Raw genomic sequence first — 57,125 nt, forward strand, 5'->3', positions numbered from 1 at the left:
GCGTGGGCAGCCGATGTGAGAGCGACAGCCCGGGCGCCTCGACCGAAGCCTGGCCGGGCAACGGTCGTGAGTCAATGAAACAAGTAGCCGATGAGCGGACGTCAGGCCCCGGCTATCGTGCCCTTCGCGGCCAACTCCCCGATCGAAAGTGAGCTCAAGTGACGACCGACGACTTCCTCGGCTCTTTCTGCATACCCGTGCAGCACGGACTGCTGGTCCTTCGGGACATCAACTCGGCGGACACCCACGAAGGCTGGGACGGCGGCGCCGTACATGCTGTAGCTGACTCCCTCTACCTACGCGTGCAGCCCTCAGTCGACGGGCCGGTCACGGTGGAGGTGTTCGACTCCGACGAGCCAACGCATGAAGACGTCACTCTCTACGATGGCATCATCGCGTCCCAGCACGGCGAGTTCGTCCTGCACGACCCGAACAACTGGATCTCCATGCGCGTGATCACCGACGAGCCCGGGACCGCCAGGCTCCGGATAACCGGCGACCATGATCTGATGCCGTCCGTCGTCCGTATCCAGATCTGGTATTGAACTCGGCATGGCAGCTCGAACGCACTGATCTGCCGCGAGCCGCGCGTTACGCAGCGTGACTCGACGCCGGTCGGCCCCCGGTCGAAACTGCCGATGTGCGGACGGATTGGCGTCGTGCTGCGGCGGGGTTCGTTGGGCGATCAGCGAGTTGTTGGACTCTTCTTGGCCATGGCCGCGATGGATGCCGTCATGTCCCTGATAAAGGCATCTCTGGTCGGAGCAGCAACGCGGTCCAGAGAGAGATAGGGGTTGAGGTCCTCAAGTTCGACGAGGAGGAGTTCGCCGGTTCGTGTGCGGCACGCGTCGACGCGCTGAATACCGTGCCTGACGTCGTTCCAGTCGATGAACCGCTGCGCGAAAGCCAAATCGGCATCGGTCGGCTCGTAGGGCTCGAGCAGCCACCGTTGGTCGGCATGAGGCGCGTACAACGCGTACTCGAAGGTGTGGTCGACGAAGTAGAACGAGACCTCGTACGCGAAATCGACACGTGGCTGGACCAGCAGGTTGTCGTAGTTCAGGTCTGACAGTCGCTCGCGCTGAACGAACTGCAGACCAACGGAATCAGCGCCGAACTTCGGCTTGGCCACGTACTCGGCGGCCGGTGGCAGGCGTTCGATGTTCTGCAACCGGTCGACGGTGGGGATGACGGGGTAGCCGGCTGCGTACAGATCCAGCAGGTACTGCTTGCCGGCCATGTCGGCCTTGCCGGTCAGCTCGGTGAAGACTCGCACACCCGCCTGCCCTGCACGAGCGCGGAACTCGTCGTGATGATCCTGGTAGTACAGGACGGGGCCGCTGTTGCGAACCACGACCACATCAAAGGAGTCCATCAACTCAACTGCATCGGTCGGGTGGCACAGGGCGATGTCGAAGTGCTCCCGCAGTTGGGTAGCCAGAAAGATGTCCTCGTCGCAGTATCGGCGCCCGCGCGCCTCGTATGCCAGGTCGGTGACGTAAAGGACGCGGGTTCTCCGGGGCGGCACGGGGTTCTCCTGTTGGTCGGGCGCGGGTGCAGTCTCGCCGAATCCTGCGCGAAGGAGTCTAGGTGGCCCCTGCCGGTGCGATGGGACTCGACCTGCCGCACGCTCACCGCACTCATCCGCCAAGGATGCGCGCGGTGGCTCAGTGCAGCGGTCACGCGGAGCAGTCGGGTGCACTGAACGGTGTTGAACCGCATCCAACAGCGGTAAGGAGCCGTTGGATGACCAGGCATTGCATGTGGCTGCAGGTTGGCGAAGTGGTCACCGCGTCCGAAGTGCTCAAGGTGGCCTGACCGGGGGCAGCGCGCTGACTTGCGGTGATGTGGGCGAGCAGGCCGGCGTGACCTCCCAGAGAAGACCGAAGTGGTGTGCTGCTCCCCGCCTGGCTGGTGCCGGCTGTCGTGTTGAAGACCGCTGACGCCGGCCGACAGGGTTTCGCTGCATCGACGTATGGCGCTGGCGGCCACTCAGATCGAGCCACCGCGGTTTGGACCTGTGATGGACGGGGTGACGGTGGTTACCGTGTCGGCCTGGGTCTGGGTGGCCGATGGCGGGGTGGGTGTGCTGATCACCACGCGCAGGGCGCGTAGTCCTTCAGGAAGCAGCCGTACAGATCTTCGCCCTGTTCGCCGCGGACGATCGGGTCGTAAACCCGGGCCGCGCCGTCGACCAGGTCCAGCGGGGCGTGGAAGCCGGCGTCCGCGAGCCGCATCTTCGTCGGGTGGGGCCGTTCGTCGGTGATCCAGCCGGTGTCGACGCTGGTCATGAGGATGCCATCGGTAAGCATCTCCTGGGCGCTGGTGCGGGTCAGCATGTTCAGTGCGGCCTTGGCCATGTTGGTGTGTGGGTGCCCTGGCCCCTTGTAGCCGCGGGCGAACTGGCCTTCCATCGCCGACACGTTCACCACGTACTTGCGGCGGGCGGTCGCTGCGGCCATCGCCGGTCGCAGCCGGCTGACCAGCACGAACGGTGCGGTGACGTTGCACAGCTGCACTTCGAGCAGCTCGACCGGGTCGACCTCCTGCACCCGCTGCACCCAGCTGTTGACCGGGTCGAGGTCCGGCACCAGGCCGCCGGCGTCGATGGCGGTGGCTGCCGCGATCCGTTCCGGCGAGGCGGAGCCGCTGGTCAGGGCCAGCGCGGTGAGCGCGTGCGGGGAGATCGCAGCCGCCTGCGGCGAGGCGGTCAGGCTGCCCGCCGGGTCGCCCCGGCCGGCAGGTTTGGCGAACGTGATCATCTCCGGCAGCGGACCGTCCGGCAGGGCCGCGGCCTCTGCGGCGACGAGCTGCGCGTACGCCCCGGGTGTGCGGCGGACGGTCTGCGCCGCGTTGTTGATCAGGATGTCGAGTGGTCCCTGATCGCTGACCGAGTCAGCGAGGGCGATCACCTGGGCGGGGTCGCGTAGGTCGATCCCGACGATCCGCAGGCGGTGCAGCCAGTCTCCGCTGTCGGGCATCGCGGCGAATCGGCGGACCGCGTCGTGGGGAAACCGGGTGGTGATCGTGGTGTGCGCGCCGTCGCGCAGCAGCCGCAGCGCGATGTACATGCCGATCTTCGCCCGGCCGCCGGTGAGCAGCGCGCGCCGGCCGGTCAGGTCGGTGCGGGCGTTGCGGCGCTCCCGGTTGAGCGCGGCGCAGGGCGGGCAGAGCTGATGGTAGAAGGCGTCCACCTCGCGGTAGCGCTGTTTACAGACGTAGCAGCCGCGCGGATTGTGCAGGAAGCCGGCCGTGGCGCCCACGGTGGGGGAGGCGAGCGGGATGCCCTGGGTCTCGTCATCGATCCGGCCCGGGGCGCCGGTGGCGGTGGCCGCTGTCACCGCGCGGTCGGCCTCCGCGATGGCATCCCGCCGTTCCTCGCGTCGCCGCTGCTTGATCATCTTGTAGAGCTTCGCGGTGGCCCGTTGCACCCGCACCACGTCGGGGTGATCGGGAGGCAGGTCCTCCAACGCCTCAAAGACGCTGAGGCAGGTCTCCAGCCGAGTCGGGTCAATGCCGTATTGGCCGGTTTCGGTAATGCTGTCCGCCGTCATGCCGCCGCTGTCTCATCCCGTTCCCCGCGCCGGATCTACCCGGCCCGCCCCAAGTCCGACCCGAAACTGTACGCACCGCACGACCTCCGACGCATCCCGCGCCTGTCACCGTCGCCCGGCGGGCTGCGCCGCCCGCTCGTAGCCGATATGCGGGTTCACGGTTCGGCACCGGCGCGGCTTTCGGCCGAGCACAGGGAAGGTACCCGGGTGAGATCCTTGATGCTGTCTGGACTCTGGCAGGGTCCGTCAAATCGGACCGGCGTCGTTCGTGCCTGTGGGGCTTGCCGGTGGCGACGCCGGCTCGGGGGACGCGGAGCCGCTGGGCGCCGGGCTGCTCGGCCCCGGCGTGCCGTCCGGCGGGGTCGGACTAGGTGTGGACGGGACCGCGGTGGGGCTGCCGGACGGGCTGGGAGTGGCGGTGGTCGGCGGCAACGAGGGGGTGCCGGTCGATCCAGGCGTCGGATGCGCTGTCGGCTTCGTGGTGGGTGGCCTTGTGGCCGGGTTCGTGGCCGTCGGCTTCGGCACGCCGGCTGCCGAGGCCGAGGCCGAGGTCGCCGGGCCGGCGGTCGGCTGGCGCCGCGGCTCGGTCTGGGCCACCGGAACGGTAGGTGGGGCGACCTCGGCGGGAGACGGACCGGATACGACGTCCGCGCTTGGCGTCGTCGGGATATCCGGCGTAGGGGTGGCCGGTGCCGGCCGAAGGTCCGGCGTGCCGGCCGCCCGCACGGCGTCGCCGGAGTCAGCCTCGGCGTCTCCGATCAGCGCGAAGCCGAGACCCGCTCCGCCGACCAGCAGGGCGGCGAGCGCTCCGGTCGCGACGGGCAGCGCGGCCGAACGGGGTGGGCGGGGACGCCGGTGGGCGGGCAACGAACGCTCCTGACCTGCTGGACGGCTGAGCTGGCGCGACGACGCTGACCCTGCCGCCGGCTGTGCGCGACCGCCAAGGCCCGGACGGTAGAGGTGACCGGGATCACTGCCGATCAGGCATGCGGCGGCCGAAGCAGCCATCAGAACGGCATGTCGGACGAACGCGCCGATGCGGCGAAGATGAACGCCCTGTTGCCCGGCTCGCCGAACCGGAGGTGCTGACCGGCATGGAAAGCGCGGGGGGCTCGGCGGCGTGGACCTGTGCCACCGACCCGCCGGCCTGGCTGACCGATCTGGCTGGGACTGGCGCATCGCGCTGGACCCGCGGCACCGAGGTGCATGGTCATTGGAGACGGCCCCGCAGGTCGGCGATCCGATCCGCTGCGGCGATGAAGTTTGCGGGGTCGAGTTGGCCACTGCCGCGGGCGTTGATCAGGGCGGTGGTGGCAGCCTCGCCTTGGCTGACGTCTCGGGCGGAGCACAGGATGAGGTCCATGCCAGCGGTTGCGGCGGCGATCGCACGCTGGCCGGTGCCGCCGTAGCCGGCCAGCGCACCGGCTTCCAAGGCGTCGGTGATGGTCACCCCGGTGAACCCGATGCGGCCGCGTAGTTCCTGCCCGACGACGGTCGGGGACAGGCCGGCTGGACGGTTCGGGTCCAGCGCCGGGTAGGCGGCCCAGGACACCATGACCAGGTCGACGCCGGCGGCGACGGCGGCGGTGTAGGGCAGTTCGTCGGTGCCGCGCAGGCGGGCCAGCGATTCGTGCAGGGTGACGGGGCCGGTGTCGGTGTCCTGGGTCGTTGTCGCCCATCCCAGGCCAGGGAAGTGCTTGGCGGTGGCGGCCACGCCGGTGCGCTGCTGGGCGGTGATGAACGCCCGCCCCAGGGTCGCGACGGTGCCGGGGTCGCTGCTGTAGGAGCGCTGGTACTGGTCGATGAAGTTGTTCGGCGTGGCGTAGGCGTCCAGTACCGGGGCGAGGTTGACGTTCATGCCCACGGCGGCGAGGGTACGGCCGGCGGTGGTGCCCGCCGTGGTCGCCGCGGTCACCGGATCGTCCGACTGGCCTATCCGCTTCTCCGACAGCGCCGGAGCGCCGGGCAGCCGCCGGATCAGGCCGCCCTCCTGGTCGGTCATCATCAGCAGCGGCAGGTGGATCGGACTTTGTGCCTGCGCTCGTCGCAACTGGGCGATCACCGAGCTGATCTGGGCCGTGCTGGCGATGTTCTCCCCGAAGAAGATCACCCCGGCCGCCTCGCCGGCGCGGATGATCCTCAGCAGGCTCGCCGGCGGTGTCAACCCGGGATAGGAGTAGATGATCCGCTGCCCGGCCAGTTGCCGCCCGGTCAGGCCGGCTGATCTGGTCGGTGCCGGCGTGGACGGTACCGCCGCGGCTGGCGTGCCCGCGCTGGTCGCGGGCGGCGGCATGGTCGATGTGGACGAAGATGACACCGGCCCGCCACCTGACCCGCCGGACGAGGACCAGGCCGGGCGCGACTCATCAGAGCCGGAAGGCCGGAGCGCGGGGGCCTGCGGGGACTCGCAGGCGACCAGGGCAAGGCCGACCGTCACGGCCACCAGTGCGGTGCGAACCCACGCCGTCTGGTACATGACCACCTCCGCGTTGCCCGCACCAACCCGGTACGCCCGATGGAGATCCGCCGACGGCCGGTCGCCCGCGACCCGACTGCGGCGTTCTTCTCGCCCGCGCAGCCACGGCGAGGGACGTTGTACCCGTCCGGCGGTGATCACCAGCGGTGCATCTGCCCTGTGGGTGCGTCCCTGCGTCCCTGCGTCACCGGAACCCGTACGGGCGTCGCCTGACTCCTGTTCTTATAAGGAGCAGTATCCGCAAGACTCTCGCCGGCGACCAGTGCCGCCGGAAGTCCAGCTGACAATGGTCGGGTTTCCGTCCGACCCGCGAACGAGCTGGCGTGAGCGCTAGATCTCCAGCCGCAGTTTGGCCCATCGGTCGAGCCATCCCTTGATCTCCACGCGGCGCTGTACCTTCGCGCGGCCCGCCGCGTTGTTGAAGGCTGGAGAGGGGCGGACAACCATTGCCACAAGGTCAGCCAGCCCATGGCAGGACACCAGGCGAACAGAGTCACCCCGCAGAGTAACCGCGACGCACGTTGCCGTTTCGGGCCAGCGCGATATCGCGTCCAGGGCGGACGTGTAGGGCTCAACGCCATTGCGCAGATGCATCCGTGCTTGATTACGAATCTCCCACGGCACCCCAGGCAAGGTCACCATGGCTTGGGCTTCGGCGCGTGCGTCCTCGCGTGGGTCCAGCTTCTCCGGGTCGAAGTAGGCGACGTCCACGTCGCGCTCCGGCGATACCGGGAGGTTGCTGATCGCGTCCCAGACGCGGTTGCGTACGAAGCCGGCACCGATCCACCAGTCCGGTAATCCAAGGTCGGCCGCAGCCCGAAGGACTCTCATTGCTCCCGGGTCTGACTCGATTACGCCCACGACGTCCTGCGCGCCCATGACCACCCCAGGGACCCTAGACCAGCGGACGGACGCACCACTTGCGAGGCGGGGGCTGAGGGCAGAGCGAAGTCTGTCACCGACGTGCTTCGGCGCGATCACCACCGCCGGTCTCGCGGATTTGGCGGGCGTGTGGGCTCAAGCCGCACCTGGTCGATAGTTGGAAGCTGTCCCTCTGTGTCAGCCTTAGGGAAGGCAGGTTGACCTGCTGAAACGTTGACCCGTGAGGGCGAGCAAGGAGCACCACCCCGTGACATCGCATCAACCGGTACCCGATCCTGAGGTGCCGGCCAAGCCCCGGACCAGGACGTACACCGCCGCCTACAAGGCGCGGATCCTGGCCGAGTACGAGACCCTGGACAAGGCTGGCAAGGGCGCGTTGCTGCGCCGCGAGGGCCTGTACACGTCGTTGATCGCGGCGTGGAAGCACCAGCGCGACGCGGGCGCGCATGAGGCTCTGGCCAAGCCCGCGGGTCGGCCGAAGACCGACCCTGCCGTGCGGGAGGCCGCTCGGCTGCGCGCCGAGAACGAGCGGCTGCGGGCCGAGCTGGACAAGGCCCGCAAGGTGATCGAGGTCCAGGGAAAACTCTCCGCGCTGCTGGGTCAGCTCGCCACCGACAGCGCGACAGAGCAGGGCGAGACGAGATGATCGACGCCGCCGTCGAGGCGGCGATCGCCGAGTTGACGCCGCTGGTCGGGGTCCGTGCGGCGTGCCGGGCCACCGGCCGGCCGCAGGCCAACCACTACCGCCGCCACCGTCAAAGCCCGCTACCGCCACGCCCGCCACGCCAGCCGAGGCCCCAGCCCCGCGCGTTGACCGCCCTCGAGCGTGACAGTGTCCGGGCGCTGCTCAACAGCCCCGACTTCGTCGACATGGCCCCGGCCGCCGTCTACCACACCCTGCTCGACGAGGGCGTATACGTCGCGTCGGTGTCGAGCATGTACCGGATCCTGCGCGAACACGGCGAAGTCCGGGAACGCCGCCGCCAAGCCGTGCACCCGCCGAAGATCAAACCCGAACTGATCGCAGACGCACCCAACCGCGTGTGGTCGTGGGACATCACCAAACTCCGCGGCCCGGCCAAGCGGGTCTTCTACCACCTCTACGCGGTCATCGACATCTACAGCCGCTACACCGTCGCCTGGCTGATCGCCGAACGTGAGGACGCCGCCCTGGCCGAACGGCTCCTCGCCGACGCGATCACCAAGCAGCGAATCAGCCGCCAGCAGTTGACCATCCACGCCGACCGCGGCACCTCCATGGCGTCCAAGACCGTCGCGCAGATGATGGCCGACCTCGGCGTCACCAAATCCCACTCCCGGCCCCGGTGCAGCAACGACAACCCGTTCTCCGAGGCCCAGTTCAAGACGCTGAAATACCGGCCGGACTTCCCCGACCGCTTCGGCAGCCTCCAGGACGCCCGAGCCCACTGCCGAGCCTTCTTCACCTGGTACAACACGATCCACCGGCACTCCGGCATCGGCTGGCACACCCCGCACGACGTCCACCACGGCCACGCCCAGCGGGTCCGCGACGTCCGCGCCGAGGTCCTGACCGCCGCCTACACCCGCAACCCCGAACGGTTCGTACGCGGCGCCCCGCAACCACCCGCCCTACCCGAAGCCGCCTGGATCAACAAGCCACAGGAGAACACGACTCACTCAACGAATCCCTGAACCAACCGCCCCGAACTGGTTGACATCTTCCGTGTCGACCGACCCGCTGTTCGTGGACAAGGTCCGCGACGTCGTCGGGTTGTACCTGGACCCGCCCGAGGCCGCCATGGTCCTCGCCGTGGACGAGAAGTCGCAGATGCAGGCCCTCGATCGGACCGCGCCGATGATGCCGGGCGTGCCCGGCCGGGTGACCCGTGACTACGTCCGCCACGGGACCACCAGCCTGTTCGCCGCGCTGGACGTGGCCACCGGCAAGGTCATCGGCCAGACCCAGCGCAAACACCGCCACCAGGAGTTCCTGCGCTTCCTGTGCACCATCGACCGGGCAACCCCGCCCGAGTTGGAGCTGCATCTGGTGCTGGACAACTACGCCACCCACAAGACGCCCGCCATCCAGCAGTGGCTGCTCAAGCACCCCCGGTTCCACCTGCACTTCACCCCGACCTACTCGTCGTGGCTCAACCTGGTCGAACGCTGGCTCGCCGAACTGACCAACCGCAAACTCCGTCGGTCGGCCTACCGCCCCCAAGCCCTTCGTCTGGACCAAGACGGCTGACGACATCCTCGAAACGATCGCCGCATACTGTCAACGAATTAACGACTCAGGACACTATGCACGACCCAATATATCCCAGTACATTCTGCCGTCCCGGCCCCACAGCGCGAGGTTGCCGTCAGACTGCAGCTCGAGCCGGTCGATGGGCTTGGACCACGTATTGCTGCTCCAGAGGGGCCGCCCGCCTTGGGCGTAGACCACGAAATTGCCGTCCCCCTGGACAACCGCGTAGGCATTCCAATTGCCCCACGTGTTGGGGGTGTTCCAGAGCGGAAAGCCGTCCTGGTAGAGGACAAGGTTGCCGTCCCCCTGCATCACCAGCTCGTAGTTACCCTCGTCGGATCGAATGTACTGGCCAGTGGTGAGCATATGATTCACGGGGACCACGTCGGTGCCGGGCCGAGGCGGAGTGATGAGGGTGTGGAGCAGCTTGTTCGGTGAGCCGTTGTTGATGCCGCTGAGCCGTCCCGTCGTCGCATTAATTACAGTTAGTTCTATGTCAACGTATCCGGGGAACATCGTCGGGTTGGACCCCAGCAGGAGCGCGGCGGCGCCGGCCACGTGCGGCGCGGCCATCGAGGTGCCGTCGATGGTGTTCGACGCGGTATCGCCGCTGTTCCAGGCGGAGGTGATGCTCTGGCCCGGAGCGAAGACGTCCACGCAACGTCCGTAGTTGGAGAAAGAGGCTCGCGTGTCGGTGCTCGTGGTCGCGCCCACGGTGATCGCCTGGGACATCCGGGCTGGCGAGTAGTTGCAGGCGTCGGCGTTGTCGTTGCCGGCGGCGACCACGTATGTCACCCCAGCGTTGATGGAATTGAGCACGGCGGCGTCCAGGGCGGAGTCGGCGCCGCCGCCGAGGCTCATGTTCGCCACCGCGGGCGAGATCTTGTTGGCGGTGACCCAGTTGACCCCGGCGATGACGCCCGCCGTCGTCCCCCTGCCGGCGCAGTCGAGCACCTTGACCGCGTGCAGCCGTACCCCCTTGGCCACACCGTAGGTGGCACCGCCGATCGTGCCGGCGACGTGCGTGCCGTGGCCGTTGCAGTCGGCGTTGTTGCTGTCTACCGAGTTGAAGTTCCAGGTGGCCCGGCCACCGAAGTCGACGTGGCTGGTCCGGATGCCGGTGTCGATCACGTACACGTGCACGTTGCTGGCGGCGTTCTGGTAGGTGTAGCTGTTGTCGAGCGGACGGTTGCGCTGATCGATGCGGTCCAGACCCCAGGACGGTGGGTTCGGCTGGGTCCCGGTGATGGAGATCTGCTGGTTCTGGGACACGTAGTCGACCGCGGGGTCAGCCGCCAGTCGGGCCGCCTGGGTCTTGCTCATGGTGGCCGCGAAGCCGCGCAGCGCGGAGTCGTACCGATAGGTGATTCGCGCGCTGTGTTTCGCGGCCAGGCGGCGCGTCAGCTTGTCGGTCGCTCCGGGCTTCGCCACTGCGGCATCACGGTAGACAACGATGTAGCTATCGGTAATGGCGCCCGGGCTGCCGGCGTTTCGGACGACGCCCTCGGCTGCGGCGGGCAGGGCGCCGAGGGCGGCTACCGCCAAGGATGCGACTGCGGTCACCGAGAGGCCGCGGAGCAGCCGGGTGACGAACGCGCGAGTCTCTGTCACTGAGGGGACCTTCCCTAACGGGGTGGATGGGTGATATGGCCGTACGGATGAGGACCCACATCGCGGTGAAAGACCATCGGCTGGGCACTCATCAACTCAAGGATATCGATATGTCCTCGTCTTTGGAAGGTCAATGGGTGAACGATCGCACCGGGTCCTAAAGGCGCAGGTCGAATCACTGCGAAAACTACTCCCACTTCTCCAAGGCGAAGCTGGGGATGCGCTTATGATCGAATACTTTCGCAAATAGAACGCTACCCGTAGGATGTCGGGGCCGCCCCGGCCTGACGACTGCTGCCTGCGGACGCGGCGAAAACCCCAGAACTTCCGCGTTCCTTAGCTAGTAGTGCTTTGTTAGGTTGTTCCGGTGTGTCGCTTGTAGGGCGGTTTTGGCTGCCGGGCATGGATGAGGGAGGGCTCGCCCGAGTGCGGGTACGGCTGGAGGAGTTCGCGGCTGGAGTGTTCGCGGGGTTGCCGCGGTCGGATCAGCGTGCGACCGGGCTTCGGTATCTGCGTGGGCTGATGCTGGACGGCCGGCGTAAGTCGATGCAGCCGATGGCGCAGCGGCTAGGCGTGGATCAGCAGCAGTTGCAGCAGTTCCTGACCTCGTCCACCTGAGACGAGGCCGGTGTGCGGCGGCGGCTGGCGGTAGCCGCCGTTGAAGTGGTGGGCCCGCAGGTGTGGGTGGTCGACGACACCGGGTTCCCCAAGGACGGTCGGGCACCGGCGTGCGTCGCCCGGCAGTACTCCGGCACCCTCGGTAAGGTCGCCAACTGCCAGATCGCCGTCACGGTTCACGCCGCGACCGACACGGCCTCGGCGGTGCTGGACTGGCGGCTGTTCGTGCCTGAGTCCTGGGACGAGACCTGCGTCCCGGGCGCCGACGGGAAGATCGCCAATCCGCACGCCCGTAGGCTGCGCCGCGAGCCGGTCACCCTCGACCAGGCCGGGGCGAGGAAGCCACACGCACGCAGACAGGTGCCGCGCGCTGAACGGATCGACCAGATCCGCCGGCGACGGGCGGCATCGAGGCCGCCCGAGGATCAGCGGTACCGGCCGAAGTGGATGATGGTCCTGGAGATGCTTGACGAGCTGGCCGCCTGAGGGCTGCGTCCGCCGCTGCTGACCGCCGACGCCGGCTACGGGCAGGTCGCGGAGTTCCGCCAGGGCCTGACCGAACGCGGCATCCCCTACATCGTGTCGACCACCTCGTCCACCACCGCCCAACCCGGCGACGCCCAACCGGTCGAGCCCCCTTACGCCGGCGTCGGCAAGCACCCCACCCCGAAATACCCGCAACCCGCCCGCAGCCTCAAGCACATCGCTCTGGCCCAGGGCCCGCACGTGACACGACGGGTGTGCTGCCGCGACCGGCTCCCCACCGCCGATCGTGCCCCCGGCCAGCCCACCCGGGAACTAGCCGGGCACTTCCTCGCCCTCCGGGTCCGGCCCGCAGGCCGCGCCATCCAACGCGGACCAGACTGTGGTGACGACGGGGTCCTCCCCGAATGCTGGCTGATCGTGCAATGGCCACCCGGCCAGGACGAACCCACCGACTACTGGCTGTCCGACCTACCCGCCGACACACCACTTGCCGAACTGGTCCGCCTGGCCAAGAGCCGCTGGCGCATCGAGCACGACTACCGCGAACTCAAGACCGCCCACGGACTCGACCACTTCGAAGGCCGCTCATGGATCGGCTGGAACCGCCACGTCACGCTCACCGCAGCCGCCCAACTGTTCCTCACCCAGTTACGGCTCCCAGACCCAAAAGCAACAGGGCAGACCTGAGCCCCTACGCCGTCCTCCGCGAACTGCAATACCAACTCGCGACCAGGCTCGGATTCTGCCCTCTCTGCCGCCAACTGGTACCAACTTAACAAAGCACTACTAACGGAGCGACCGGAAACCGGCACGAAGCTCCTCGGAGAGGAGGTGCGGTTGTTCCCAGGCCGCGAAGTGCCCGCCCCGGTCGAGCCGGTTGTAATGGATGAGATTGGGGTACGCCCGCTCCGCCCAGCTCCGCGGCGCCTGATAGAGCTCGTCCGGGAAGACGCTCACGGCGGTCGGCACGGAGACGCCCTTCGCGGACAAGAACGACAGCTTGTTCTCCGCGTAGAGACGAGCCGAAGAAACCCCCGTGTTCGTCAGCCAGTAGAGCGTGATGTTGTCGAGGATGTCGTCTCGCGTGAGGCCGCCGGGCTGGCCAGCGAAGGCCCGGCAGATCAGCTCCAGGCTGGCTGCGTCATGGTCCAGCATGAAGCTCGCCAGAGCGATGGGAGAGTCGACCAGTCCAGTCAACGTCTCGGGGCGAGTCCCCATCATGAGGGCATACGCTCCATGCTTCCAGAAGAAGTCGAGCTGCCCGCAGGCGCGCTTCTCCTCGTCGGAGAGGTTGGAGGGCAGCTTGATGAGCGCCTTGTTGATCCCGGTGATGTCGGACTGGATCAGTGCATCGATGTCGGGGGGAACCGTGCCAGGCATGTTGGTGTGAATGCCGAGCAGTTCCGGGGGCGCCTGCAGACCGATGAGGTCGGTGATGAGCGCGCCCCAGTCGCCGCCTTGGGCGACGAATCGGGTGTAGCCGAGGCGCTTCATCAGGTCGATCCAGGCGCGTGCGATGTGCTCCGGGCCCCAGCCTGGCGTGGTCGGCTTGCCGGAGAATCCGTAGCCCGGCAGGGACGGGATCACCAGATGGAAGGCATCCGACGCGCTCGCGCCGTGTGCCGTGGGATCGGTGAGCGGGCCGATGATCTTCAGCTGTTCGATGATCGAGCCGGGCCAGCCGTGTGTGACGATGAGCGGCAGGGCGTCTTCGTGTTTCGATCGGACGTGGATGAAGTGGATGTCGAGCCCGTCGATCTCGGTGATGAAGTTCGGTAGCGCATTCAGCGTCGCCTCGACCTTGCGCCAGTCGTACTCCTTCTCCCAATAGCGCGCGAGCGCCTGGCTTGTTTCGAGCGGTACGCCCTGCGACTGATCATCGACGGTCTGCCTCTCGGGCCAGCGTGTGGCCCTGATGCGCGTGCGCAGCGCCTCGAGTTCCGCCTCGGGGACCTCGATCGTGAACGGCCGGACACCTGCGATGCCTACCCGCTCTTTGGTCTTGACAGCCACACGGCCCTCCGTCCCTCGCCGAGGGCATCCGAATACCACCTGGATCGACGTCTACACCTGGCTGTCGCATGGGTTCGGCGAGCCGAGCCGAGACCTGTGCGGCTGCGATCCTCTAATCCGGGCGCGAGCGTGGTGGCGGGCTTCCAGCTACCAGACCGACCCGCCGCCTCACCTTCGGTTGTCGCCCGGCGGTATGGGGGCCTCGGGGAGTTCCCCGGTGAGGAACTGCGCCGTGCCTCGCCCGAAGGACCAGTCCGCGCCGGTGTTCTCGACGATGGTGACGATGATGTCCTCCCCGCTGAGGCCCAACCGCGAATGCAGGCGCTGCGCGATCAGCTCGTACAGGCGCCGCTTGGCCGACTCGGGGCGGGTCTTGCTGATGACGCGGATGAAGGTCAGGTCGCGGCTTCTGGTGAGCCCGAGGCCGGTGTCCAGTGCCCGCAGCTCGAACGGCTCGTGCTGGGTGAGCACCTGGTAACGATCGGTGTCAGGAACCTCGAACGCGTCCACGACCGCTTCGTGGATGCCGTCGAGCAGCGAGGTCAGATAGGTCTCGTCGTGCCCACGGACGACGTCGATCACGATGAGCGGCATGGTTCAGGCCTCCTCGGCGAGTCGGCGGATCACGTCGGCGGCCGGCCCGGTGGGCGCGTTGCGGTACCCGGTTCCAGCCCACAGGTGCAGCCGGTCGGCGTCGCCGGCCTTGCCGGCGGCTTGCCGCAGGGCCCGGGTGAGGTGGTGGACGGCCGGGTACGCAACCGGCGCGGCCTGCTGATGCCGGTCGATGAATCCGTTGCGCAGCGCGTGGGCGGGGCGGCCGGTGAAGGCGCGGGTGATGACGGTCTCACCGAACGCGGGATCGGCCAGCGCTGCCTTGTGTGTGGGCGAGGTCCCGGCCTCGTCGGTACGCAGCAGCAGCGTCCCGACCGCGACGGCCTGCGCATCCGCGTCCAGCAGGCGGCGCACCGCTTCGGGCCCGTCGACGCCGCCGGCGGCGATTACCGGCAGGTCCACCGCCGCCCGCACCCGCCGGACCAGCTCGGCCGTCTTGATGGGCTCGGGCGTGCGGGTCGGGGCGAACGTGGCGCTGTGCCCCCCGGCGTCCGGGCCTTGCACGAACAACCCGTCGACCCCGCAGTTCCGGGCGGCAACGGCCTCTTCAGGAGTGGTGACGGTTGCCAACACCCGGGAACCAGCCCGCCGCAGTGCCGCGATGGCAGTGGGATCGGGCAGCCCGAAGGTCAGCGACACCACCGGGACCGGGTCAGCGATCAGCAGCTCAACCTTTTCTGCCCACCGGTCGTCGTCAGCCACGGGAACCGCGTCAAGCTGCAGCCCGTAAGCGTCTGCCTCGGAACGTAGCTCGGCAGCGTAGACACTGAACGCGGTCTCGTCCGGCTGGTCCTGAGCGGGCACGAACAGGTTCACCCCGAACGGGACGCCGAGGGCGCGAACCTGGCCGATCTCCGCAGCGAGGGCGTCGGGGGTCTTGTACCCGCCGGCGAGGAACGGGAAGCCGCCCACGGAGGCGACGGCCGCCGCCAGAGCGATGGTTGTGGGGCCGCCGGCCATCGGGGCTGCGACGATCGGCAGCGGGGAATCCAGCAGCGTGTCGGATGCCATGTTCCTTCTAACGATCGGAAGCGGCGCTGGCCAACGGCGCAATCGCCACCGTCGGGCGCGCGTGAGGGAATCGGATGCGCAGCATGAGGGCGGTGAGCGCGGCGAGCGCGACGACCCCGGCCGCAACGAACAGGGCGCCATGGAACCCGCCGGACAGCAGCGGCGCGACCGCTACCGGCCCCGCGGCCTGCCCGACCGCGTACACGGCCGACAGGATGGCTACCGCCGCGGGAATTTGGAGGTGGTTGCCCGCGTCCAGTGCGATCGCGGTCACTCCCATGAACGTACCGCCGAACAGGACGGCTGCGACCACAGCGTCGACCACCCCGACGGCAAGGCCGGCCAGCACGATTCCTGTCGCCTGCAATCCCAACGCCGTCGCCAGAAGCGTCGGGTGGCCGAGCCGGGAGGTCAGCCACGCCCACAGCACGCAGGAGGGGATTGCCGCCAGGCCAACCACGATCCAGGTCGCCTTGCCCAGCTCGCCGGGAACCGAGGCCGCGACCGTGGCGACCAGGAACGTTCCGGCGATGATGTAGCCGACACCTTCCAGGAAGTACGCCACCACCAGTGGCACGAACCAGCGGTGCGGCCGGCTGATCGGTTCGCGTACCACCGTCTCGGCCTCGCTGGCCGGGTCTGTGCCGGCCAGCCGCCAGCCCGAAGCGCCCAGCAGTGCGGCCAGGCCGGCAGCCGCCCACCATGCCGTGTGCCAGTCACCGACCAGGTCCACCAGCAGCACCACCGCCCCGGAGGCCGCGATGCCCGCGCCGACCCCGCCGTAGGCCCAGCCGACCAGGTGCCGCGAGCCGGTCGGGACGGTGATCAGCACTGCGCTGGCGGCGGCGACGAACATGATCGCGCTGCCCGCCCCGGCGATCCCGCGCAGCACGATCCACGCCTTTGGCGCAGCCACCAGGGGCATCGCCGCCAGCGACAGCACGACCGCGACCGCGCTGACTCGCACGGCGAACGCGGTGCGAGCCAGGCGGGGCGCGATCATCGCCGCGAGCGCCCCCGCCAGATAGCCGACGTGGTTGCCGGTGGCCAACGTCGCCCCCAACTGTGCGCTGACGCCAGCCTGGGACTGCATTAACGGGAGGATCGGGGTGAACACGAATCGGCCGACTCCGACCGCGGCTGCGAGCGTCGCTCCTGCGCGCAACGCGACCCGCCATCCCGTCGTCGTACCAGTCACCGTCACAGCGGCACGCCCTCCGCAATCCCACCGGCACCGCCCGGAGCGCCGCGTCATTCCCGCTCGACGTTACGCACGCGCACGGCCGAAGAAAATTGCCGCTCACGCTCGATCTATGCTTGGCAGTTATGGATGTGGAGTTGCGACACCTGCGCGCGTTCTGTGCCGTGGCCGAGAACCGTTCCTTCACGACGGCCAGCAAGCAGCTGCTCATCACCCAGCCCGCCCTATCCCGCACCATCCAGCAACTCGAAGCCGCCCTCGGCGTCCGCCTGCTGGAACGCACCTCCCGCATGGTCCAGGTCACCGATGCCGGACGCGGCTTCCTCATCCGCATCCAGGCGATCTTGCGCGATCTCGACCTCGCCACCGCGGAACTCCGGGGCGAACGCGACCTGCGCATCGGGTTCTCCTGGGCGCTGCCCGACCCCTGGGCTACCGAGACCGTTGCCACTTTCGAGGCGACCACCGGCGCCGCCGCGCACCTGCTGCGCCGTGACGACATCGACGCTGCCCTCGCCCGCGGTGAGATCGACGTCGCCCTCATCCGCCACGAACCCGCCAGCGCCGACGCGACGACCGTGACGCTGTTCGAAGAACCCCGCATCGCCGCCGTCAGCAGCCGCTCACCCCTCGCCGAACGCGACCAGATCGGGTGGAACGAACTCGGCACCCACCCCGTCATCCTCAACACCGTCACCGGCAGCACCCGCACCGAACTCTGGCGCCCCGAGGACCGGCCCAAGCAGGTCATCGAGTGCGGCAACTACGACGAGTGGATCACCCTCATCGCCGCAGGCCGCGGCGTCGGCGCAACCCCCTTGTCCGCCACCAGCACACACGCCCACACCGGCGTCGTCTTCGTTCCCCTCACCGGAGCGCCAGCGGCGCCCATGCACATCGCGTGGATGCCGCGGAAGGTCGGTCCCCTCGTACGATGCTTCATCGAAATCGCGGCGTCATCGGCCTGGCCGACCACCGCGCGCCAATGATCGACCCATCCCGGCCGGGATCCAACGCCGATAGCGGGTTCCCCAGCGAGCCCCAATGAGCGCGGAGCAACTCGGCGACATGGTTCAGGCCCCCAGCCGGATCTCCCGCCCCAGCCAGCGCTCCCGCAGCCAACGGTCGTGGCTGGCCAGCACGATCGCGCCGGGGCCGGTGCCCAGCGCCGCCTCCAGCTCATCGCACAGACGCGGCGACAGGTGGTTGGTGGGCTCGTCGAGCAGCAGCAACTGCGGCGGCCGCGCCACCAGAAGCGCCAGCGCGAGCCGCCGGCGCTGCCCGACCGAGAGCCAGCCGACCGGCTTGTCCAGGTCCGCCTCGTGCATCAGCCCCAGCGAGCCCAGCGGCACCGCCTCTGCCCGCTCGGCACCTAGCGCCAGCTCGTAGGTGTCGCGGACGGACCGGTCCGGCCGGTCGAACACGGTGTGCTGGGTGAGCAGTCCCACGGTCAGTCCGCGCCGCCGCCGCACCTCGCCCTCGGGTACGAGCCGCCCGGCGAGCACGGCCAGCAAGGTCGACTTCCCAACCCCGTTCCCGCCGGTGACCAGCAGACGGTCGGTCGCCGACACCTGCGCCCTCACCGGTGCGAGCCGGCCCGGCACCCGTACGTCATCCAGTGACACCAGCGGACCGTCGCCCTGCGCCGCCGGTGCGGAGAGCGCCATGCTCTCGAACCGTAGCGGCCTCGGCGGCTCGCCGACCTGGGAGCGCTCCAGCTCCTCCAGACGGCGAGTGGCGTTGCGCACCCGCCGGGAGATCTGGCTCTGCACCCGGCCGGCGCGGTGGCCGTAGCCCATCTTCTCGTTGTCGCGCCGCTCCCGGTCCGGTGCCACGCGGTGCGCGGTCACCCCGGCGGAGACCCGCAGCGCCGCCAGTTCCTCCTGCTCCTCGGCCCAGCGTCGCTCCCAGCGGTCCCGCTCGGCACGTTTCTCGGCGAGGTAGGCGCGGTAGTTGCCGCCGTAGCGGACCGGACCGTCCATCGCGGGGTCGAGGTCGATCAGGTCCGTGCACACGGCGTCCAGAAAGGCCCGGTCGTGGCTGGCCACCACGACGACCCCGGGCAGGGCAGCCACCTGCCCCTCGACGAACGCGGCGGCACCGTCGTCGAGATGGTTGGTCGGTTCGTCCAGCAGCAACGCGGAGGGCCGCCGGACCAGCAGCGCGGCCAGCGTGAGCCGGCCGCGCTGACCGCCGGACAGCGACCCGAGCGTCCGGTCGTGTCCGAAGGCGCCGAGACCGAGGCCGTCGAGCACCAGCGCGGCACGCCGGTCGGCGTCCCAGGCATCCCGTTCCTGGGCCAGTTCGAGCCGGACACCGTACGCGTCGAGCAGGCCCGCGTACTCGGGCACGTCCTGCGCGGTCCACGCGAGCTGCTCGGTGAGCCGTTCCAGCTCAGCGAGGTCCTCCCTGGCCTCGCGCAGGGCGTCGTCGAGTACGTCGGCGATCGACGCGTCCGGGTCGTACGGCAACTCCTGCTGAAGAAAACCCAGGTCGGGCGGGCGCGTGACGCTACCGGCATCCGGCTTGTCCATCCCGGCCAGCAGGCGCAGCAGGGTCGACTTGCCGACGCCGTTCTCCCCGATCAGCCCGATACGGCGCCCGGGCGAGGCGGTCAGGGAGACACCATCGAGCACCCGTCGGCCGCCGAGGGTGTGAACGAGGTCGTGGGCGAGCAGAGCGGGCTGAGGCATAAGGTCCGTCCAACGCGATCGGTGCTCGGCCCGCCGGGCGACACGCCTCGGACACGGGCCAGGTCGACACGCCGGCGACTCACACCTCAGGGGCCCCCGTCTGCTTCAGCTCGCCGTCGGCCAGCCGCAGCCACCGGTCCACGCCGATATCGCGCAGGAACCGCTCGTCGTGGCTGACCACCACGAAAGCCCCCTGGTAGGAATTCAGGGCGCTCTCCAACTGACCCGCGCTGACCAGGTCGAGGTTGTTCGTCGGCTCGTCCAGCAGCAGCAGGTGCGGAGCTGGTTCCGCGCACAGCACACAGGCCAGGGTGGCGCGCAGCCGCTCACCTCCGGAGAGCACCCCGACGGGCAGACGGGCGCGCGGCCCCCGGAACAGGAAGCGGGCGAGCAGGTTCATCCGCTCCGCCTCCGGCCGCTCCGGGGCGTAGTCGGCGAAATTCTCGGCGACCGTACGGTCCAGGTCCAGCAGGTCGAGGCGCTGCGAAAGATAGGCGAAGCGACCATCGGCCCGCTTGATCTCGCCGCTCTGCGGGGTCAGATCGCCGCTGAGCAGACGCAGCAGCGTGCTCTTGCCGGCACCGTTGGGACCGGTCAACGCGATCCGCTCCGGACCCCGGACGGTCAGATCGACGCCCGCGCCGGCGAACACGTCCTTGTCGCCGAGGCGGACGCGCAGCCGCTCGCCGAGGAACAGGGTGCGCCCCGCGGGCACATTGGTGTCCGGCAGATCCAGCGTGATGCGCTGATCCTCGCGCAGCGCACGCCCGGCCTCGTCCAGCCTGGCCTTCGCCTCGCTGACCCGGCTGGCGTGCATCTGGCCCACCCGGCCCGCGGACTCCTGCGCGCCGCGCTTCATGTTGCCGGCGAAGATGCGGGCCAGACCGGCGTTCTTCAGGTTGCGGGCGGCGTTGCTCTGCCGGCGCTCGGAGCGCTCGCGGGCCTGCTGCATCTCCCGCTTCTCCCGCTTCAGCTCCTGCTCGGCGTTGCGGACGTTCCTCTCGGCGACTTCCTGCTCGGCCTGCACGGCCTCCTCGTACTCGGTGAAGTTGCCGCCGTAGAAGCGCAGTTCGCCAGCGTCGAGTTCGGCGATGCGTTCCATGCGGTCGAGCAGGGCACGGTCGTGGCTGACCAGGAGCAGGCAGCCGGTGAAGTCCTCCAGCGCGTCGTAGAGCTTGTGCCGGGCGTCAAGGTCGAGGTTGTTGGTCGGCTCGTCGAGCAGCAGCACGTCGGGCCGCTTCAGCAACTGGGCGGCGAGACCGAGGGAGATGACCTGGCCGCCGCTGAGGGTGCTCAGGGTGCGCTCCAGGGTGAGGTCGGCCAGACCGAGGCGGTCGAGCTGCGCGCGGGTGCGTTCCTCGATGTCCCAGTCGTCGCCAATGGTGGTGAAGTGCTTCTCGTCGACGTCTCCGGACTCCACGGCGTCGATGGCCTGGATGATCGCGGCGACGCCCAGCACCTCGGCGACTGTGAGGTCCCCGGCCAGCGGGAGATCCTGGGGTAGGTAGCCAAGGGTGCCGGGCACGGAGACCGACCCGCTGCCGGGCCGGAGTTCACCGGCGATGAGCTTGAGTAGCGTGCTCTTGCCGGTGCCGTTGGGCGCGACGAGGCCGGTGCGGCCGGAGCCGATGGTGAAGGACAAATCCTGGAAGACGGGGGTGCCGTCGGGCCAGGTGAAGGACAGGTTCGAGCAGACGACGCAGACGTCGGACATGGAGGTCACCTCGTGAGGAGGGGGCAGGAAAGACACTTCTGCCCCGGGTAGCAGACAAGGAGAAAGAGGGGACGACAGCTAGGCCACGCCGGCGCTCTTCCACGCACCGGCCCCGTGGCCTGTCAGGTCCGGGTATCACCCGGAGATGTCGTCGTCCACCACCATGTCTGGGCTCCTCAACACACGATCAACGCCTTACCAGTCTAACAGCAGGGGGAGGTCGGACCAGAGACCGGGCCGAGCACGTTTACGTCTGGGTCGATTTGGTACTCGCAGCTTGACTGCCCCTGGTCTGGGCGGCGCGCACAGACAACGTGCGGATATCCGACGTCGCCAGCGGCCAGCATGGGCAGAAAAGAACACCCCACCCAGTAGGGGAGGAAGCTACATGAACGGCCGACCGAACATTGTCCTCGTCCACGGCGCGTGGGCCGACGGCTCCTGTTGGAGCGGCGTTATCGAGCGCCTGCAGGCCGCCGGCTACCAGGTGACGGCTCCGCAGTTTCCCCTGACCTCGACGGCTGACGACGTCGCCCGACTACGCCAGGTCCTGGCCTTGCAGGACGGCCCGACAATTGTGGCCGGACACTCCTACGGCGGTCAGATCATGACCGCCCTCGGCACCGACGCGCCGAACGCGGTCGGGCTGGTGTACATCGCGGCCTTCGGGCTCGACCAAGGGGAATCGCTCGGCGCTCTGCTGTCGCAGGGCCCCACACCGCCGGCGCTGGAGCACTTGTTCACCGACAAGCAGGGCTTCATGTGGCAGCCGCAGGACCAGTTCGTCCAGCACTTCGCGGCCGACGTCGACCCGGTCCAGGCCAAGGTGTTGCACGCCGTGCAGCAGCCGACCGCCAGCTCCACGTTCTCCGAAGCGATGGGCATGCCGGCCTGGAAATCGCTACCGTCCTGGTACCTGGTCGCCTCGCAGGACCAGGCGATCCCGCCGGACGCGCAGCGCATGTTCGCCAGCCGCATGGGCGCGACCACCACCGAGGTCCCCGCCAGCCACCTCGCGATGGTTTCTCACCCCGACGAAGCGGCGCAGCTCATCAAGACGGCAGCCGAAGCCCGGACCCCGATGCCGGCAGGCCGAGCAGGCAGATGACAAGAGGCACAAGCAGCGCTGAAGCCCGCTGTTGGTCGCACAGGGTCGCAGCGCGGCGCCCAGGGCTGCAGGACCCGGGGTGCAGGTCGACTCGTCCGTCACTCACCAGGTCAGCGCCCTAACACGTGGCGGTGGGCCCCCTGAGATGTGGACACCCCGAGATTGGACGTTGATCCACAGAAAGGGTGTCCACATTGGGGCGGCTCGAATTGGACGAAAGAGTTTTCGCCCCGGGGCTGAGCCTTCCCGAGGCTCCCGAATGTCGGCAACAACGGACCGTACGGTGCGACAGGATCACCGTCACTGAGGGCTTGCTCCGGTCGGAGAAGGGGGCGAGGGCGTGGGAAATGAGCACAGACGAAGCGAGCGTGTGCTGCCGTCTGCATCGCCCCGACCGGCAGCGCTGGCTCAGTTCATCGCCGGTCCCGGGCGCGTGGACGCGGTCCGAGACGCCCTTCTGCAACTCGCGCAAGCGACCCGGGAGGAACCTGGCAACCTCAGTTACGACCTGCATCAGCTCAAGAACAACCCGGCCGCGTTCTACGTCCTCGGCAACTGGGCAGACGAGCAGGCGCTGGACGCGCATCTGGCGAGCGCACACGTGCAACAGTGCCTCGCGGAGACCATCGCGGGCGAGATCGTCGCCCCATACGCGCAGTGGCGCGCACGGCTACTGTCGGAACCCGACGCCCGGTCCGACCGACCACGGCCGGTCGGGAACTCGCCGGCTCAGGTGACCCTCCTACCGTTCTTCACGATCAAGGCTGGCGAGGAGGCGGCAGTCGGCAACTGTCACCTGGAGATGGTCGCGATCACCCGCGCCGAGCCCGGGTGCCTAGGCTACGACCTCTACCAGTCCGTCGAGGACCCGTCGGTCATGTTCCTCTACGAGAACTGGACTGACCAGGCGGCCCTCGACAAACACATGCACACCTCCAACTTCTACCGTGTCGTGCGGGGCGAGATCGACAAACGCCTCGCCGTCCCGTGGACCGCGCACCTGATGACGATGATCAGCGAGCCTCACCGCGAGCGGATCACGGCCTGACCGGTTCTGCCCGGCCGCCGCGCGGCCGGACCGCCTGCGGCGCCGGACGGTCCGCTACCCACTCGTCTTTTGACGGGTGACGGATGTGGTGCGAGGCGGGCCCTGCATCAGGGCCAGAGGTTCCAGCCGCAGGTGTGGACGGCAGCGGCGTGACGGCGGACGGCGCGGTTCGCCGACGAGACGAGAGAGAGAGATGAAAAGGGCGTGAGGTTGACATCCTCCCGGCCCTGAAGGGGCCGGGATTCTCACGGTCGCCCGTGGGGTTTCCTGTTTCATCGCCGACTGCCCGTCCGGGAGGACTTCTTCCCTTGAGGTCTTACACCGGCTCCGCAGGCGTTTTACCTCTCCGCCAGCCCGGCGGCGAGGATGTTCCTGGCAGCGTTGATGTCCCGGTCGTGTTCGGTTGCGCAGCCGGGGCAGGTCCAGGTGCGGTCGTTGAGGGCGAGGGTGGTGTTGACCTGTCCGCATGTCGAGCAGGTCTTGGACGACGGGTACCACCGGTCGACGGGGATCACCTCACGCCCGTACCAGATGGCCTTGTATTCCAGCATGCTGCGGAACTGACCCCAGCTCGCGTCGGAGATGACGCGGGCCAGGCGCCGGTTGCGCAGCATGTTACGCACGCTGAGGTCTTCGATCACGACCGTTTGGGTCTCGCGGACGAGTCGGGTGGTCAGCTTGTGCAGGTGGTCCCGCCGCCGGTCGGCGATCCGGGCATGAATCCGGGCCACCCTGAGCCGGGCCTTCGCCCGGTTCGCGGAGTCCTTCTGTTTGCGGGCCAGGTTCCGCTGGGCTTTGGCCAGCTTGCGCCGGTCGGCCTGTCCGAAACGCGGGTTGGCCACCTTCCCTTCCTCATCGCTCAGTCCGGGGATCGGGTGGGACAGGGTGAGCAGGCTGGTGATGCCCGCATCCACCCCGACCGCCGGCGTGACCGCCGGCAGCGGCCTCACGGTCGGGTCCTCGACCAGGATGGACACGAACCAGCGGCCGGCGGCGTCCCGGGACACCGTGACCGTGGACGGCTCGGCGCCTTCTGGCAGGGGCCGGGACCATACGATGTTCAGCGGGGTGTTCATCTTGGCCAGGGTGAGTTGGCCGTCACGCCAGCGGAACGCCGAGCGCGTGTATTCGGCCGACGCCCGCGACTTGCGCTTGGACTTGAACCTCGGATACCGGGACCGCTTGTCCCAGAACGCCACGAACCCGGCCTGCAAGTGCCGCAGCGTCTGCTGCAACGGCACCGACGACACCTCGTTCAGAAACGCCAACTCATCGGTGCGTTTCCACTCGGTCAGCCACCCGGAGGACTGCACGTACGTGGTGCGCTGGCGGTTCACCGTCCACGCCCGGGTACGGGCTTCCAGCGCAAGGTTGTACACCTTCCGCACACACCCGAAGGTGCGGCCCAGCAGCTCAGCTTGTTCAGGCGACGGGTAAAAGCGGTACTTGTACGCCCGCTTCACCACCTCACCCACGCCCCACATTCTAACAATCGTCCACGTAAGACATACCTTGAGGGGAGGCGGCGGCGTTTCCTCCCGGCGGTAAGCGGCCGGGTTTCCACGCCGCAATTCTGATGAGAGCTGTCGTCTATCGCGACGTGCGCAGCGTTGATGTGTGCGATGTTCCCGAGCCGACCGTGCGGGAGGACACCGACGCGGTCGTGCGGGTCACCTCCACGGCCCTGTGCGGCACCGATCTGCACATGTACGACGGGCGAACGGGCGCGCAGCCCGGCCTTGTCCTCGGTCACGAGCCGTTGGGTGTGGTCGAGCGGGTGGGGTCTGCGGTGCAGACGATCCGCCCTGGCACCCGGGTGGTGGTTCCCACCCACCTGTTCTGCGGCGTCTGCGCCATGTGCGCCCGCGGCCTGTCCGCCCTGTGCCTGCGAGCACGGACCGAAGGGCCGGGCGCCGCGTACGGCTACGCGGGCATGGGCCTCTACCCGGGTGCGCAGGCCGAACTGCTGCGCGTGCCGTGGGCCGACGCGAACTGCCTGCCCGTGCCGGGAGAGCCGGGCGACGCGTACGAGGACGACTTCGTGTTGCTTGCCGACGCGTTTGTCACCGGCTGGCACGCGGCCGTGGCCCTCGCCGACGTCCGTGCCGGGGACACCGTCGCCGTGTTCGGCGCCGGCGCGATCGGATTGCTCGCCGCGTACTCCGCCAACCTGCTCGGCGCCCGCGCCGTTTACTGCGTCGACCACGTCGACGCCCGGCTGGACAAGGCCGGAGAACTGGGGGCGGTGCCCGTCGACTTCCGCCGGGGAGATCCGGTCGAGCAGATACGCGAGGACCGGGCTCGCCACGGCCTGCCACTGGGCGAGGAGAAACTGCTGGGTGTGGACAAGATCGTCGACGCGGTCGGCTTCCAGGCCCACAACCGCGCCCACCCCGACCGCGAGCGCGCCGACCAGGTGCTCGCCGACGCCGCCCGCCTGGTCAACCCGGGCGGCGCGATCGCCGTCGCCGGCGTCTACCCGGAGAAGGACCTCACACCCCAGGCGGGCGGCACCACCGATGGACATCTCAACGCCCCGTGGGGCACGTTCTTCGCCAGGGGTGTCGCGGTGCGGTTCGGGCGTACCCATGACCGCCGCTACACCCGGCTGCTGCGCGACATGGTGACCTCCGGCCGGGCCCGACCCGGCACGATCATCACCGACCACGGCAGCCTGGACGACGCCCCCAACTTTTATCGAGGGTTCGACCAACGGCAGGAGCTGATCAAGGTAGTTCTGCACCCCTGACGGGCGGGTCCGATGGTTCTCCGACGTCACCGTTCCGAGCGGCTTTCATCTAGAACGCCTGTCCCGGCGCGGCGGCCGTGGTTGATTCGGTGCCGTGCCTGAACCCCCAGGTGCGGCCGACCCGCACCGCGACGATCCACCGTCGACCGCAGCCGAACGGTCGGTGGCCAGGGCGGTCGCGGTCGCGTTGGGCCCATGCCGGCTGGGGTACGTCCACCGGATGACCGGGCTGCCCGCCCCGGAGACCGGCGACGCGGTGGTGGCTCTCACCGCCCGTGGCGTGCTCACCGACGACGGGGCAGGGCTGACCGTCGAGGCGGCGTTACGCGACCGCCTGCTAGGCGCGCTGCCCCGATCCCTCCTCGGCGACCTGCACCTGCGCGCCGCGCGGCTGCTCGCCGACAGCGACCCGTCCCGCGCCGCCGAGCACCTGCTGTCGGCCGTGCGGGCGACCGGTGAAGCCGACCCCGAACTCGTCGACCAGCTCGCCACCGCCGCCCCGGTCGACCCGTCGACCGGGGCGGACCTGTTGCTCGCCGCACTGACCCGGGCCGACGCACTGACCCGGGTCGACGCCCGGACCCGGGCCAGGTGGCTGCTCGCGGCGTCTGACCAGCTCGTCCTCGCCGGACGATCCGCCGAGGCGCTCGACCTGCTCTCCGCCGAACTCGCCGCCGACCGCGCCGGCGGCACGGAACGGGCCCTGCTGCTCGGCCGGCTCGGGGCCGGACACGCGGCGCACCGCCCCTCCGTCGCCCTCGACCAGCTCCGCCGGGCCCGCAGCGGGCACCCGGTGGCGGCGGAACACCGCGGCTGGTTGCTCGCCACCGAGGCGTCGATCGCCTGCCGGGTCGGCCATCCGGACGCCGACGCTCTGCTCCGCGAGGCGGGCCGGGCACAGGCCGCCTGTCCGTCGCCTCCGGCGGGCGTACGGCTCGTCCTCGCCCGAGCCGCCCGAGCGGTCTGCCTCGGTGCCGTCCACACCGCCCGGGACCTCCTCGCCACCGTCGATCCGAGCCGGCTGGCGGTACGCGGGGAAGCCGCGGCGGTACGCACCGAGCGGATCACCGTCCAGCTCGCGCTCGGCGCGTACGAGGATGCGGCGACCGCGCTGGACGCGGCGTTCGACGACCTCCCCGCGGCGGCCCAGCCGACCCTGGCGGCGCTGTCCTGCCTACGGTTACTCGGCGTCGGGGAACTCCTAGAGGCCGACGCGCAGGCCCGGCTCACGCTGGACCGAACGGCCGGCCCGCTCACCGACGAAGCACGGGCCACGCTGCTCGCGGTCCGCGCCGAGGTCGCATACCGCTTCGGCCGCCCGGAGGCCGCCCGGACGCTGATCGACGGTGCGCACCCTGACCGGCCCTGGCCCGACAACGTGCCGTACGCGCCGCTGCGCTGCGCGGCCGCCGCCGACCCCGATCCGCTGCGTCACCCCGCGCTGATCCGCTCCGCCGCCGAAGACCTGGCCCGGTCGGTCCGGCCGGTGCTGCTGGCCGCCCAGCACGGTCCCCGTCTGGTCCGGGCCCTGCTGCTGCTCGGCGACCTTCGGCGGGCGCGGGCTGCCGTCAGCCGTCTCACGCAGGTGGCCGATCGGACCCCGGTGCCGCTCTGGCGCGGGCTTGCCGGTCACGCGGACGCCCTGGTCCGCCGCGACCCCGAGGCGCTGCGGGCTGCGGTGCGGGCGTTACGTACCACCGGCGCCCGGCCCGCGCTGGCGGACGCCCTCCTTGACCTCGCCTGCTCGCCCCGGGTCCGGCTGGCGGAGGCCCGCGCCGTTGGCCAGGAGGCGGCGGCGCTGTATGGCCGCACGGGGGCGGTGGGTGACCAGGCGCGCGCCGAGCGGTGGCTGCTCCGGCTCGAGCGGACCCGCCGCCGCCCCGCCCCCGGTCCTGCGGGGCACGGCCTGGCCGCGCTGACCGCCCGGGAGGCTGGGATCGCCGAACTGCTAGCGGCCGGGGCCACCAAGCAGCAGGTGGCCGGCCGGTTGTATCTGTCGTTCCACACCGTCGACACCCACCTGCGCGCAATCTACGCCAAGCTTGGCATCCGCAGCCGGCTGCAACTGGCCCGGCTGTGGGACGGCCGGGAGCGGCCCGCCGCGGGGGCGGACCGGGTCCCGGCCGTCCCGGCGCGGCTCAGCGGACCACCGGACGCTTCTCCTTCGGCAGCGCCTCGATCATCCCGCGGGGCAGGTTGATGGTGTCCGAGATGACCTCGGCGGGCGTGTTCGCCATCCACTGAGCGAGGGAGATGTCCTCGAAACGGGGGTTGCGGAACATCTCCAGGAAAATCAGTGGCTCGTCGCCGAGGTTCTCGATGTAGTGACCGTAAGCGAACGGCACATACCCCACGTCGCCGGCCCGGAAGTCGAACGTTCGAGCCACCCCCGAACTGGCGAACACGCCCATCCGACCGTGCCCGGAGATCCAGTACTGCCACTCGTCGTCCGTGGGGTGCCAGTGCAGCTCGCGGAGGCCACCCGGATCGATCTCCACGAGGGCCGCAGAGATGGTCGACGCCGCGAAGTTGGTGGTGTCCGCGACCCGGACAGAGCCGCCGGGAAAACGGTGTGGTGCCTGGGCGTGCAGCCGGTGCTTGAAGGTGCGCGGCACGTCGCCGGCCGGGCTCACCACCCGGTCCTCGGTCAGCGGTGGGGGCACCTCGCCCTGGAAGATGTACTTCTCCCGCTCCGGCAGGGCGTCCAACTGGTCGACCGACCAGCCGAAGTTCTTGGCCACCACGCTCTTCGGCACGTGTGCGAAGAAGTCGCTCATCAGGAAGGTGTCGTTTTCCGAGAACATCCCGTCGTCGAAGACCAGGAGGAACTCCACCCCGTTGGCGAGGGCCTGGATGTGGTGCGGCACCCCTTTCGGGAAGAACCACAGGTCACCCTGCTGGATATCCTCCAGGAAGTTGCGGCCCTCGTGGTCGACCGCGCCGACCCGGCAGCTGCCGTTGATCACGTACCCCCACTCGGCCTGCTTGTGCCAGTGCAGCTCCCGGTACGCCCCGGGTTCGAGCGCCATGTCGACGCCGGCCATCTCGGTGGCGATCGGCAGCTCCCGCTGGGTGACCTCGCGGGTCCAGCCGCCCCGCTCAATGCGGGTGTGCGCGTTGGAGAATGAGAAGCGAAGGTTCGGTACGGTGCCGTGGTCGGTTGGCGGCGGGACGAGCAGCTCGGGGTTCTGCCGGTCGAGCATCATATTGCGCGGGCCTTTGTCCGGTCCGCCGCCATCCCCGCGTACCGGCTGCGGTGCGGTGTCCTGTGCCATGGTGGTCAACTCCTTCGATCGGTTGATTCGTGCGGGACGTGTCGGGGCGCCGGCAGCCAGAGCAGGGCACGGGCGGCAAGCGGGTTCCGGGTGGTCATCGATCCTCCGGGCAGTGGTCAGGTGCAGTGGTCAGATGAGGAGCAGCAGCGGGAGCGCGCAGCCGACGGCGGCCACCGCGGCCCCGGCGGTGGCGGCCACGCGGGTGGTCAGCGGGGCGTTGACCAGCGACCCCATGAGGGCCCGGTCGCGGCAGAACCAGACGAGAAGGAAGAGCGCGACCGGTACGCCGAGGGAGAGCACCACCTGGCTGGCGATCAGCAGTCCGGTCAGCGGCGCCCCGAGCAGCAGGGCCAACATGGCGGGCGTGATGGTGACCAGGCGGCGCACCCGTACCGGGATGCGGCGGGCCAGGAAGCCGTCCATCACCACGTCACCGGCAAGGGTGCCGACCCCGCTGGACGAGAGACCCGAGGCGAGCAGGGCGATGCTGAACAGCAGTGCGGCAGCCCCTCCCACCCGGGTCAGCAGCTCGCTGTGGGCGGCGACGATGTCACCGGTCCAGACGCCGCCGCTCGTCTCGCCCAGGCCGACGCCGAGGGCGATCATCGAGACGTTCACGACGGTGGCCAGCCCGAGCGCTGCGCCGCAGTCGATTCGTAGGGCGCGCCGGATGAGGGCCGGCGAGCGCCGCGCCTCCTCGGTGGGTCGGCCGCCGGTACGGACGATCGCGGAGTGCAGGTAGACGGCGTGCGGCATCACCGTCGCGCCGACGATGCCCATCGCCAGCACCACCGACTCCGTACCGTCCAGGCGGGGGGTCAGGCCGTGCAGCGCGGCGGTGGCCGACTGATGACCCACCGCGTACAGGTTGTACAGGAAGCCGGCACCAACCGTCAGTAGCGCCGCGGCGCTGACCAGCTCCAGGCGGCGGGTACGGCCACGCCGCCGCAGCTCCAGCATCAGCAGGGAGAGGACGCCGGTCACCACCGCCGCGAGGCCGACCGGCATGCCGAACAGCAGCCGCATGCCGATGGCCGCCCCGACGAACTCGGCCACGTCGGTGGCGAGGACGACCACCTCGGCCTGCACCCACAGGGCCTGGCTCGCCCAGCGCGGGAACCGTTCCCGGCTGAGCTGCGGCAGGCTCTTTCCGGTCGCCGCGCCGAGCTTGGCCGCCTGAAACTGCACCAGCACCGCCACCAGGCTCGCTGCCACCACCACCCAGACCAGCAGGTACCCGGAGGTGGCCCCGGCGGTCAGGTTCGTCGCCACGTTGCCCGGGTCGATGTAGGCGATGGCGGCGACGAAGCCCGGCCCGAGCAGGGGCGCAACCCGGGGCCGGGCGGCGACTGCACCCCGTGTGATCGGCCGCTGCGTCTGGATCGTGGTCATGCCGCTGATCGTCCGGCGGGACCGGCCAGCCGCACATCACGCGATCGCGGGGTCCCTTTCGCCACCATCCCTGCCCGATCGGGGCGGCACCGGCGGGCGGGGACGGGTTTGTGTTCCTGCCCGTGGTCTGGGTCGCCGTGACGCTCGGCGGCGGCTGGCTCCTGGCCGACCTGGCCGTCGACCGGGCCGGCCTAAAGGCCTACGGACGGCCTGCGGCAATCGCCCCGAGCTCGCCAGCTCAAGCCGGCCGGCATGGGGCACCGTTGCCTTGACGAATCGGCAGACGCAGTGGGCCGTACCGGGAGCGCCGTTCAGATCGCTTGGGCGAGTTCGGTGGCCGTACTGGTCGATGGCCCGGTGCGCATACCTCCGGACCCCATTGACCTTCATGTAAGTCTCGTCCACATGCCCGTTGACCACCGTGGCCGCCTACTGCGCCAGCGCCGACCCCAGCACCGTCGCTGCCAGCAGCCACTGCCCACGCCCGCCGGACAGGGGGACACCGCCCGTGTCGACTGCCTCCGGGCCGGGCCACACGTCGTCTACTGCACTCGCAGCAGCAGCTTGCCTAGGTACGGAGCCTGCAGGCGGCGATGTGCCTCGGCCTCCGCGTCAGGGGAAACGCCTCGTAGGCGTGGACCTCGAACGAGCCGGCCTCGATCAGTTCGTTGAGCCGTTGGAGCCGGTCAGCTCCCGTGGTCCCGTCGCAGGCGTGCACGTCACGCCGGGCGGCGCGGTCGGCTCTGGCAGGACCCCGTGGGATAGGCGAGCCTCAGGCCCGGACGCAGGGTCTCGATCAGGCGCTCCAGCGTGTGCCCGCCGGCGGCAATCAGGCCGTCAACGCCAGGAAAAGGCCGGAGGGGCGGCCCGGCCGACGGTTGCGGCGCGGGCGAGTCCCCAGAACTGCCGCAGGTGGGCGCGGACCGGCTCGGTTTCCAACCCCAGCACCTTGTAGCTCAGGCCCGCGTCGTTCGGGAGCCGATTGAGGCCTGCGACCAGCGGAAGGTCGTCGTCCCAGGTGGGGCGTAGCTGTTCGGCGACCCGACGGGCCCGTTCGGGCGACGTCAACAGAAGGACGTTGCCGAAGACGTGGAAGTCGTCGAGCACGCCGCGCCGATCGACGTCGAACCGCGCCGGCTCGATGACGTACTTCTCGACGAACAGGTCGGGCCCGCCCGGCCGGGCGGCCCGCACGACGGAGGAGTAGAGGTCGTACTCGAAAATCTCCCCGTTCCGGTGATGCTTCCTGCCGGGCTGCAGGATCTCCGCGTACAGGACGGTTGCGGATTCCGGCAGTGTGATGCGGGTGTCGGTGACGAATCGGCTGTGCCGGTAGGGGATGGCCGGCTCGGGGAGGTATTCCAGGTAGGCGTCCTCGGCAAGGGTGATCTGCTGAAGCTGGGTGGCGTAGTTCGCGTCCATCTCCTGGATCTTGTTGGCCGCCTGCGTGGTGAGGTGGACCTGGGCGCTTTCGCCGAGCGACACGTCGAGTCGGTACCGGTCGCCCTGGAGCATCCCACCCGAGGTGGAGATGATGAACACGCAGGCCATCCCGGGCATCGCCGGGTCCCAGTGGAGTGCCCGCTGAGCCAGGAGCGGCGCCTGCCGGAACAACTCGGTCAGCAGTGTACGGTCGCCGCGCTGTTCGAATGCGAGCCGCAGAAGTCCGACCTTTCCCGGTGCGGCGCTGGGTAGTTGGGCCGGCTCGTCGCGGTACGGCGCCAGCTCCGGCGCGTCGTCCAGTGAAATCATGCGGGCACCGGGGCATCCGGCTGTGGGCTGGCGGGCGGCTGGTCGAGGTCGGCCGGCTGGGGCAGGTCGAAGAGCGCGTGGTATCGGATGAGCGAGATCAGTTCGTCGATCCCGACCCCGGTCTTGCAGTTGGTGAAGACGAACGGTTTCCCGCCGCGCATCGTCGTCGCGTCCGCTGCCATGACGTCCAGGTCGGCCTCGACGTGTGGGGCGAGATCGGTCTTGTTGATCACCAGTACGTCGGACTGGGAGATGCCGGGACCGTTCTTGCGGGGAATCTTGTCCCCGGCGGCCACGTCGATCACGTACACGAAGTAGTCGACCAGCGCGGGGCTGAAGGTGAGGGTGAGATTGTCCCCACCGCTCTCGATAAGCACCAGGTCGCTGTCGGGGAAGCGGGCCTCCATGTCCTCCACGGCGGCGAGGTTCATGCTCGGGTCCTCCCGGACTGCGGTGTGCGGGCAGGCGCCGGTCTCCACGCCGACGATCCGCTCCGCCACCAGCACTCCGGTCAGCGCCCGCCGCACGTGCTGGGCGTCCTCGGTGGTGACCACGTCGTTGGTGACCACGAGTACCCGTAACCCGCTCGCCACCAGCTTGGGAACGATCGCCTCGATGATCGCCGTCTTGCCGCTGCCGACCGGGCCCCCGACACCGATACGACTGACTGTCTTCATAACCACTCCCGAAGCGGTGCCGTCAATTCATGAACATCCGGACGTGCGCGTGTAGGTGGGCCGCCGCGAGAACATCGATGACCGGCCCGAAGGCGGTCATGTCGTCGAGGCTCGAGTTCCGTGCCCGCTGGTACTCCTCGGCGGCGGTTGCGTTGACCGCGTACAGGATGGTCTGGGTGTCGAGGTGATCGACCCGCATCAACCGCAGGGCGGCGCTGAGCACCATCGTCGCGACGCCGTACTGATGGACGGCGAAAGCGTCCTCCTCGGCGAGCCGGAGGTGGGCGAAGAGCGCGCCGAGCGCGACCGGATAGGTGACCGGGACCCGGTCCTGGTCGGCGTCGAGGGATCGCTTGTCGAGTATCGAGTCCCCGACTATGCGCGCCGCTGCCTCGGCCAGCTTGCGTCCCATCCGTACGGTCATTGTCCGGCTCTCCTCGGAGAGCTTGCGCAGGTGGACGGCCTCGTCGGCCCGGCGGACCAGGTCCAGGTCGCCCGCGGTGGCGCCCCGGTGCGCGTGCAGCAGCGCCACGCCGTCGCCGGTGGCCGCCAGGTGGGTCACGGTGCGGACGTAGGCCGCCAGATCGGCCCGGTCGCGGACCACGCCCCTCTGCACCGCCATTTCCAGCCCGCCGGAGAAGGCGAACGCACCCACCGGGAACATCGAGTCGCCGAACTGCAGGATCCTCAGGGTCGCCGGGATCGCCGATGTGGTCGGCGCCATCAGTCGACGGGTTCGGGTAGGTGCGAGTGTGGCGTCGAGTCGGCGCCGCCGAACAGCCGGCGGGCCTCGTGCGGTGCGAGGTACGCGATGACCTCGGTGCCGGGCAGGAAACTGTGGGAGATCCCGGCCAGATCATGGGTCTTCATCACTGAGTCCATCACCTTACGGTCGACGGTGAGCGGGACGTACATTCGGGTTCCCTTCACCACCGCCGGCCAGTGCTGGTTGCCGATGGCGTGCCCGAGTTCGACGGCCGAGCGTAGGCCCACGTCCGAGGGTTCCTTCGCCAGCCGGCCCAGGTCGACGACCATCACCTCACCGAGCTGGATACGTGCCACGATCGCGGACGACGCGGACTCGTCCCAGTGCAGGACGTCACCGTCGCGCAGCCGGTTACCTCGGCCGAGGGACAGGGCCAGCTCGACGCCGTCGGTGGTGCGCTTGCGTAGCCGGTTCTTCTGCGCCTCCCATTGATCGAGCATCAACTGGTCCACCCGTGCCGCGCGCAGGCGGGTCTGCCAGTCGGGCTCGTCGGTGTTGCCCAGTACCGATTCGACAAGCATGTCGGGGTCCTTCGCTGATCGGGTTGGCCGGGTGCGCGGAGTCGGCGCGACCTAGCTGAAGAAGTAGAGCTGGGTGAGGGGGAGGTTCCGGGCTGGTGGCACGGTGGCGTGGACGCCGTCGACCTTCACGGCGAAGGTCTCGGGGTCCACGTCGATCCGCGGTAGGACGTCGTTGCGTACCATGTGCCGTTTGGTCAGGCTTCGGGTGCCGCACACCGGAAGGACCTGCCGTCGCAGGCCGAGCTTCTCGCCGACCCCCGCCTCGTAGCCGGCCTGCGACATGAAGGTGACGCAGTTCTCGCTCAGGGCCGTGCCGCTCGCGCCGAACATCGGCCGGTACAGGATCGGTTGCGGGGTTGGCACCGAGCCGTTCGGATCTCCCATGATCGACCACAGGATCATGCCATTCTTGATGACCATCTTGGGCTTCGCGCCAAAGAACGCCGGCTCCCACAGCACCAGATCTGCGATCTTGCCGGGCTCGACCGATCCGAGTACGTGGGCGATGCCCTGGGTGATCGCGGGATTGATGGTTATCTTCGCAACGTATCGCAGTACGCGGAAGTTGTCGTTGTCCGGCGCGTCCTCCGGCAGCCTGCCCCGGGCCGCCTTCATGGCGTGGGCCAGTTGGATGGTTCGCAGCCAGCTCTCGCCGATCCGGCCCATCGCCTGCGAATCGCTGGCCATCATCGAAATGATGCCCAGGTCGTGCAGCACGTCCTCGGCGGCGATTGTCTCCGCGCGGACCCGGCTCTCCACGAACGCCACGTCCAAGGGGGCGTTCGGGTTGAGGTTGTGGGTGATCATGATCATGTCGAAGAGTTCGGCCTGGCTGTTGATGCCGTACGGGTTGGTGGGCGTGGTGGAGCTCGGCAGGCAGTTGATCTCGCCGGCCACCTTGATGATGTCCGGTGCGTGGCCGCCACCGGAGCCCTCGGTGTGGTACGTGTGGATGGTCCGGCCCTCGAAGGCGGCGATGCTGTCCTCCACGTAGCCGCTTTCATTGAGCGTGTCGGTGTGGATGGCCACCTGGATGTCGAACCGGTCCGCCGCGGTCAGCACCGACCGGATCGCTTGCGGCGTCGCGCCGCAGTCCTCGTGGAGCTTGAAGCCGGCAGCCCCGGCGAGCGCCTGTTCCTCCAGCGGCCCCAGACCTGAGCTGTTTCCCCGGGCGATCAGCCCGACGTTGATCGGGATGCCCTCGAAGGCGCGCATCATCGCGTGCAGGTTCCATGGTCCCGGCGTGCTGTTCACGGCGGTGGAGGCCTCGCTCGGGCCGGTGCCGCCGGCCCAGATGGTGGTGATGCCGTTGCTCAGCGCGGCGTATGCCTGTTGCGGTGCGACCAGGTGTACGTGCGTGTCGATGCCGCCGGCGGTCAGGATCAGGTGCTCCCCGGAGATGGCGTCAGTGGCCGGACCGGTGACCAGTTCCGGGGTGACCCCGGCCATGACATCTGGGTTGCCGGCCTTGCCGATGCCGGCGATCCGTCCGTTCTTGATGCCCACGTCCGCCTTCACCACGCCCAGCAGCGGGTCGAGGACGGTCACGTTGGTGATGACCAGGTCCACGACACCGTTGGCACTGGTCAGTTCGCCGTTCGAGCCCATACCGTCTCGCATGGTCTTGCCGCCGCCGAACACGGCCTCGTCGCCGAGGGTACGCAGGTCCCGTTCGATTTCGATGTAGAGTGCCGTGTTGCCCAGCCGGATCTTGTCACCGGTGGTCGGGCCGTACAGTCCGGCGTACTCCTGCCGGGATATCTGACTCATCGCGTTGGTCTCGGCGTCGACCCACCGTCTGGCCCTGGCTGCTTCTCCCCACCGTCCTGGGTGGTGAACTTGAAGCCGCGGCTCAGGGCCCGCCGGATCGCCTCCGGGTGGTCTGGCTGATAACCCGGGACCGGGCCGACGCCGGTCCAACCGTTCACGAGACCGTTGAACCCGTACACCCGCTGCCGACCCGCGTATGGCACGAGCTGGATGGTCTTCCGGTCGCCCGGCTCGAACCGGATCGCCGTACCGGCGGGGATGTCAAGCCGCCAACCGAAGGTCGCCGCCCGGTCGAACTGAAGGTTCCGGTTCGTCTCGAAGAAATGGAAATGCGAGCCGACCTGGATCGGCCGGTCGCCGGTGTTGCGGACCTCGATTCGCATGGTGGGTCGGCCCGCATTCAGTTCCAGTGGCTCTTCAGAGAGGACGTAACCGCCAATGGGCCACATGTGTTTCATGGCGGGTCCGGGGTGCCGCATGGAGCGTGTCACCGTCTTCCTCACATTCCTCTTGGCCCGGGCCCGCCTACTGGATGGGCGCGTGCACGGTGACCAGGCGGCTGCCGTCGGTGAACACCGCCTCGACCTGGACCATCGGCACCAGGTCGACCACCCCTTCCATGACGTCGTTCCTGGTGAGCACCTGACTCGCGTCGTGCATCACCTCCTCGACGGTCTTTCCCGCGCGAGCCCCTTCCAGCGCAGCCGCCGCGACCATCGCCACTGCCTCCGGATGATTGAGCTTGATCCCTCTGTCCTTGCGGGCGGCGGCAATCTGAGCCATGGAGAGGATGATCAGCTTCTCCAGCTCCCTCGGCGTAAGGTGCATCAACCCATCCTCTGGCGGTCCTATGGCGCTACGAAGCCACCATAAGCCCCCAGGAGAGCCCGTTCCCGATGAATAGAACAAATCCGGCAATTCGGCGCAGGTCCGGTTACCAGCTCGCGGGTGACGGGTGTCAGATGCCCGCCAAGCCCTGCGGGCTGTTGTACGGGATCGACACGCTGGCGATCTCGTCGAGCGAACCGTCCGCCTGGACGGCGTAGCCCACCAGCTTCGACGCGTTTCCGTAGATCTGGTAGAGGTAAGCGCCGTCGGGGCTCAACCAGTTGTCGCTCGGGCCGCTGCTGACGGTGCCGTTGAGCGCCCGGAAGGCACCGTCCCCCGGAACCCTGGGGCACGCGGGGTCCTGTGCCACCGCGATCGTCGTACCGTCGAGGCGGAAGCTGCTGACGCTGCTGTAGCCGAAGGGTGTCGCGAAGACCCATCGGTCGTCCGGCGAGACCGATAGCCAGCAGAGTTCGGAAGGCAGGCCCTTGCTGGTATCGATCTGTGTGAGCGGGCCGATGCTGACCCGGCCGTCCGCGTCGATGGTGCCCATGGCGATCCCGTCGCCGACCGCGTATCCGACGACGAAGGTGTCCGGGCGGTTGTGCAGGAAGGCGATGTAGAAGGGGGAGCCGCCGTGCGCGTCGTGGAACGAGGGAACGCCGAGCGTGCCATCCGGGCCGATGGGATAGACGACGAGGCCGTCCGGATCTGGCTCGTTCGAGGCGATCGACTTGGGATTGCCGTCCGCTCCCCGAACCCAGAGAATCGGCGAGCCGTCCGGATTCGCGGTGGGCGGCTGGTCGAACGTGGTGCCGATGAAAAGGAACCGCTCATCCGGCGAAACCGTGACCATGGTCGCCACCCGGTCCGGCTTGTCATGGGTGTTCGCCGAGTACCGCTCCGGGCGCACCGTCAGCTTTCCCGCTCCGTCGACAGACATCAGCCGGATGTGATCGGGACCGAACGAGTGCAGCACATAGAGGGTGTTGCTCGAAGGGGCATAAGCCAGCGATTTGGCGGTGCCGCTCCGGCCGCTCACGGCGTTGCCGGTCGGTTTGCAGTCCAGCAGACTGAGCGCGCCGTCCGCGCCCACGCTGAAGCTGGAGACGGAGTTGTCGCCGCCGTTGGTGGTGAACAGAAACCGTCGATCCGGCGTGAGGGTGATGCTGCCGGCCCCCTCAAACGCGTTTGGCGCGCTGTCCTGTCGGCTGATGGGCTTGAAGGTCCCGGAGCCAGGCCCGCCCGTAGGTTCGCGTTCTACCTCGACGATCGTGCCGTCCGCAGAGCGACGGAAGTGGATGATGGCATTGCGGGTCTCATTGGTCTGCATGTAGAGGTGCCCGCCATCCTGCATGGCCGGCACTGCGGCGTCCTGTCCAGCCCGGAGCTTCTCCGTCATCTTCCGTACCATCATCCACCCCGCATCCTGCCCGTTGACAAGCTGGTTCTCGCCGAGGTTCCAGTCGGACGTCCGGAATCGCCACGGGGCTCCGCACAAGACGTGGGCGAAGCGAACAGAGGGCCACTTTGCTCGTGTCGGTTCCGGTCCTGTGGGCGCCTCTCCATCCCCGGAAACGGGGAGCCGATCTAGGCCGAGGCTACCGCGTAGCCCACCTTGCTGAGGGTCGTACCCATAATTCTCGGTCGAAGACGATCTTCGGTCGTCGCGGCGGGTGCACCTGGCGGCCCGCCGTCCCAGAGCTGATGAGCGGTAGGTCCATCGGTTCGGTCGGATGACGGAATCGACGACCATCGCCCAGTCAGGTGATCGCCGCCGCACTCCACCGCCGTCCACCGATCTTGTGGCAGCGTCAGCCGGGAGGAGGACGTTGCGGATGTGGCTACTCCGGCGCTTGCCCGCCTAGCCCTGCACGTCGACCTCATTGTTCACCGGCATGCCCATCTCGGGAGGCCCCGGCTAGGTCTCGCAGAGGCCGAGCCCTGCGAAGGAGTCACCGTGTCCAACCACTTCAGCGCCGATAATCTCAAGTTTCCCGGCGACGACCGTCGCCTCGACCTTACGGACTTGTACGTCTTCACCTCCCCTGAGGACCCCAGCAAGACGACGCTGATCATCGACTCGAATCCGACCAGTGCGCCGCCTCCGATACCGGCCCCCACCACCGGCCCGGAGTTCTATCCCGGCGCGGTCTATCGGGTCAACATCGACACTGATGGCGATGCGCAGGCCGACGTCGCGTTTACGTTCGTCTTCTCGGAGTACGAGAACGGCAGCCAGACCGGGACCGCCTGGTACGCCACCGGCCCCGACGCTCGCCAGCCCGAGCCGGCCGGTCTGGTGCTCGCCGAGTCCATTCCGGTCAGCTTCGACGGCACGGCCCAGCCGGTCATGGTCGCCGAGCCAGGGCAGATCCGGCTGTTCGTCGGGCTGCGCAGCGACCCGTTCTTCGCCGATGTCGAGGGTGCCCTGCACGGAATGAAGTGGACCGGGCACGACGACTTCGCCGGCAACAACGTCGACTGCATCGCGCTGGAGGTGCCCACCGACCTGCTCGGCCCCGGTCCGGTGATCGGAGTGTGGGCCTCGATCAGCCGGCGCAGCGACGGCGCGCTGGAGCAGATGGACCGCGGTGGGAACCCGACCATCAACCCGTTCATCAACCCCGACGGTGAGAAGAACCTCTACAACTCTCGGCAGCCCGCCGACGATGTGGCCAACTACCTGGGCCCGTGGTCCCAGATGCTGGAGAAGGGTGGCTACTCACCGGAGGAGGCCAAGGAGACCGCCCTGCAGGTCCTGCCCGACATCCTGCGCTATGACCGCACCAAACCGGTCTCCTACCCCAACGGCCGTAAACTCATCGATGACGTCTTCAGCTATCGCTTTGGGTGGCTGACCTACGGCAAGATCTCCCCGACCGGTCTCAAGCCGCACAACGACCTCACGTGGCAATTCCCGTACCTCGGCCCACCCAACCCTTAGGTCAACGCAAAACTACGCCGACAGTCAGGTGACCGACGGCCACATCGTCGACCGGCAGCTTTCCGGCTGTACGGCCGGGCGCTGACCGGGCCAGCACGGCGCTTCAGCCTGCTCTCAGGATGAGAGTGGAAGTTTGCCGTGTATGACGCTAAACACGCAAAGCAGCCCGCAGCGAGTCCGGCAGATGATGAACAAGGTTCCGGAAGTCACCGTCTACTTCTGGATCATCAAGGTGCTGTCGACCACGGTGGGCGAGACCGCGGCGGACTTTCTCAACGTCAACCTTCACCTCGGCCTGACCGGCACGACGCTGATCATGGCCGTCGCGCTGGCGGCCGTGCTCGTCTGGCAGTTCCGCACGGCCCGGTACACGGCGGGGATCTACTGGCTGGCGGTCGTGTTGATCAGCATCGTCGGCACGCTGATCACGGACAACCTGACTGACAACCTCGGCGTGCCGCTGACGGTGACCACCGCGGTGTTCGCCGTGCTTCTCGTGGCCACCTTCGTCGCCTGGCACCGCAGCGAAGGGACACTGTCGATCCACTCGATCGTCACCACGCGGCGGGAGAGCTTCTACTGGGCGGCGATCCTGTTCACCTTCGCGCTCGGAACCGCCGCCGGCGACCTCCTGGCAGAGGGCCTCGACCTCGGGTACTGGCGCTCGGGGCTGATCTTCGCCGCGTTGATCGCCGTGGTGGCGTCCGCGTACGCCGGGTCGTGGATGAATCCGATCCTGGCGTTCTGGATCGCCTACGTGCTGACCCGCCCGCTCGGCGCGTCGCTGGGCGACTATCTCTCCCAGGATCGCGGCGACGGTGGTCTCGGTCTCGGAACGGTGCTCACCAGCGGATCCTTCCTCGCGACGATCGCGGTCCTGATGATCTACCTGGGCGTGTCAAAGCGGGACGCCCCTGTGACGGTGGACCGCAGGGCTGCGGCGCCACAGCGGTGAACGCGCCACGACGAGGTAGCCACGACGGGTCGCCGGGCCATCCCCCGAGGGACTATCGGAAGCGTCGACCCGCCGCGGATGGCGGGGCCGGGACAGAAAGGCGGATCTGGTGCGACTGCTCGTGGTCGAGGACGAAACGGCGCTCGCCGAGGTGCTCCGCGCCGGCCTCACTGATGAGGGCTTCGCCGTCGACGTCCAACACACCGGCCCGGACGGGCTGTGGGCGGCCAGCGAGCATGCCTACGACGTCGTCGTGCTCGACATCATGCTGCCCGGCCTCAGCGGCTACGAGGTGTGCCGACAGCTGCGGTCGCGGGGAATCTGGACGCCGGTGCTGATGCTCACCGCCAAGGAGGGCGAGTACGACCAGGCCGACGCCCTGGATCTCGGCGCCGACGACTACCTGACCAAGCCCTTCTCTTTCGTGGTGTTGGTGGCCCGGCTGCGGGCGTTGGTCCGGCGGGGCGCCCCCGCCCGCCCGGTGGTGATGACCGCGGGCGACCTGGCGGTGGATCCCGCGCGGCGGCTGGTCACCCGGGGTGGGCAGCCGGTCCGGGTGACCGCGCGGGAGTTCGCGCTGCTGGAGTTCCTCGTCCGGCACCGTGGCGACGTGGTGTCCAAGACCCAGATCATCGAGAACGTCTGGGACGCCCACTTCGACGGCGACCCCAACATCGTCGAGGTGTACATCGGCTACCTGCGCCGCAAGATCGACCAGCCGTTCGGCCGGACGGCGATCCAGACGGAGCGCGGCATGGGATATCGGCTGGCGGCCGACGGTGGCTGACGGCAGCCTGGCCCGATGGGTGCGCCGGCGGCTGGGAGTACGGCTACGGTCGGCGCTGGCCGCCGCGCTGGCGGTGGCCTTCGCCTTCGCCGTCGGGGCGGCGGCGTTCGTCTACCTGGCCCGCGCGGACCTGGTCGCCAACGTGGACGCGACAGCGAGACAACGGGCCGCCGAGGTGGCCTCGGCAGTGGCCGGCGGCGGTCAGGGTGCAATCGACCAGACGTTGAAGCCCAGTCCCGGGGAACAGACCCTGGTGCAGGTCCTTGCCCCGTCCGGAAAGGTGGAGGCCGCCTCGGCGGCGCTCGCCGGCGCCGCGCCGCTGTCCCCCCTGCGACCCCAACCGGGCGAGGTGCTGCGGGAGCAACGGTTGCTGCCGTTCGCCGACGAAGACCCGTATCGGGTGGTCGCCGAGGGGGTGACCACCGGCACCGGCACCCGCACGGTGCTGGTGGCGCAGTCCCTGCGGCCGGTCAACGAAAGCACGGAGGCCGTCGCCGCGATCCTGGCCGTCGGGCTGCCGCCGATGCTGCTGGTGATCGGCGCGGCGGTCTTCGTATTCGTCGGTCGGTCGCTGCACGCGGTCGAGGCGATCCGCGGCCGGGTCGCCGGCATCACCGCCCGAGACCTGCACGCCCGGGTGCCGGTGCCCGAAGCGCACGATGAGGTGGCGGCGCTGGCCGAGACGATGAACGGCATGCTCGACCGCCTGGAGACATCAGCAGCGGGCCAACGACGGTTCGTCGCCGACGCCAGCCACGAACTGCGCAGCCCGCTGGCCACCTTGCAGGCCGGCCTGGACCGGCTGGCGATCGCACCACTGCCCGGCGACAACGCCGAACTGGTCGGACTGCTGCGCCGGGAGTCGCAACGCCTCGGCCGCCTCGTGGCCGACCTCCTCCTGCTGGCGCGCATCGACGAGCGCGGTCCCACCCGGCGCCACGACGACGTCGACCTGGACGACCTCGCCTATACGGAGCGGGACCGGATCACCACCCGCCGACCGGACCTGACCGTCCGCGCCCAACTCGCCCCCGTACGGGTCCGCGGCGACGCGCACGACCTCGGCCGGGCCCTGCGCAACCTGGCCGACAACGCCGCCCGGCACGCGCGCTCCGAGGTGATCCTGCGGGTGGCCGTCCGTGACGGGTGGGGCTGCGTCGACGTCACCGACGACGGGCCGGGCGTTCCCGAGGAGCAGCGCGAGCGAATCTTCGACCGTTTTGTTCGACTTGACGACAGCAGGTCCCGCGCCGACGGTGGCAGCGGCCTGGGCCTGCCGATCACCAAGGAGATCGTCGCCGCGCACGGCGGAACCGTGCAGGTGCTGCCCGGACCGGGAACGACCGTCCGGATCCTCCTGCCGCTCGACGGCGCCCCGCCCGGCTGACCGGCCCAGCCCACCGGGCGTTTCAGGCTCCTCTCAGCCTTCCCGCCGCACGCTGGAGGTAGCCGGCCGCGTGGTGGAGCCGGGTCAGCCGGGAAGCCGAGAACGCGATGAACTACCACCTGTTCCAGCTCATCAACGCCGCAGCCGGACGGAACGACCAGATCGACGACGTCTTCGAATGGGCGGCGGTCTGGTTGATCTACGTGCTCGGCGTCGCCGCGGCGGTGCCCCTGTTGGGCGGCCTGCGGCAAGCGCGGGCGGCGCTGGTGCGGGTGGCGGCAGTGCTCGGGGTGGCCTTCGTGGCCGGGCAGGTGGTGGCGGCCGTCAGCAGCGAGGTGCGACCGTTCCAGACCCATTCGGTGCATCAGCTGATCCCGCACGACCCTGGGCCGTCACTGCCCAGCGATCACGCCACGGCGGCGTTCGCGGTGGCTTTCGCGGTCGGGGCGTTCCTGTCCTGGCGTTGGGGGGCAGCGCTGTCGGTGCTGGCCCTCGTCATCGGATTTGCCCGCATCTGGACGGGCGTGCACTACCCGGCGGACGTGCTCGTCGGCGCGCTCCTCGCCGCCGCCGCCGTCATTGTCGTGCAGGCCGGCGGGCGGGCGTACGACCGATGGGCGCGGCGCCACCGGCCGAGCGCCGCCACCGGCCACTGACCCACGCCTGCTTCGCTCTTCTGGAGGTTTCCTCGTGTCAACGCCGCAGGCGCTCCTCGCCGCCGGGCCCGGTTTCCTCGATCCGCAGTGGCTGATCTCCACGTTCGGGCTGATCGGCATCCTCGCCGTCGTCTTCGCGGAGTCCGGACTGCTGATCGGCTTCTTCCTGCCGGGTGACTCGCTGCTGTTCACCGCCGGGCTGCTCGTCGCCGACGGCCGCTACGTGCACCAGCCGCTGTGGTTGTTGTGCCTGCTGGTGGCCGTGGCCGCCATCGCCGGCGATCAGGTCGGGTACCTGTTCGGCCGGCGCGTCGGCCCGAGCCTGTTCCGCCGACCGGACTCACGGCTGTTCAGGAGGGAGTACGTGGAACGGGCCGACGCCTTCTTCACCCGTTACGGTGCCCGATCGATCGTACTGGCCCGCTTCGTACCCGTCGTCCGAACCTTCACCCCGATCATCGCCGGCATTTCCCGCATGCCCTACCGCACGTTTCTGATCTTCAACATTCTCGGCGGGGTCTTTTGGGGCGCCGGCATCACCGTCCTCGGCTACTTCCTCGGCCAGATCGCCTTCGTCAAGGCCAACATCGAGTTCATCCTCGTCGGCATCGTGGCGGCCTCCCTGCTGCCGATCGGCGTCCAACTGCTCCGCTCCCGACGCAAAGCCGCGCCGGCGGACACGAGCCAGGCAGGGGCGCAGCCGGGTCTTCAGCGATGACCGGCTCCGGCGGTGCCCGGTCGTGGACCGGCTTTCGAGGGGAGCGCTCAGCGTGTCTTCCGCACCGCCCGCTTGCGGGGCGGAGTCAACAGGTCGGCGATCGCCGCGATCGCGGACGGCACAAGGCGGTAGTACGCCCAGACGCCCCGCTTCTCGCGCTCGAGCAGGCCAGCCTCGGTGAGGATCCGAAGGTGATGACTCACGGTCGGCTGGGAGAGGCCAAGCGGCGCGGTGAGGTCACTGACGGACGCCTCGCCCTCCGGTGCGGACTGAATCAGACTGAGCAGTCGCAGCCGGGCCGGGTCGGCGAATGCCTTCAGCGTTCCCGCGAGCCGCTCGGCGTCGGCACGTTTCATCGGCTCGCCGGCAAGGGGCGAGACGGCAGGAGTAGGTGTTTTCGCAGTTCCCACGCCTTCCATAGTTCCACCAGCATCATCGATACGCTGGTGGAACCAAAACCCGGTCACCGCCAGTTTGCGGATAGGGAGCCGGCTTGACCCGTGGCGGCCGCGTCGGCGGCCGGATGGGGGAGCGCCAGAACACCCACACCAGCACCGCCCCGTCAACCCGGAGGACTTCCGACGCGGACCACTTAGGGGAAACCCAACGCGCCTCGGGGGGATAGCCCCCGGTTGAAGTCGGGGGACTTCCGGATCGTCTCGGCGGACCCGCTGCCCAACACTGATGCACATGGTAGAGAGGCCCAGGTTCAGCGTCGTCATCCCGTGCTTCAATGAGGCCGGCTATCTCACCGACACCCTCCTGTCCCTGCAGAAGCAGGACTTCGACGGGGCGTGCGAGATCATCGTGGTCGACAACAATTGCACGGACGACACCGCGGGCATCGCCCGCGACCTCGGCGCGCGGGTCGTGGTCGAGCCGGTACCCGGGGTGTGCGACGCCCGCCAGCGTGGCACGGAGGCGGCACGCGGTGAGATCGTCGTCTCGGCCGACGCCGACACGGTCTACGGCCGTGATTGGCTCAGCCGTATCGACGCGCGATTTCGCGGCGATGAACGCATCGTCGCGGTCGTCGGCCCCTGCCGGTACGAAGATGGCCCTCGGTGGGGCCGGCTCTACAGCCGGATACTGTTCGGAGCGGTCAACGGCGTCTACCGACTGACCGGCCGTGCCGTGTACGCGAGCGCGACGAACATCGCGTTCCGCCGCGAGGCCTGGACGGGTTACGACACCAACCTGACGCAGGGTGGCGACGAGCTCGACCAGCTGCGCCGGCTGCGGAAAGAGGGCCGAGTCGTCTACGACCATCGCAACCCGACCTACACGTCGGGTCGCAGGCTCACCCGCGGGCTGACGTACAACCTGTTCGTGACCCTGCCTGTGCACTACCTGCTTACCTACGCCGTGAACCGGATCGCGCGGCGGCGCGTACTCGGATCGGCGCCGACGTTCCGCGCCCACGCCGGGTCGTTCGGGGCAACCGTGGCAGCCGGCCGTGAGGCAGCCAGATGATCATCCTGACCGGGCTGTTGCTGCTGGCCATGATCGGCGCGGCGTACTGGCTGCTGATGTCGCCGTTCGCCCCGTCCTCCCGCGACTACCCCTACCACGGCCCGCCCGACGAACGGGTCGTGGCGCTGACGTTCGACGACGGCCCGAACGAGCCGTACACCTCACAGATCCTCGATATCCTGGCGGCACGCGATATCCGAGCAACTTTCTTCCACGTCGGACAATGCGTCGAGCGCCACCCCGAGGTCGCCCTACGCGTGGTCGACGCCGGCCACGTCATGGGCAACCATTCGCTGAGCCACCGGTTCGGCACATACCTGCGGCCGAGAGCGTACGAGCGGGAGGTCGAGCGGACCCAACGCATCCTGGCGCGAGTCACCGGCCGAACTCCAGCGCTGGCCCGCACACCCTGGCTGTGGCGCCAGCCGGCCCTGCTGCGGATGCTGCGCCGAAGCGGCCTGCACCCGGTCGCCGGTGAGTTCGGCCATGCGCTGGAGGTGTTTCAGCTGTCCGGCGTACGGATGGCCCGCCGCGCCATCGCCAAGACGCGCCCTGGCTCGATCCTCATCTTCCACGACGGGTTCGACGGCCGGGGCGGCAACCGCGCCGAGACGGTCGTCGCGGTGCGGGAGACGATCGACGGGCTGCTGGCCCGAGGCTACCGGTTCGTGACGGTGGACGAACTGCTCGGCGTGCCGGCGTACCAGGCGTAGACCTTCGAAACGCCCCCTCCATCGATGAGGAATTGTCGCTGGTGTTCTGTCCGGGTGAAGTGATCTCACCAAGGCGAGGGGGGCACCTTCCCCGAGGCCGGTATGCCTCTGGGGCACTTCATGCCTCAGGGGGATACCGGTGTCTGCCCGTCTTCGAAGGCAAGCGCGACCCTCCGTATTCAAGGCACAATTTCGCGACTTGGTGGGGGCGCCGTCGGGGCGGGATGCTGACCCCAGCCCGGTCCGGGGCGGCCGGACCTCGTCTGTCGCCCACCCGATAGCGGCGACGACGACGCTGGGTAAGCATGTGGGAAGCCGAATAGGTCGATTCGATTCCCCGGCGCGTCGCTTCATCTCAGGCTTTGTCAACCTCGGACAAAGGGTGTGGTGCTGTTGTGATCACTCAGGCGATGTGGACCCACGGACACACCATGCGGGTGGAAAATCCCGCCGCATTGGCCAGCACCTGGCGTGCGGGATTCTTCAGCCGCGTGGTCGGTAAGCCCAACACCACCAACTGGCTTCATTTCGCGATACCGACGTCGGTCATCGTGAAAGACAAGCGCCAGATGACGGATTCGGTCATGCTGCGTTTCCGCGCCAACTCCGGCGCCGCCGCGGTGACGAACGTCCACGTGTACGACGGTGAGCGCCGCATCGCCACCCACGACGGGCTCAACCAGTCACCCTCGACGTTCGGGCTGGCCCGCTTCGACGTGCCGGGCAAGCCCGACGTGCTGTGGGGGATCGGCATCTCGATCGGCGTCCGCTTCTCCGGTAGCACCGACGCGCAGAACACGCTGGAGTTCGCCGCCGCCGGATGCGACTTCAAACTGCTGGAGACCGTCCGACTACACGTCAAGGTGCTCACCGCGCCGACGCGGTTCACCATCGACCAGATGATCACCGGAATGCGCGAAGTGTACGAGCCGGCCGGCTTCCGGGTCGTCCGCGCCAGCGACGAGAACCTCAACCTGCCCGCGCTCAACGTCCTCGACGTCGGCGAGTGCCGCATGGGCGTCACAACGGAGGAGCAGCGCACACTGTTCGGCAACCGCAACAATGTCGGCACGAACGACGTCGTCGTCTACTTCGTCCAGGCAACCAACCCGCCGTTGAACGGCTGCGCGGCACATCCCGACGGGCGCCCGGGCGCGGTCGTGGCCAGCGGCGCGAGCCGGTGGACGCTCGGACACGAGGTGGGGCACGTCCTCGGCCTCATCCACGTCGACGACAACAAGCGGCTGATGACCGGCAACGGCACCGACAACATCACGAAAATACCCCCGGACCTCATCAACTCCGAGATCACGACCATGCGGAACAGCCCACTGACGATCAATCCGTGAGGCGGGACAAGACATGCCGATTTCACTGGAAGAACTGCGACGCCTGCTGAGCAGCGATGAGCCCGACTACCGGGCCATCGCCGCGGCGGCCGGACCGGAGGCGGCCGAACACCTGCGGGTCCTCGCGCGCGACGACAACGTGATGCTGGCCAGCAAGGCCGTCTACGCGGCCAGCCTGGTCGACCCCACCGCCGGGGAGCAGGTCGTCCGCGAGGCCGCCGCGAGCGATCAGCCGCTGCTGCGGATCGCCTCCGCGTCGGCCCTGGTCAACCTGCGGGAGGACGCCCGCAACCGGGTGGCCGAGCGGCTCATCGACGCCGGTGACGTCGGTGTGGAGAAGCTGGTCATCCGGTCCCTCGGGCCCTCGCTGACCCCGAGGCTCCAGCAGTCCCTGGCGCGGCTGGCCGACAGCAGCGACTCGGCGACCATCCGCGATCTTTCCCGCTCCAAGCTGCGCGACAGCTGAGCAACGACCGAAACGCGACGAGAGGGTACGGCCATGGCCTTGGCACAGGCGATGTGGACGCACGGGCACAGCCTGACGGTCGAGTCTCCCGACCGGATCAGGAGCGAATGGCGAGCCGGATTCTTCATCCGGCTGATCGGCAAGCCGGGCACGACGAACTGGCTGCACTTCGGAATTCCGACACCGGTGATCGTCAACGACAACCGGCTGACGATCGATTCGGCGCTGGTACGCCTGCGCTGCGAGTCGAACCAGGCCGCGGTGACCAACGTGCACGTGTACGACGGCGAGGGGAGGATCGCCACGCACGACGGACTGTCACTCGCACCGTCCGCATGGGGAATGTATCGGTTCGGAGTGCAGAACCGACCGAAGGTGCTCTGGGGCGTCGGGGTGACCCTCGGCGTACGGTTCAACGGGACAACCGACCAGCAGAACACCATGGAGATCAGCGCCGCAGGCGTGGACTTCCTCCCGTGAACCACCCCTGACAGGCCACGTCGGCAAGGTCAGCGTTTCGATCAGGCAGCCGGCCGGCGAGCTGATAGTTGGCGCTCACACACACCCAGCCCTGGGCGGCGAGGTGGTGCAGCAGGCCACGGCCCTCCCAGCGCTTGTGCCCGGTCCTGAAGCCGCCCCCGTGGAAGTACACCAGGACCGGCCCGCCGGTGGGACGGTCCCGCCGGTGGTAGACGTCGAGCAGGTTGCGCCTGCCGGCGTCGCCGTACGCGATATTCCCGACCCGGACGACGTCACGACGCCTGACGGCGAACGGGGCCAGCAGGAGGTGCGCCCACGGCCGACGCGCCGGCGGCAGTTCGATGCCGGCGTCGTCGGCGAGGGCCCGCCGCAGCACCGCGCCGGTCGCGAGCGCCCGCCGGATCAGGACGGCGAGGCGGGCCGCGGTGAGCACCGCGACGGGAACGCGACCAGGCCACCGGGTGAGGTGAGGTCGCCCTGCACGAACGCGAGGACGCTGTCCGCGGCCAGCGCGTAAAGGGCGAGGAACGGCAGCTCGTTGATCAAATAGGTCACCCAGAATCCCCAGTAGCTCAGGGTCGTGTGGGCGGGCCGTGGCCCGATCACGGCGGCGGCGATGCAGAACGCCAGGAGCGCCACGGAGATGACGTATCCGATCGGCAGGATGTCCATCCTTATCGGCAGTTCCGTCGGCCGGGCAACCCGATGATCAGCGCCGCGCCGACGGTCAGGTGCATGCCGAGCAGCACCAGCCGGCTGCTGATGCCAACGCCGCTGGCCAGCGGGCCGACCAGCGAGAGCACCAGCACGATCAGCGCGATGATCCGGAACGTCCGGGCGGGGCGGCGAACGGTACGTTCCAGCAGCGCGAGCAGGCCCCAGGCGGCCAGGCCGGCGATCAGCGCGGCCACCACGACGGCGGCCGGGCCGATGTGCTGGGTGGTGTCGCCCTGGCGGACGGCGAGGTCGATGCCGGCCCAGGGGTCGGCGACGACCCACTGGAGGAGAGCGCCGGCCGCTGCGCCGGCGATGGTGATCGCCCGGCCGGTACGCCGTGCGGTGGTCCTGGTCGTGTTGGTCTGCTGCATGTCGTTCGTCATGCCGATGAGCGTCGCGGTTCGGGCCGGGTGGACACATCGGACCACGGGCGGCGCCAGTCCTCTCTTAGGAGAGCTCGACCACCAACTTTGGAAGGTGTCGGCCCCCACCGGCCGCCGGTTAGCCTCGCCGGGTGAACAGCTTCTCCCTCGGGTCGGAAGACTGCGACCGCCGTCCCAGCAGCGCGGCGCTCGCCGCGATGCTGGGCGCGTCCGGCGTGCTGATCGCGGCGACGATCCTGGGCTGGTGGAGCGACCATCCGCCCGGGCCGCTGCTCGTGCTCGACCTCACGGCCGGTGCGCTGAGCTGGCTGCTGACGCCGTTGGCGCTGTGGCGGCCGGCCGCCACCACCGCCGTGCTCACCGTGCTGGCCGCGGTGTCGCCGGCGGCCACCCCACCGGCCACGATCGGCATGCTGCAGGTGGCGCGGCGCCGGCGCTCCCCGATGGCGATCGCGGTGGCGGCGGCCGGGCTCGCCGCGCACGCGGTCCAGGGTGCCTGGCGGTCCAACGGCGGCATTTCGTACGGCTGGTGGCTGGCGCTGGTCACCGTAGGCTACGGCGCGCTGCTCGCCTGGGGTGCGTGGGCGCAGGCCCGCGAGGCGTTGATCCGCTCGCTGCACGAGCGGGCCCGCCGCGCCGAGGCGGAGCAGGGCCGCCGGGTGGCCGAGGCGCGCATGCTGGAACGCCGCAAGATCGCCCGGGAGATGCATGACGTCCTCGCCCATCGCCTGTCGCTGCTGGCCACGTTCGCCGGCGCGCTGGAATACCGTCCGGACTCCGCGCCCGAGCAGTTGTCCCGGGCGGCGGGGGTTGTCCGGGACGGTGTGCACCAGGCGCTCGACGAACTGCGTGAGGTGATCTCGCTTTTGCGCGACGACGGCCCGTCGCACAGCGACGGCAACCGCCCGCAGCCGGTGCTGGCCGACGTCCCGCGCCTGGTCGAGGAATCCCGCGACGCCGGCACCGAGGTGCTGTTGCGCGAGGCGGTGGACGAGCCGGCCGAGGCGCCCCCGTCGGTGGCCCGCACGGCGTACCGGGTGATCCAGGAGGGCCTGACCAATGCCCGTAAACACGCCGCCGGCCAGCCGGTCCAGGTCGCCCTGCGCGGCGGACCCGGCGCGGGCCTGGAGATCGACGTCCGCAACGCGCTGACGCCGGAGGGCGGGGCGCCGCCCGGATGGTCCGGGGGTGCCGGGCTGGTCGGGCTCACCGAGCGGGTGCACCTGGCCGGCGGGCGGCTCGACCACCAGGCGGTCGGCGGGGAGTTCCGGCTGCACGCCTCGATACCATGGCCGGCGTGACCCCGCCGGTGCGCGTACTCGTCGTCGACGACGACGCGCTTGTCCGTGCCGGGCTGACCATGATGCTTGACGGCGCCCAGGGCATCGTAGTTGTCGGCGAGGCCGCCGACGGCGACCAGGTGCCGGCCGCGGCCGACGCGCACGCCCCTGATGTCGTGCTCATGGACCTGCGTATGCCCCGGGTCGACGGCATCACCGCCACCCGCCGCCTACGGGCGCGTCCGCGGCCGCCCGAGATCATCGTGCTGACCACGTTCGACACCGACGAGAACGTCTTGCACGCGCTGCGTGCCGGGGCCAGCGGCTTCCTGCTCAAGGACACCCCGCCGGCCCGGATCGCCGAGGCGGTACGGCAGGTCGCGGCCGGCGAGCCGATCCTGTCCCCGCGGATCACCCGCCGGCTGATGGACCGGGTCGCCGTCCAGGCCGGCGCGTACGCCCGGGCCAAGGCCACCCTCGCGGCGCTCAGCCCACGCGAGCACGACGTCGTGGTGGCGATCGGCCAGGGCCGCAACAACGCCGAGACAGCCGCCGCGCTCGGCATGACCCTGGCCACCGTGAAGACCCACGTGTCGCACATCCTGACCAAGCTCGATCTCGACAACCGTACGCAGATAGCGCTCCTCGCCCACGACGCCGGCCTCGCCTGACAGCGGGCTCCCGAAGACCGCCGGCGACCGGTGCGACACCGAGCCGTCGGCAGGCGTGGCCAGTCCGGGGGTGCCCTCCCCGACTGGCCTGCGCCTTCGGCGGTTCGCGCAAATCAGCGCTGGCTGGCGTGAGCGAGGGTCGTTGGGTCCTGCCAGCGGGTTGCTGTCGGCGTCGGGGCCACCCCTACGATGTCGCCCATGGCTCGGCTGTATGTCCGCCCCGGCGTCAACCCCGACGACCCCCACGTGCCCGTGGCCGTCCTCGTCGTCGATCCCGACGGCACGCCTGGGGAGCGTGCCGTGGCCCGGCTCGGCGGGTGCTGTTACGAGGGCGACGGGGTGGTTTACCTGGTGCAGACCGACGGCTGGGCCGAGCGCGCACTCGCCGGCGGCCAGCTGGTGGTCGACATCGCCGTCTACCCGGCCGTGTTGCAGCAGGTCGGCGTGGACCCGGCAGGCTTCCCAGGGCGGTCGGCCGTCGACCCGCAAGCCGTGGTGGTCCTGCACGAGGAGACGGCGGTCGACCCGGCGCTGTCCGCAGGCCTGGCCGAGGCGACCGTCGTTCTCACCGCAGGCCCGGATGTTCCGCTGGACGAGCTACTGGCCTTCGAGGACGACTGGCCGATGGTGGTCGCGCCGGTTCGTCCCCGCAACGGACCAGGCCGAGGCGGGGACGAACCGTCGGCGCGTCAGGAGTCGCGGTCGGCCGTACGGTAGCGCTCCACCTCGGACCACACCGATGACATGCCGGCGAGACACCGGTCGAACACCCGCGCGTGCTCCAGGTACGCGGCGCGATCCGGCCCCGGATGGACGCACAGGTCGTCCTCGTCGTTGACGGTCCACGGCGGTACGTCGTGGCCCAGGGCGCCGGGCAGCAGCGAGGCGACGCCACGGGCGCCGAGTTCGCTGGTGAGCTGCCGGCGGACCGGGCGGCCGAGCACATCGGCGAAGATCTGCGCCCACACCGTGGAGCGCGCGCCGCCCCCGGCCAGCCGCCACGGCCGGTCACTGACGTCCGCGCCGCTGGCCAGCACCCGGTCGAGCTGCACCCGGTGGTACTGCGCGACCCCTTCGATGACCGCCCGGGTGAGGTGGCCGCGACGATGGTTGCTGGAGATGCCGAGGAAGGTGCCGGACGCCGAAGGGTGCTCGGGCGAGCCGTTGACGAAGGGCAGGAACAGCAGGCCGTCGGCACCCGGTGGCACCGTGGCGGCCTCCTGCAGCAACTCCGCCGCGGCGATGCCGCCGGCCTGCTGGTGGGGGACCCCGGCGCAGGCGAGCCATTCGAGGTTCGCCGCCGACGTCGGTGCCACCTCCATGGCCAGCATGGTGGCCGGGTCGGGCATGAACGCGCTGAGCGTGACGTCCGGGGCGGGTGTGCCCGCGGGCACGACCACCCCGTTGATCGCCCAGGTGCCGACGATGATCGTCCCGTCCCCGAGCTCTCGTCCGCCGGCGCCGAGGGTGGCGGCCACGCAGTCCATGCATCCGGCGATGACCGGCAGGCCCTCGGGCAGCCCGGTGCGGGCCGCCGTTGCCGCGCTCAGTCCCGCGACCACCTCGTCGGACCGGCGCAGCGGCGGGAACCGGTCAAGGTCAGAGGCGGGCAGGCCGACCAGTTCCAGGGCCGTCGGGGTGTAGCCGCGGGTGTCGAGCGCGACCATGCCGAACGCGCTGGCGTCGCTGTAGTCCGCGCTGGCCACCCCGGTGAGTTGCGCGGTGACCCAGTCCTTGCAGGACAGCACCCAGCGGGTGGCCGCGTAGGTTGCCGGCTCGGCGTCCCGCAGCCAGCGCAGCAGGACGGCGGGCTGGGCGGCCCAGGGGATCGAGCCGGTCTCCCGGGCCAGCCGGCGGGACCCCTCGGGCGGGATCGCCTGGACGATGTGCTGCGCCCGGCTGTCCGACGAGGCGATGGCTGGCCCGATCGGGCGCAGGGCCTCGTCGACCGGGTAGATGCCGTTGCCGTGCGCCGCCACGCCGACGCCGGCCGGGGCGTACCCCTCGGCGGCGAGCTTGCCGCTCACCTCGGCGAGCAGCGACAGCACCGTGTCGGCCAGTGCGGTCATGTCGACGTCGTGGCGGTGGGCGGTGACGCTGGTGCGCGGCGTCCGGGCGTGCACAACGGCAAGCTCGTTCCCGACGACGTCGAAGGCGGCCACCTTGGTGGCGGTGAGGCCGACGTCGACCCCCAAATAGCAGGTGTGCGGAGTCGTCACGACGCCCTCCTGTCGCTCGTTCCGGCCGGTGCCGGGTCCAGTCCGCGCGGGCGGAAGCGCCGCAGCTCCGTCCGGTAGGCGGCCACCTCGGCGTCGGCCCGCCCACGGTCCCAACCAAGATGCCGTACGCCGACGTCCGCGCAGGTCAGAGCCGCCGACATGGCCATGTCCGGGCCGAGGCCGACCAGCGTACGGCGCAGCAGCACGTCGGCCAAGGTCACCGCCCGCTCCTCGCGGAAGGCCATGACCACCTCGGCGGCGACCGCCCCGGTCCGTTCGTCGACGACTTCAGCCAGGGTGGGGTCGGCTACCGCGAGTTCGAGGACCCGGCGGGCCCGGACCCCGTAGATGTCCAACAGCCGGGCCGCCTGCGCCGGCGTGAACGGGGCGGCCGAGCGCGCGAAGTCCGCCCGGAACGCGTACCAGTCCGGGGTGTCGGCGCCGGGCAGCGGCCGGGTACGGGTGGTGCACCGTTGCCGCGGCCGGCCGAGCAGCCTCAGCGCCTCGTCGGTGGCGTCTTCGGCGAGAGCGCGGTGGGTGGTCAGCTTGCCGCCGATGATCGTGAGCAGCCCCTGGTACGTGGGCGCGTGGTCGAGCACCGTGTGCCCACGACTGATTTTGGCGTTGTCCGACACGTCGGCGGTGTAGGGCAACGGGCGGATTCCGGCGACGCTGTAGAGCACGTCGTCCGGGGTGAGGCCGGCCTGGGGGAACAGCCGGTTGGCCTCGGTGAGCAGATAGTTGATCTCGGCGTCGCTGGCGACCACCTCGTCCAGATCCCCGTCGTACGTGAGGTCGGTGCTGCCGAGGACGTACCGGCCCTCCCACGGGAAGATGAAGATCGGGCGCTGGTCCGCGGCGGCCTCGAAGAAGATGCAGGTGTCCGGGGCACCCGGGAACGGGTCGATGATGATGTGACTGCCCTTGGTGCCGCCGTTGAGGCGTCGGCTCTCGACCTGGCCGTCGAGGATCCGGTCGATCCACGGCCCGGCGGCGTTGATCGTGAGGCGGCCCCGGATTTCCCCCTCGTGCCCCGACCGGTTGTCACGGGTGCGGACCCCGTGCACCCGCCGGTCCGCCACCAGCAGGCCGGTCACCGTGGTGTACGTCAGCACTCGCGCACCCAGCCGCTCGGCGTCCAGCAGCAGTTCGACGCAGAGCCGCTCGGCCCACGGCACCTGAGCGTCGTTGAAGAGCACCCCGCCGCGCAGCCCGGTGGGGGCGAGGCGGGGCCAGCGCCGGGTGATCGCCCGGACGGACAGGCCCCGGCTGCGTCCCCGCCCGCGGCCGGCGGCCAGGACGTCGAACGCGGCCAGGCCGAGGCGGATCAGGGGTCCCGGACGGCTGTCCCCGGTGTAGAACGGGATGAGCATGGGGTAGTCGCGCACCAGGTGCGGCGCGGTGCCGAACAGCAGGTGACGTTCGCGGATGGACTCGTGCACCAGGGTGAAGTCGTAGCGTTCGAGGTATTTCAAGCCGCCGTGGATGAGCCGGCTGGAGGTGGCCGTGGTGCCGGCGCCGACGTCCCCGCGGTCGACCACGACGACGCTCAGGCCCCGACTGGCGGCATCTCTGGCGATGGCGAGGCCGTTGACGCCGGCGCCGATGATCACGAGGTCGACGAGGTTGTCGGCATCGGTCTGTGGGTGAGACATGAGGAGCTCCCGGAGGTGCGGGGTGCGGGCCGCGTTCCAGACCCGCACCCCTGGCGATGATCAGGACGCGGAACCGACCGACCGCTCCCGGAAGAGCTCGTAGGCGTCCTCGGGCTTGGCGTTGCCGTGCACCACGGCGCGGATCGCGGCCAGCATGGCGGCCGGGTGCTCGCTCTGGAAGATGTTGCGGCCCATGTCGACGCCGGCAGCACCCTCCTGCATCGCCCGGTACGCCATGGTCAGCGCGTCGAGCTCGGGCAGCTTCTTGCCACCGGCCACGATGATCGGCACCGGGCAGCTCGCGGTCACCGTCTCGAAGCCCTCGTTGACGTAGTACGTCTTGACGATGTGGGCGCCCATCTCCGCGCTGATCCGAGTGGCGAGGCGGAAGTAACGGGCGTCCCGGACCATGTCCTTGCCCACGGCGGTGACGCCCAGCACGGCGACCCCGTGCCGCTGACCGGCGTCCACCAGGGCGGCGAGGTTCGCCACCGACCGGGACTCGTGCTCGCCGCCGATGAACACCTGGATCGCCAGGGCCGCCGCGTTGAGCCGGACCGCGTCCTCGATGTCCAGGGCGATGTGCTCGTCGGAGAGGTCCCGCAGCACGCTCGGGCCGCCGCTGGCCCGCAGCACGATGCCGGCGCTGCTGTGCGACGGGATGCTGGTGCGCAGCGCGCCGCGGGTCATCATGATCGCGTCGGCGTCCGGCACGAGCGGGGCGATGTTGGTGTCGATCCGCTCCAGGCCGGCCATCGGCCCGAGGAAGTAGCCGTGGTCGAAGGCCAGCATCACCGTACGGCCGTTGTCGGGGCGGAAGATCCGGGACAGCCGGTTCTGCAGGCCCCAGTCCTGGGCGTGGGCTCCCTTGACATGGAAGCCGGCGGCCGTGGGGGTGGCCCCGCCGAAGTCGCGGGCGTCGAGCAGACCATCGGTGTCAGCCATGTGTGTTCTCTCCTGTGCTAGTTCCAGCGGTGGTCGCGGCCGCGGGTCGCGGCCGTCGACGGGGTCGGGTGGTCCCGCCGGGGTTGCGGAGCGTTCCGCCCCCGGCGAGGAAGAGGACGAACAGCACCAGGCCGCCCTTGAGCAGGTTCTGCGCGGCGGTGCTCCAGCCCACGAGGTTGACGAGGCCGTCGAGCAGGATGAAGAAGAGTGCGCTGCCCCAGATGCCGACCGGTACGGCCCGGCCGCCCGAGATCAGCGTGCCGCCGATGACGACGACGGCGACCGAGTCGAGCAGGTAACGGGTACCCAGGTCGGGTGACGGCGCGATGTAGGC

Annotated in this window: 51 protein-coding genes and 3 pseudogenes (1 of these 54 running past the window's edge); 24 read left to right on the top strand and 30 right to left on the bottom strand. The window is 69.5% G+C overall.

Annotated elements, in window-relative coordinates; genetic code table 11:
- The first annotated feature begins 158 nt into the window (after positions 1-158).
- Positions 159-545, top strand: a complete 387-nt coding sequence (locus tag AB0C02_RS23850) for a hypothetical protein (RefSeq protein WP_357551010.1) — start codon at positions 159-161, stop codon at positions 543-545.
- A gap of 140 nt (positions 546-685) precedes the next feature.
- Here AB0C02_RS23850 and AB0C02_RS23855 read toward each other — a convergent pair whose 3' ends face one another.
- Both AB0C02_RS23855 and AB0C02_RS23860 read right to left on the bottom strand, forming a co-directional pair.
- Positions 686-1,528, bottom strand: coding sequence for a hypothetical protein (locus tag AB0C02_RS23855; protein WP_357551011.1), 843 nt, complete (start codon positions 1,526-1,528; stop codon positions 686-688).
- A gap of 565 nt (positions 1,529-2,093) precedes the next feature.
- Complete coding sequence (locus AB0C02_RS23860; RefSeq protein ID WP_357551012.1) at positions 2,094-3,554, bottom strand: SDR family NAD(P)-dependent oxidoreductase; 1,461 nt, start codon at positions 3,552-3,554, stop codon at positions 2,094-2,096.
- A gap of 268 nt (positions 3,555-3,822) precedes the next feature.
- Here AB0C02_RS23860 and AB0C02_RS23865 point away from each other — a divergent pair, with 268 nt between their 5' ends.
- A complete protein-coding gene (locus AB0C02_RS23865; RefSeq protein ID WP_357551013.1) occupies positions 3,823-4,434 on the top strand; it encodes a hypothetical protein in 612 nt (203 codons plus the stop codon).
- Between the two features lie 330 nt (positions 4,435-4,764).
- Here AB0C02_RS23865 and AB0C02_RS23870 read toward each other — a convergent pair whose 3' ends face one another.
- Both AB0C02_RS23870 and AB0C02_RS23875 read right to left on the bottom strand, forming a co-directional pair.
- A complete protein-coding gene (locus tag AB0C02_RS23870; protein ID WP_357551014.1) occupies positions 4,765-5,871 on the bottom strand; it encodes a glycoside hydrolase family 3 N-terminal domain-containing protein in 1,107 nt (368 codons plus the stop codon).
- A 489-nt stretch (positions 5,872-6,360) separates the two neighbouring features.
- Entirely contained in the window at positions 6,361-6,909 is a 549-nt protein-coding gene (locus tag AB0C02_RS23875; RefSeq protein WP_357551085.1) for a nucleotidyltransferase family protein, read from the bottom strand.
- A gap of 250 nt (positions 6,910-7,159) precedes the next feature.
- On the opposite strand from AB0C02_RS23875, the gene AB0C02_RS23880 reads away from it, so the two are divergent.
- Positions 7,160-8,586, top strand: a protein-coding gene (locus tag AB0C02_RS23880) for an IS3 family transposase (protein ID WP_357551015.1) whose coding sequence is annotated in 2 segments (ribosomal slippage) — positions 7,160-7,490 and positions 7,490-8,586 — 1,428 coding nt in all. Because the reading frame shifts where the segments join, the coding sequence is not laid out codon by codon here.
- Positions 8,587-8,617: 31 nt separating this feature from the next.
- Positions 8,618-9,164 (top strand): annotated as a pseudogene (locus AB0C02_RS23885) (IS630 family transposase); the annotation flags it as partial.
- A gap of 32 nt (positions 9,165-9,196) precedes the next feature.
- Here AB0C02_RS23885 and AB0C02_RS23890 read toward each other — a convergent pair.
- Positions 9,197-10,756, bottom strand: coding sequence for a S8 family serine peptidase (locus AB0C02_RS23890; protein ID WP_357551016.1), 1,560 nt, complete (start codon positions 10,754-10,756; stop codon positions 9,197-9,199).
- 402 nt (positions 10,757-11,158) lie between these two features.
- Between AB0C02_RS23890 and AB0C02_RS23895 the strand changes: the two are divergent.
- Positions 11,159-12,547, top strand: a pseudogene (locus tag AB0C02_RS23895) (transposase).
- Positions 12,548-12,646: 99 nt separating this feature from the next.
- Here AB0C02_RS23895 and AB0C02_RS23900 read toward each other — a convergent pair.
- From AB0C02_RS23900 to AB0C02_RS23915, 4 genes are all read right to left on the bottom strand, one after another.
- The gene (locus tag AB0C02_RS23900) at positions 12,647-13,873 is read right to left on the bottom strand and encodes an epoxide hydrolase family protein (protein ID WP_357551017.1); all 1,227 of its coding nucleotides are present in this window, start codon (positions 13,871-13,873) and stop codon (positions 12,647-12,649) included.
- A gap of 168 nt (positions 13,874-14,041) precedes the next feature.
- Positions 14,042-14,467, bottom strand: a complete 426-nt coding sequence (locus AB0C02_RS23905) for a tautomerase family protein (RefSeq protein WP_357551018.1) — start codon at positions 14,465-14,467, stop codon at positions 14,042-14,044.
- 3 nt (positions 14,468-14,470) lie between these two features.
- A complete protein-coding gene (locus AB0C02_RS23910; protein ID WP_357551019.1) occupies positions 14,471-15,496 on the bottom strand; it encodes a nitronate monooxygenase in 1,026 nt (341 codons plus the stop codon).
- 7 nt (positions 15,497-15,503) lie between these two features.
- A complete protein-coding gene (locus AB0C02_RS23915) occupies positions 15,504-16,751 on the bottom strand; it encodes a YbfB/YjiJ family MFS transporter (RefSeq protein WP_357551020.1) in 1,248 nt (415 codons plus the stop codon).
- A 38-nt stretch (positions 16,752-16,789) separates the two neighbouring features.
- Between AB0C02_RS23915 and AB0C02_RS23920 the strand changes: the two genes are divergently transcribed.
- Complete coding sequence (locus tag AB0C02_RS23920) at positions 16,790-17,686, top strand: LysR family transcriptional regulator (RefSeq protein ID WP_357551021.1); 897 nt, start codon at positions 16,790-16,792, stop codon at positions 17,684-17,686.
- Positions 17,687-17,770: 84 nt separating this feature from the next.
- Here AB0C02_RS23920 and AB0C02_RS23925 read toward each other — a convergent pair whose 3' ends face one another.
- A complete protein-coding gene (locus AB0C02_RS23925; protein WP_357551022.1) occupies positions 17,771-19,390 on the bottom strand; it encodes an ABC-F family ATP-binding cassette domain-containing protein in 1,620 nt (539 codons plus the stop codon).
- A gap of 79 nt (positions 19,391-19,469) precedes the next feature.
- On the bottom strand, positions 19,470-21,104 hold the full coding sequence (gene abc-f / locus AB0C02_RS23930) for a ribosomal protection-like ABC-F family protein (RefSeq protein WP_357551023.1): 1,635 nt from the start codon (positions 21,102-21,104) through the stop codon (positions 19,470-19,472).
- 388 nt (positions 21,105-21,492) lie between these two features.
- Between abc-f and AB0C02_RS23935 the strand changes: the two genes are divergently transcribed.
- Both AB0C02_RS23935 and AB0C02_RS23940 read left to right on the top strand, forming a co-directional pair.
- Positions 21,493-22,212, top strand: a complete 720-nt coding sequence (locus AB0C02_RS23935; protein ID WP_357551024.1) for an alpha/beta hydrolase — start codon at positions 21,493-21,495, stop codon at positions 22,210-22,212.
- Between the two features lie 370 nt (positions 22,213-22,582).
- The gene (locus AB0C02_RS23940; protein WP_357551025.1) at positions 22,583-23,260 is read left to right on the top strand and encodes a putative quinol monooxygenase; all 678 of its coding nucleotides are present in this window, start codon (positions 22,583-22,585) and stop codon (positions 23,258-23,260) included.
- Between the two features lie 338 nt (positions 23,261-23,598).
- Here AB0C02_RS23940 and AB0C02_RS23945 read toward each other — a convergent pair whose 3' ends face one another.
- On the bottom strand, positions 23,599-24,735 hold the full coding sequence (locus tag AB0C02_RS23945; protein ID WP_357551026.1) for an RNA-guided endonuclease TnpB family protein: 1,137 nt from the start codon (positions 24,733-24,735) through the stop codon (positions 23,599-23,601).
- Between the two features lie 101 nt (positions 24,736-24,836).
- Between AB0C02_RS23945 and AB0C02_RS23950 the strand changes: the two genes are divergently transcribed.
- Positions 24,837-26,009, top strand: coding sequence for a glutathione-independent formaldehyde dehydrogenase (locus AB0C02_RS23950; RefSeq protein WP_357551027.1), 1,173 nt, complete (start codon positions 24,837-24,839; stop codon positions 26,007-26,009).
- 94 nt (positions 26,010-26,103) lie between these two features.
- Positions 26,104-28,209: a helix-turn-helix transcriptional regulator gene (locus AB0C02_RS23955; protein ID WP_357551028.1), complete on the top strand. Its 2,106-nt coding sequence runs from the start codon at positions 26,104-26,106 to the stop codon at positions 28,207-28,209.
- Here the strand turns inward: AB0C02_RS23955 and AB0C02_RS23960 are convergent.
- The 10 genes and pseudogenes from AB0C02_RS23960 to AB0C02_RS24005 form a co-directional block, all read right to left on the bottom strand.
- Positions 28,148-29,284 carry a cupin domain-containing protein gene (locus AB0C02_RS23960; protein WP_357551029.1) on the bottom strand — a complete coding sequence of 379 codons (1,137 nt, stop codon included), beginning with the start codon at positions 29,282-29,284 and terminating at the stop codon, positions 28,148-28,150. The two genes, AB0C02_RS23955 and AB0C02_RS23960, sit on opposite strands and share 62 nt — an antisense overlap.
- 129 nt (positions 29,285-29,413) lie before the next feature.
- Positions 29,414-30,676, bottom strand: a complete 1,263-nt coding sequence (locus AB0C02_RS23965; protein WP_357551030.1) for an Nramp family divalent metal transporter — start codon at positions 30,674-30,676, stop codon at positions 29,414-29,416.
- Positions 30,677-31,513: 837 nt separating this feature from the next.
- Positions 31,514-32,428: an urease accessory protein UreD gene (locus tag AB0C02_RS23970; protein ID WP_357551031.1), complete on the bottom strand. Its 915-nt coding sequence runs from the start codon at positions 32,426-32,428 to the stop codon at positions 31,514-31,516.
- Positions 32,425-33,105 (bottom strand): urease accessory protein UreG, encoded by a 681-nt coding sequence (gene ureG / locus AB0C02_RS23975; RefSeq protein ID WP_357551032.1) that lies wholly within the window; start codon positions 33,103-33,105, stop codon positions 32,425-32,427. The genes AB0C02_RS23970 and ureG overlap by 4 nt, the downstream gene beginning before the upstream one ends.
- A 22-nt stretch (positions 33,106-33,127) precedes the next feature.
- Complete coding sequence (locus tag AB0C02_RS23980; RefSeq protein ID WP_357551033.1) at positions 33,128-33,829, bottom strand: urease accessory UreF family protein; 702 nt, start codon at positions 33,827-33,829, stop codon at positions 33,128-33,130.
- A complete protein-coding gene (gene ureE / locus AB0C02_RS23985; RefSeq protein ID WP_357551034.1) occupies positions 33,829-34,392 on the bottom strand; it encodes an urease accessory protein UreE in 564 nt (187 codons plus the stop codon). Before ureE ends, AB0C02_RS23980 begins: the two co-directional genes overlap by 1 nt.
- Positions 34,393-34,443: 51 nt before the next feature.
- Entirely contained in the window at positions 34,444-36,162 is a 1,719-nt protein-coding gene (locus tag AB0C02_RS23990) for an urease subunit alpha (protein ID WP_357551035.1), read from the bottom strand.
- Positions 36,163-36,311: 149 nt separating this feature from the next.
- Positions 36,312-36,611 (bottom strand): annotated as a pseudogene (locus AB0C02_RS23995) (urease subunit beta); the annotation flags it as partial.
- Between the two features lie 76 nt (positions 36,612-36,687).
- The gene (locus AB0C02_RS24000) at positions 36,688-36,990 is read right to left on the bottom strand and encodes an urease subunit gamma (protein ID WP_357551036.1); all 303 of its coding nucleotides are present in this window, start codon (positions 36,988-36,990) and stop codon (positions 36,688-36,690) included.
- A gap of 130 nt (positions 36,991-37,120) precedes the next feature.
- Positions 37,121-38,392: a beta-propeller fold lactonase family protein gene (locus AB0C02_RS24005; RefSeq protein WP_357551037.1), complete on the bottom strand. Its 1,272-nt coding sequence runs from the start codon at positions 38,390-38,392 to the stop codon at positions 37,121-37,123.
- A 558-nt stretch (positions 38,393-38,950) separates the two neighbouring features.
- On the opposite strand from AB0C02_RS24005, the gene AB0C02_RS24010 reads away from it, so the two are divergent.
- From AB0C02_RS24010 to AB0C02_RS24035, 6 genes are all read left to right on the top strand, one after another.
- A complete protein-coding gene (locus AB0C02_RS24010; protein ID WP_357551038.1) occupies positions 38,951-39,937 on the top strand; it encodes a DUF4331 family protein in 987 nt (328 codons plus the stop codon).
- 184 nt (positions 39,938-40,121) lie between these two features.
- Positions 40,122-40,892 carry a hypothetical protein gene (locus AB0C02_RS24015; protein WP_357551039.1) on the top strand — a complete coding sequence of 257 codons (771 nt, stop codon included), beginning with the start codon at positions 40,122-40,124 and terminating at the stop codon, positions 40,890-40,892.
- Between the two features lie 109 nt (positions 40,893-41,001).
- Positions 41,002-41,679 (top strand): response regulator transcription factor, encoded by a 678-nt coding sequence (locus tag AB0C02_RS24020; protein WP_357551040.1) that lies wholly within the window; start codon positions 41,002-41,004, stop codon positions 41,677-41,679.
- A complete protein-coding gene (locus tag AB0C02_RS24025) occupies positions 41,672-43,066 on the top strand; it encodes a HAMP domain-containing sensor histidine kinase (protein ID WP_357551041.1) in 1,395 nt (464 codons plus the stop codon). Before AB0C02_RS24020 ends, AB0C02_RS24025 begins: the two co-directional genes overlap by 8 nt.
- A gap of 107 nt (positions 43,067-43,173) precedes the next feature.
- Entirely contained in the window at positions 43,174-43,722 is a 549-nt protein-coding gene (locus AB0C02_RS24030; protein ID WP_357551042.1) for a phosphatase PAP2 family protein, read from the top strand.
- A 34-nt stretch (positions 43,723-43,756) separates the two neighbouring features.
- The gene (locus AB0C02_RS24035) at positions 43,757-44,440 is read left to right on the top strand and encodes a VTT domain-containing protein (RefSeq protein WP_357551043.1); all 684 of its coding nucleotides are present in this window, start codon (positions 43,757-43,759) and stop codon (positions 44,438-44,440) included.
- 47 nt (positions 44,441-44,487) lie between these two features.
- Here AB0C02_RS24035 and AB0C02_RS24040 read toward each other — a convergent pair whose 3' ends face one another.
- Positions 44,488-44,859: a metalloregulator ArsR/SmtB family transcription factor gene (locus AB0C02_RS24040; RefSeq protein ID WP_357551044.1), complete on the bottom strand. Its 372-nt coding sequence runs from the start codon at positions 44,857-44,859 to the stop codon at positions 44,488-44,490.
- A 271-nt stretch (positions 44,860-45,130) separates the two neighbouring features.
- On the opposite strand from AB0C02_RS24040, the gene AB0C02_RS24045 reads away from it, so the two are divergent.
- The 5 genes from AB0C02_RS24045 (at position 45,131) to AB0C02_RS24065 (ending at position 48,921) form a co-directional block, all read left to right on the top strand.
- On the top strand, positions 45,131-45,913 hold the full coding sequence (locus tag AB0C02_RS24045) for a glycosyltransferase family A protein (protein ID WP_357551045.1): 783 nt from the start codon (positions 45,131-45,133) through the stop codon (positions 45,911-45,913).
- On the top strand, positions 45,910-46,626 hold the full coding sequence (locus tag AB0C02_RS24050) for a polysaccharide deacetylase family protein (protein ID WP_357551046.1): 717 nt from the start codon (positions 45,910-45,912) through the stop codon (positions 46,624-46,626). Before AB0C02_RS24045 ends, AB0C02_RS24050 begins: the two co-directional genes overlap by 4 nt.
- Positions 46,627-47,036: 410 nt before the next feature.
- Positions 47,037-47,975, top strand: coding sequence for a DUF6623 family protein (locus tag AB0C02_RS24055; RefSeq protein WP_357551086.1), 939 nt, complete (start codon positions 47,037-47,039; stop codon positions 47,973-47,975).
- Between the two features lie 13 nt (positions 47,976-47,988).
- The gene (locus AB0C02_RS24060; protein ID WP_357551047.1) at positions 47,989-48,441 is read left to right on the top strand and encodes a hypothetical protein; all 453 of its coding nucleotides are present in this window, start codon (positions 47,989-47,991) and stop codon (positions 48,439-48,441) included.
- 33 nt (positions 48,442-48,474) lie between these two features.
- Positions 48,475-48,921: a DUF6623 family protein gene (locus tag AB0C02_RS24065; protein ID WP_357551048.1), complete on the top strand. Its 447-nt coding sequence runs from the start codon at positions 48,475-48,477 to the stop codon at positions 48,919-48,921.
- On the opposite strand, the gene AB0C02_RS24070 is transcribed toward AB0C02_RS24065, so the two are convergent.
- From AB0C02_RS24070 to AB0C02_RS24080, 3 genes are read right to left on the bottom strand one after another with little or no spacing between them, the layout of a single operon-like run.
- Positions 48,890-49,354, bottom strand: coding sequence for an alpha/beta hydrolase (locus tag AB0C02_RS24070; RefSeq protein ID WP_357551049.1), 465 nt, complete (start codon positions 49,352-49,354; stop codon positions 48,890-48,892). The genes AB0C02_RS24065 and AB0C02_RS24070 overlap by 32 nt on opposite strands.
- On the bottom strand, positions 49,324-49,593 hold the full coding sequence (locus tag AB0C02_RS24075) for a hypothetical protein (RefSeq protein WP_357551050.1): 270 nt from the start codon (positions 49,591-49,593) through the stop codon (positions 49,324-49,326). Before AB0C02_RS24075 ends, AB0C02_RS24070 begins: the two co-directional genes overlap by 31 nt.
- Before the next feature lie 2 nt (positions 49,594-49,595).
- The gene (locus AB0C02_RS24080) at positions 49,596-50,021 is read right to left on the bottom strand and encodes a DUF6069 family protein (protein WP_357551051.1); all 426 of its coding nucleotides are present in this window, start codon (positions 50,019-50,021) and stop codon (positions 49,596-49,598) included.
- A gap of 131 nt (positions 50,022-50,152) precedes the next feature.
- On the opposite strand from AB0C02_RS24080, the gene AB0C02_RS24085 reads away from it, so the two are divergent.
- From AB0C02_RS24085 to AB0C02_RS24095, 3 genes are all read left to right on the top strand, one after another.
- Entirely contained in the window at positions 50,153-51,322 is a 1,170-nt protein-coding gene (locus AB0C02_RS24085) for a histidine kinase (protein WP_357551052.1), read from the top strand.
- Positions 51,310-51,972, top strand: coding sequence for a response regulator transcription factor (locus AB0C02_RS24090; protein ID WP_357551053.1), 663 nt, complete (start codon positions 51,310-51,312; stop codon positions 51,970-51,972). Before AB0C02_RS24085 ends, AB0C02_RS24090 begins: the two co-directional genes overlap by 13 nt.
- 198 nt (positions 51,973-52,170) lie before the next feature.
- Positions 52,171-52,689, top strand: a complete 519-nt coding sequence (locus tag AB0C02_RS24095; protein WP_357551054.1) for a hypothetical protein — start codon at positions 52,171-52,173, stop codon at positions 52,687-52,689.
- Here the strand turns inward: AB0C02_RS24095 and AB0C02_RS24100 are convergent.
- The 4 genes in view from AB0C02_RS24100 to AB0C02_RS24115 are tightly spaced (at most 60 nt apart) and all read right to left on the bottom strand, a layout consistent with a single transcriptional unit that may run on beyond the window.
- Positions 52,662-54,191, bottom strand: coding sequence for an FGGY-family carbohydrate kinase (locus AB0C02_RS24100; protein ID WP_357551055.1), 1,530 nt, complete (start codon positions 54,189-54,191; stop codon positions 52,662-52,664). The two genes, AB0C02_RS24095 and AB0C02_RS24100, sit on opposite strands and share 28 nt — an antisense overlap.
- Positions 54,188-55,846 (bottom strand): glycerol-3-phosphate dehydrogenase/oxidase, encoded by a 1,659-nt coding sequence (locus AB0C02_RS24105; RefSeq protein WP_357551056.1) that lies wholly within the window; start codon positions 55,844-55,846, stop codon positions 54,188-54,190. Before AB0C02_RS24105 ends, AB0C02_RS24100 begins: the two co-directional genes overlap by 4 nt.
- Before the next feature lie 60 nt (positions 55,847-55,906).
- Positions 55,907-56,791: a 3-hydroxy-5-phosphonooxypentane-2,4-dione thiolase gene (lsrF, locus tag AB0C02_RS24110; RefSeq protein WP_357551057.1), complete on the bottom strand. Its 885-nt coding sequence runs from the start codon at positions 56,789-56,791 to the stop codon at positions 55,907-55,909.
- Positions 56,784-57,125 carry the final stretch of an ABC transporter permease gene (locus AB0C02_RS24115; protein WP_357551058.1) on the bottom strand. The gene runs 678 nt beyond the window's last position, so the window shows 342 of its 1,020 coding nt (coding positions 679-1,020); its start codon lies off the right edge, out of view — the gene reads right to left on this strand; its stop codon occupies positions 56,784-56,786. The genes lsrF and AB0C02_RS24115 overlap by 8 nt, the downstream gene beginning before the upstream one ends.

This window comes from Micromonospora sp. NPDC048999 (assembly GCF_040649295.1).
Classification (GTDB): domain Bacteria; phylum Actinomycetota; class Actinomycetes; order Mycobacteriales; family Micromonosporaceae; genus Micromonospora.

Coding starts and splice junctions, on each gene's coding strand:
- AB0C02_RS23905 (WP_357551018.1), bottom strand. CDS start 14,467: ATGCCGCTCATCGTGATCGACGTCGTCCGTGGGCACGACGAGACCTAT.
- lsrF (WP_357551057.1), bottom strand. CDS start 56,791: ATGGCTGACACCGATGGTCTGCTCGACGCCCGCGACTTCGGCGGGGCC.
- AB0C02_RS24105 (WP_357551056.1), bottom strand. CDS start 55,846: ATGTCTCACCCACAGACCGATGCCGACAACCTCGTCGACCTCGTGATC.
- AB0C02_RS23950 (WP_357551027.1), top strand. CDS start 24,837: ATGAGAGCTGTCGTCTATCGCGACGTGCGCAGCGTTGATGTGTGCGAT.
- ureG (WP_357551032.1), bottom strand. CDS start 33,105: ATGAAGACAGTCAGTCGTATCGGTGTCGGGGGCCCGGTCGGCAGCGGC.
- AB0C02_RS24050 (WP_357551046.1), top strand. CDS start 45,910: ATGATCATCCTGACCGGGCTGTTGCTGCTGGCCATGATCGGCGCGGCG.
- AB0C02_RS24005 (WP_357551037.1), bottom strand. CDS start 38,392: ATGACGGAGAAGCTCCGGGCTGGACAGGACGCCGCAGTGCCGGCCATG.
- AB0C02_RS24030 (WP_357551042.1), top strand. CDS start 43,174: ATGAACTACCACCTGTTCCAGCTCATCAACGCCGCAGCCGGACGGAAC.
- AB0C02_RS24015 (WP_357551039.1), top strand. CDS start 40,122: ATGATGAACAAGGTTCCGGAAGTCACCGTCTACTTCTGGATCATCAAG.
- AB0C02_RS23915 (WP_357551020.1), bottom strand. CDS start 16,751: ATGACGCGGCGCTCCGGGCGGTGCCGGTGGGATTGCGGAGGGCGTGCC.
- AB0C02_RS24000 (WP_357551036.1), bottom strand. CDS start 36,990: ATGCACCTTACGCCGAGGGAGCTGGAGAAGCTGATCATCCTCTCCATG.
- AB0C02_RS24055 (WP_357551086.1), top strand. CDS start 47,037: ATGTGGACCCACGGACACACCATGCGGGTGGAAAATCCCGCCGCATTG.
- AB0C02_RS23965 (WP_357551030.1), bottom strand. CDS start 30,676: ATGACCACGATCCAGACGCAGCGGCCGATCACACGGGGTGCAGTCGCC.
- AB0C02_RS23960 (WP_357551029.1), bottom strand. CDS start 29,284: ATGGCACAGGACACCGCACCGCAGCCGGTACGCGGGGATGGCGGCGGA.
- ureE (WP_357551034.1), bottom strand. CDS start 34,392: ATGCTTGTCGAATCGGTACTGGGCAACACCGACGAGCCCGACTGGCAG.
- AB0C02_RS23875 (WP_357551085.1), bottom strand. CDS start 6,909: ATGGGCGCGCAGGACGTCGTGGGCGTAATCGAGTCAGACCCGGGAGCA.
- AB0C02_RS23980 (WP_357551033.1), bottom strand. CDS start 33,829: ATGGCGCCGACCACATCGGCGATCCCGGCGACCCTGAGGATCCTGCAG.
- AB0C02_RS24065 (WP_357551048.1), top strand. CDS start 48,475: ATGGCCTTGGCACAGGCGATGTGGACGCACGGGCACAGCCTGACGGTC.
- AB0C02_RS24040 (WP_357551044.1), bottom strand. CDS start 44,859: ATGGAAGGCGTGGGAACTGCGAAAACACCTACTCCTGCCGTCTCGCCC.
- AB0C02_RS23935 (WP_357551024.1), top strand. CDS start 21,493: ATGAACGGCCGACCGAACATTGTCCTCGTCCACGGCGCGTGGGCCGAC.
- AB0C02_RS23910 (WP_357551019.1), bottom strand. CDS start 15,496: ATGGCATCCGACACGCTGCTGGATTCCCCGCTGCCGATCGTCGCAGCC.
- AB0C02_RS23925 (WP_357551022.1), bottom strand. CDS start 19,390: ATGCCTCAGCCCGCTCTGCTCGCCCACGACCTCGTTCACACCCTCGGC.
- AB0C02_RS24060 (WP_357551047.1), top strand. CDS start 47,989: ATGCCGATTTCACTGGAAGAACTGCGACGCCTGCTGAGCAGCGATGAG.
- AB0C02_RS23970 (WP_357551031.1), bottom strand. CDS start 32,428: ATGATTTCACTGGACGACGCGCCGGAGCTGGCGCCGTACCGCGACGAG.
- abc-f (WP_357551023.1), bottom strand. CDS start 21,104: ATGTCCGACGTCTGCGTCGTCTGCTCGAACCTGTCCTTCACCTGGCCC.
- AB0C02_RS23990 (WP_357551035.1), bottom strand. CDS start 36,162: ATGAGTCAGATATCCCGGCAGGAGTACGCCGGACTGTACGGCCCGACC.
- AB0C02_RS24090 (WP_357551053.1), top strand. CDS start 51,310: ATGGCCGGCGTGACCCCGCCGGTGCGCGTACTCGTCGTCGACGACGAC.
- AB0C02_RS24075 (WP_357551050.1), bottom strand. CDS start 49,593: ATGGACATCCTGCCGATCGGATACGTCATCTCCGTGGCGCTCCTGGCG.
- AB0C02_RS24095 (WP_357551054.1), top strand. CDS start 52,171: ATGGCTCGGCTGTATGTCCGCCCCGGCGTCAACCCCGACGACCCCCAC.
- AB0C02_RS23860 (WP_357551012.1), bottom strand. CDS start 3,554: ATGACGGCGGACAGCATTACCGAAACCGGCCAATACGGCATTGACCCG.
- AB0C02_RS24080 (WP_357551051.1), bottom strand. CDS start 50,021: ATGACGAACGACATGCAGCAGACCAACACGACCAGGACCACCGCACGG.
- AB0C02_RS24045 (WP_357551045.1), top strand. CDS start 45,131: ATGGTAGAGAGGCCCAGGTTCAGCGTCGTCATCCCGTGCTTCAATGAG.